Origin of the sequence: Bradyrhizobium betae (assembly GCF_004123905.1) — a bacterium.
Lineage (GTDB): Bacteria > Pseudomonadota > Alphaproteobacteria > Rhizobiales > Xanthobacteraceae > Bradyrhizobium > Bradyrhizobium betae_A.
The window spans coordinates 57,672-114,989 of record NZ_MZXW01000054.1 but is presented as its reverse complement, the minus strand read 5'-3'; the positions used below and the strand labels follow the sequence as shown (position 1 = coordinate 114,989).

At 63.4% G+C, this 57,318-nt stretch carries 51 protein-coding genes and 1 tRNA gene (2 of these 52 running past the window's edge); 25 read left to right on the top strand and 27 right to left on the bottom strand.

The features are described from left to right. The 5 genes in view from B5V03_RS38385 to B5V03_RS38365 are tightly spaced (at most 47 nt apart) and all read right to left on the bottom strand, a layout consistent with a single transcriptional unit that may run on beyond the window. Window positions 1-2,152, bottom strand: partial view of a multicopper oxidase family protein gene (locus tag B5V03_RS38385; RefSeq protein ID WP_129275597.1) — the 5' portion only. Its footprint begins 50 nt before the window's first position; the window shows 2,152 of its 2,202 coding nt (coding positions 1-2,152); its start codon is at window positions 2,150-2,152; its stop codon lies beyond the left edge, outside the window. 10 nt (window positions 2,153-2,162) lie between these two features. Next, complete coding sequence (locus tag B5V03_RS38380; RefSeq protein ID WP_245502475.1) at window positions 2,163-3,278, bottom strand: NAD(P)/FAD-dependent oxidoreductase; 1,116 nt, start codon at window positions 3,276-3,278, stop codon at window positions 2,163-2,165. A gap of 1 nt (window position 3,279) precedes the next feature. Next, on the bottom strand, window positions 3,280-3,696 hold the full coding sequence (locus B5V03_RS38375) for a hypothetical protein (RefSeq protein WP_129275596.1): 417 nt from the start codon (window positions 3,694-3,696) through the stop codon (window positions 3,280-3,282). Beyond that, window positions 3,644-5,956 carry a LodA/GoxA family CTQ-dependent oxidase gene (locus tag B5V03_RS38370; protein ID WP_245502474.1) on the bottom strand — a complete coding sequence of 771 codons (2,313 nt, stop codon included), beginning with the start codon at window positions 5,954-5,956 and terminating at the stop codon, window positions 3,644-3,646. The genes B5V03_RS38375 and B5V03_RS38370 overlap by 53 nt, the downstream gene beginning before the upstream one ends. Before the next feature lie 47 nt (window positions 5,957-6,003). Further along, window positions 6,004-8,112 (bottom strand): tyrosinase family protein, encoded by a 2,109-nt coding sequence (locus tag B5V03_RS38365; RefSeq protein ID WP_129275595.1) that lies wholly within the window; start codon window positions 8,110-8,112, stop codon window positions 6,004-6,006. 308 nt (window positions 8,113-8,420) lie between these two features. Here B5V03_RS38365 and B5V03_RS38360 point away from each other — a divergent pair, with 308 nt between their 5' ends. The 3 genes from B5V03_RS38360 (at window position 8,421) to B5V03_RS38350 (ending at window position 11,062) form a co-directional block, all read left to right on the top strand. Continuing rightward, on the top strand, window positions 8,421-9,836 hold the full coding sequence (locus B5V03_RS38360) for an alpha/beta hydrolase (protein ID WP_164988566.1): 1,416 nt from the start codon (window positions 8,421-8,423) through the stop codon (window positions 9,834-9,836). Between the two features lie 321 nt (window positions 9,837-10,157). Further along, a complete protein-coding gene (locus tag B5V03_RS38355) occupies window positions 10,158-10,778 on the top strand; it encodes a hypothetical protein (protein WP_129275593.1) in 621 nt (206 codons plus the stop codon). Between the two features lie 71 nt (window positions 10,779-10,849). Continuing rightward, entirely contained in the window at window positions 10,850-11,062 is a 213-nt protein-coding gene (locus tag B5V03_RS38350; protein WP_129275592.1) for a hypothetical protein, read from the top strand. Window positions 11,063-11,160: 98 nt separating this feature from the next. Here B5V03_RS38350 and B5V03_RS38345 read toward each other — a convergent pair whose 3' ends face one another. After that, window positions 11,161-11,904: a DUF7168 domain-containing protein gene (locus B5V03_RS38345; RefSeq protein ID WP_129275591.1), complete on the bottom strand. Its 744-nt coding sequence runs from the start codon at window positions 11,902-11,904 to the stop codon at window positions 11,161-11,163. A gap of 462 nt (window positions 11,905-12,366) precedes the next feature. Here B5V03_RS38345 and B5V03_RS38340 point away from each other — a divergent pair, with 462 nt between their 5' ends. Beyond that, on the top strand, window positions 12,367-12,798 hold the full coding sequence (locus B5V03_RS38340; protein ID WP_129275590.1) for a hypothetical protein: 432 nt from the start codon (window positions 12,367-12,369) through the stop codon (window positions 12,796-12,798). 443 nt (window positions 12,799-13,241) lie between these two features. Continuing rightward, on the top strand, window positions 13,242-13,694 hold the full coding sequence (locus B5V03_RS38335; RefSeq protein ID WP_129275589.1) for a GNAT family N-acetyltransferase: 453 nt from the start codon (window positions 13,242-13,244) through the stop codon (window positions 13,692-13,694). Between the two features lie 264 nt (window positions 13,695-13,958). Here B5V03_RS38335 and B5V03_RS38330 read toward each other — a convergent pair whose 3' ends face one another. Next, window positions 13,959-14,690 (bottom strand): DUF7168 domain-containing protein, encoded by a 732-nt coding sequence (locus B5V03_RS38330; protein WP_129275588.1) that lies wholly within the window; start codon window positions 14,688-14,690, stop codon window positions 13,959-13,961. A 47-nt stretch (window positions 14,691-14,737) separates the two neighbouring features. Continuing rightward, window positions 14,738-14,827 (bottom strand) — tRNA-Ser (locus B5V03_RS38325). A 293-nt stretch (window positions 14,828-15,120) separates the two neighbouring features. Between B5V03_RS38325 and B5V03_RS38320 the strand changes: the two genes are divergently transcribed. Both B5V03_RS38320 and B5V03_RS38315 read left to right on the top strand, forming a co-directional pair. Beyond that, window positions 15,121-16,071, top strand: a complete 951-nt coding sequence (locus B5V03_RS38320; RefSeq protein ID WP_129275587.1) for a helix-turn-helix domain-containing protein — start codon at window positions 15,121-15,123, stop codon at window positions 16,069-16,071. 140 nt (window positions 16,072-16,211) lie between these two features. Continuing rightward, complete coding sequence (locus B5V03_RS38315; protein WP_129275586.1) at window positions 16,212-19,133, top strand: ATP-binding protein; 2,922 nt, start codon at window positions 16,212-16,214, stop codon at window positions 19,131-19,133. Between the two features lie 119 nt (window positions 19,134-19,252). Here the strand turns inward: B5V03_RS38315 and B5V03_RS38310 are convergent, their stop codons facing one another. Then, window positions 19,253-20,014: an SDR family NAD(P)-dependent oxidoreductase gene (locus B5V03_RS38310; protein WP_129275585.1), complete on the bottom strand. Its 762-nt coding sequence runs from the start codon at window positions 20,012-20,014 to the stop codon at window positions 19,253-19,255. A gap of 297 nt (window positions 20,015-20,311) precedes the next feature. Between B5V03_RS38310 and B5V03_RS38305 the strand changes: the two genes are divergently transcribed. Continuing rightward, the gene (locus B5V03_RS38305; protein ID WP_129275755.1) at window positions 20,312-21,427 is read left to right on the top strand and encodes a helix-turn-helix domain-containing protein; all 1,116 of its coding nucleotides are present in this window, start codon (window positions 20,312-20,314) and stop codon (window positions 21,425-21,427) included. A 37-nt stretch (window positions 21,428-21,464) separates the two neighbouring features. Here the strand turns inward: B5V03_RS38305 and B5V03_RS38300 are convergent, their stop codons facing one another. From B5V03_RS38300 to B5V03_RS38290, 3 genes are all read right to left on the bottom strand, one after another. Continuing rightward, on the bottom strand, window positions 21,465-21,788 hold the full coding sequence (locus B5V03_RS38300) for a hypothetical protein (protein ID WP_129275584.1): 324 nt from the start codon (window positions 21,786-21,788) through the stop codon (window positions 21,465-21,467). Window positions 21,789-22,009: 221 nt separating this feature from the next. Next, on the bottom strand, window positions 22,010-23,860 hold the full coding sequence (gene ilvD, locus B5V03_RS38295) for a dihydroxy-acid dehydratase (protein ID WP_129275583.1): 1,851 nt from the start codon (window positions 23,858-23,860) through the stop codon (window positions 22,010-22,012). 195 nt (window positions 23,861-24,055) lie between these two features. After that, the gene (locus B5V03_RS38290; RefSeq protein ID WP_245502472.1) at window positions 24,056-24,925 is read right to left on the bottom strand and encodes a VOC family protein; all 870 of its coding nucleotides are present in this window, start codon (window positions 24,923-24,925) and stop codon (window positions 24,056-24,058) included. A gap of 889 nt (window positions 24,926-25,814) precedes the next feature. On the opposite strand from B5V03_RS38290, the gene B5V03_RS38285 reads away from it, so the two are divergent. Then, the gene (locus B5V03_RS38285; protein WP_129275581.1) at window positions 25,815-28,061 is read left to right on the top strand and encodes a TOMM precursor leader peptide-binding protein; all 2,247 of its coding nucleotides are present in this window, start codon (window positions 25,815-25,817) and stop codon (window positions 28,059-28,061) included. 95 nt (window positions 28,062-28,156) lie between these two features. Then, complete coding sequence (locus B5V03_RS38280) at window positions 28,157-29,533, top strand: SagB/ThcOx family dehydrogenase (protein ID WP_164988591.1); 1,377 nt, start codon at window positions 28,157-28,159, stop codon at window positions 29,531-29,533. A 45-nt stretch (window positions 29,534-29,578) separates the two neighbouring features. Here the strand turns inward: B5V03_RS38280 and B5V03_RS38275 are convergent, their stop codons facing one another. The 9 genes from B5V03_RS38275 to pncA form a co-directional block, all read right to left on the bottom strand. Further along, window positions 29,579-30,439, bottom strand: a complete 861-nt coding sequence (locus B5V03_RS38275; protein ID WP_129275579.1) for an ABC transporter permease — start codon at window positions 30,437-30,439, stop codon at window positions 29,579-29,581. Further along, window positions 30,436-31,365, bottom strand: a complete 930-nt coding sequence (locus B5V03_RS38270) for an ABC transporter permease (protein ID WP_164988565.1) — start codon at window positions 31,363-31,365, stop codon at window positions 30,436-30,438. The genes B5V03_RS38275 and B5V03_RS38270 overlap by 4 nt, the downstream gene beginning before the upstream one ends. Next, window positions 31,365-32,357 (bottom strand): ABC transporter ATP-binding protein, encoded by a 993-nt coding sequence (locus B5V03_RS38265; protein ID WP_129275577.1) that lies wholly within the window; start codon window positions 32,355-32,357, stop codon window positions 31,365-31,367. The genes B5V03_RS38270 and B5V03_RS38265 overlap by 1 nt, the downstream gene beginning before the upstream one ends. Next, on the bottom strand, window positions 32,354-33,337 hold the full coding sequence (locus B5V03_RS38260; protein WP_129275576.1) for an ABC transporter ATP-binding protein: 984 nt from the start codon (window positions 33,335-33,337) through the stop codon (window positions 32,354-32,356). Before B5V03_RS38260 ends, B5V03_RS38265 begins: the two co-directional genes overlap by 4 nt. 3 nt (window positions 33,338-33,340) lie before the next feature. After that, window positions 33,341-34,978 carry an ABC transporter substrate-binding protein gene (locus tag B5V03_RS38255; RefSeq protein WP_129275575.1) on the bottom strand — a complete coding sequence of 546 codons (1,638 nt, stop codon included), beginning with the start codon at window positions 34,976-34,978 and terminating at the stop codon, window positions 33,341-33,343. Window positions 34,979-35,008: 30 nt separating this feature from the next. After that, window positions 35,009-35,824 (bottom strand): sugar phosphate isomerase/epimerase family protein, encoded by an 816-nt coding sequence (locus B5V03_RS38250; protein ID WP_129275574.1) that lies wholly within the window; start codon window positions 35,822-35,824, stop codon window positions 35,009-35,011. A gap of 461 nt (window positions 35,825-36,285) precedes the next feature. Then, window positions 36,286-38,319, bottom strand: a complete 2,034-nt coding sequence (locus tag B5V03_RS38245; RefSeq protein ID WP_129275573.1) for an NAD(+) synthase — start codon at window positions 38,317-38,319, stop codon at window positions 36,286-36,288. A 121-nt stretch (window positions 38,320-38,440) separates the two neighbouring features. Further along, the gene (locus B5V03_RS38240) at window positions 38,441-39,556 is read right to left on the bottom strand and encodes an alpha/beta fold hydrolase (protein WP_129275572.1); all 1,116 of its coding nucleotides are present in this window, start codon (window positions 39,554-39,556) and stop codon (window positions 38,441-38,443) included. Window positions 39,557-39,572: 16 nt separating this feature from the next. Beyond that, complete coding sequence (gene pncA / locus B5V03_RS38235; protein WP_129275571.1) at window positions 39,573-40,199, bottom strand: bifunctional nicotinamidase/pyrazinamidase; 627 nt, start codon at window positions 40,197-40,199, stop codon at window positions 39,573-39,575. A gap of 251 nt (window positions 40,200-40,450) precedes the next feature. Between pncA and glk the strand changes: the two genes are divergently transcribed. The 3 genes from glk (at window position 40,451) to B5V03_RS41905 (ending at window position 42,069) form a co-directional block, all read left to right on the top strand. Beyond that, window positions 40,451-41,422 (top strand): glucokinase, encoded by a 972-nt coding sequence (glk, locus tag B5V03_RS38230; RefSeq protein ID WP_129275754.1) that lies wholly within the window; start codon window positions 40,451-40,453, stop codon window positions 41,420-41,422. Between the two features lie 141 nt (window positions 41,423-41,563). Further along, window positions 41,564-41,767 carry a hypothetical protein gene (locus B5V03_RS38225; RefSeq protein WP_129275570.1) on the top strand — a complete coding sequence of 68 codons (204 nt, stop codon included), beginning with the start codon at window positions 41,564-41,566 and terminating at the stop codon, window positions 41,765-41,767. Window positions 41,768-41,913: 146 nt separating this feature from the next. Beyond that, window positions 41,914-42,069: a hypothetical protein gene (locus tag B5V03_RS41905; RefSeq protein WP_164988564.1), complete on the top strand. Its 156-nt coding sequence runs from the start codon at window positions 41,914-41,916 to the stop codon at window positions 42,067-42,069. An 87-nt stretch (window positions 42,070-42,156) separates the two neighbouring features. On the opposite strand, the gene B5V03_RS38220 is transcribed toward B5V03_RS41905, so the two are convergent. After that, window positions 42,157-42,534 carry a response regulator gene (locus tag B5V03_RS38220; RefSeq protein WP_129275569.1) on the bottom strand — a complete coding sequence of 126 codons (378 nt, stop codon included), beginning with the start codon at window positions 42,532-42,534 and terminating at the stop codon, window positions 42,157-42,159. Window positions 42,535-42,645: 111 nt separating this feature from the next. Next, complete coding sequence (locus tag B5V03_RS38215; protein WP_129275568.1) at window positions 42,646-43,458, bottom strand: Spy/CpxP family protein refolding chaperone; 813 nt, start codon at window positions 43,456-43,458, stop codon at window positions 42,646-42,648. 490 nt (window positions 43,459-43,948) lie between these two features. Between B5V03_RS38215 and B5V03_RS38210 the strand changes: the two genes are divergently transcribed. From B5V03_RS38210 to B5V03_RS41900, 6 genes are all read left to right on the top strand, one after another. Beyond that, window positions 43,949-45,289 carry an ABC transporter substrate-binding protein gene (locus tag B5V03_RS38210; protein WP_129275567.1) on the top strand — a complete coding sequence of 447 codons (1,341 nt, stop codon included), beginning with the start codon at window positions 43,949-43,951 and terminating at the stop codon, window positions 45,287-45,289. Between the two features lie 147 nt (window positions 45,290-45,436). Next, on the top strand, window positions 45,437-46,378 hold the full coding sequence (locus B5V03_RS38205; protein WP_129275566.1) for a carbohydrate ABC transporter permease: 942 nt from the start codon (window positions 45,437-45,439) through the stop codon (window positions 46,376-46,378). Next, window positions 46,378-47,289 carry a carbohydrate ABC transporter permease gene (locus B5V03_RS38200; protein WP_129275565.1) on the top strand — a complete coding sequence of 304 codons (912 nt, stop codon included), beginning with the start codon at window positions 46,378-46,380 and terminating at the stop codon, window positions 47,287-47,289. Before B5V03_RS38205 ends, B5V03_RS38200 begins: the two co-directional genes overlap by 1 nt. Window positions 47,290-47,295: 6 nt before the next feature. Further along, window positions 47,296-48,396: an ABC transporter ATP-binding protein gene (locus tag B5V03_RS38195; RefSeq protein ID WP_129275564.1), complete on the top strand. Its 1,101-nt coding sequence runs from the start codon at window positions 47,296-47,298 to the stop codon at window positions 48,394-48,396. A gap of 34 nt (window positions 48,397-48,430) precedes the next feature. Then, entirely contained in the window at window positions 48,431-49,420 is a 990-nt protein-coding gene (locus tag B5V03_RS38190) for a hydroxyacid dehydrogenase (RefSeq protein ID WP_129275563.1), read from the top strand. A gap of 170 nt (window positions 49,421-49,590) precedes the next feature. Further along, on the top strand, window positions 49,591-50,079 hold the full coding sequence (locus B5V03_RS41900; protein WP_164988563.1) for a hypothetical protein: 489 nt from the start codon (window positions 49,591-49,593) through the stop codon (window positions 50,077-50,079). A gap of 3 nt (window positions 50,080-50,082) precedes the next feature. On the opposite strand, the gene B5V03_RS38180 is transcribed toward B5V03_RS41900, so the two are convergent. After that, window positions 50,083-50,580, bottom strand: a complete 498-nt coding sequence (locus B5V03_RS38180) for a DUF1993 domain-containing protein (RefSeq protein ID WP_129275751.1) — start codon at window positions 50,578-50,580, stop codon at window positions 50,083-50,085. Between the two features lie 100 nt (window positions 50,581-50,680). Between B5V03_RS38180 and B5V03_RS38175 the strand changes: the two genes are divergently transcribed. From B5V03_RS38175 to B5V03_RS38165, 3 genes are all read left to right on the top strand, one after another. Further along, window positions 50,681-51,475, top strand: coding sequence for a transporter substrate-binding domain-containing protein (locus tag B5V03_RS38175; RefSeq protein ID WP_164988562.1), 795 nt, complete (start codon window positions 50,681-50,683; stop codon window positions 51,473-51,475). 171 nt (window positions 51,476-51,646) lie between these two features. After that, the gene (locus B5V03_RS38170) at window positions 51,647-52,552 is read left to right on the top strand and encodes a DUF2147 domain-containing protein (RefSeq protein WP_129275562.1); all 906 of its coding nucleotides are present in this window, start codon (window positions 51,647-51,649) and stop codon (window positions 52,550-52,552) included. A gap of 183 nt (window positions 52,553-52,735) precedes the next feature. Continuing rightward, a complete protein-coding gene (locus B5V03_RS38165; protein ID WP_129275561.1) occupies window positions 52,736-53,092 on the top strand; it encodes a hypothetical protein in 357 nt (118 codons plus the stop codon). A 142-nt stretch (window positions 53,093-53,234) separates the two neighbouring features. Here B5V03_RS38165 and B5V03_RS38160 read toward each other — a convergent pair whose 3' ends face one another. Then, entirely contained in the window at window positions 53,235-53,639 is a 405-nt protein-coding gene (locus tag B5V03_RS38160; protein WP_129275560.1) for a (R)-mandelonitrile lyase, read from the bottom strand. Between the two features lie 18 nt (window positions 53,640-53,657). Continuing rightward, complete coding sequence (locus B5V03_RS38155; protein ID WP_129275559.1) at window positions 53,658-54,356, bottom strand: ribonuclease activity regulator RraA; 699 nt, start codon at window positions 54,354-54,356, stop codon at window positions 53,658-53,660. Window positions 54,357-54,603: 247 nt separating this feature from the next. On the opposite strand from B5V03_RS38155, the gene pxpB reads away from it, so the two are divergent. Genes pxpB through B5V03_RS38140 form a run of 3 tightly spaced genes read left to right on the top strand, consistent with a single transcriptional unit; the run spans window position 54,604 to window position 57,170 of the window. Further along, entirely contained in the window at window positions 54,604-55,335 is a 732-nt protein-coding gene (gene pxpB, locus B5V03_RS38150) for a 5-oxoprolinase subunit PxpB (protein WP_129275558.1), read from the top strand. After that, window positions 55,332-56,369, top strand: coding sequence for a biotin-dependent carboxyltransferase family protein (locus B5V03_RS38145; RefSeq protein WP_129275557.1), 1,038 nt, complete (start codon window positions 55,332-55,334; stop codon window positions 56,367-56,369). Before pxpB ends, B5V03_RS38145 begins: the two co-directional genes overlap by 4 nt. Window positions 56,370-56,399: 30 nt before the next feature. Further along, the gene (locus tag B5V03_RS38140; protein ID WP_129275556.1) at window positions 56,400-57,170 is read left to right on the top strand and encodes a LamB/YcsF family protein; all 771 of its coding nucleotides are present in this window, start codon (window positions 56,400-56,402) and stop codon (window positions 57,168-57,170) included. On the opposite strand, the gene B5V03_RS38135 is transcribed toward B5V03_RS38140, so the two are convergent. After that, window positions 57,171-57,318: the 3' portion of a hypothetical protein gene (locus B5V03_RS38135; RefSeq protein ID WP_164988561.1), read on the bottom strand. 5 nt of this gene lie beyond the right edge of the window; 148 of the gene's 153 nt are visible here — the last part of the coding sequence; its start codon lies off the right edge, out of view; the stop codon is at window positions 57,171-57,173.

Below are 57,318 nucleotides of genomic sequence, written 5' to 3'. Positions count from 1 at the left end.
TGGCGTGGCGCATGCCTGCCATCCCGAGGCCGCCGCCGGGCGCGTTGAGATCGGGGACGATCGCGATGTTGGCCATCATGCCGGCATCCTCGTGGTCGAGGATGTGGCAGTGCAGGACGTACTCGCCGATATAGCGGTCGTATCGCGTCCGGACGCGGATCTGATAATTGTTCTCGACGATGATCGTGTCGCGGAATGTGTGCCACATACCGCAATACTGGTTCGCCAATTGCTGCTTGTCGGCATACACTATATCAGGCTTGCAGGTGCCGTCGGGATTGTAGATCGAGATCTGCTGACCGTTGGCGTTGGTGGTGATGACGTCGATCACCTGGAACGGATTGACGTGAATATGAAAGATGTGCGGCTCGCCTTGCGCGGAGAGCAGCCAGTCGTCCGTGGTATTGACCTCGCGGGTGAAGTTCACGACATCAGGGTCGTATGATTTGTTGTTGACCGTGAAGGCCGGGAAGTTGATCGCGAAGGCAGCCTGCTGCTGCTGGCTGCCGGCAGCCGGCGGCGCAAGGTTTTCGAATGGCGCCCACGGCCGCAGGTCGCCGTCACGCAGTCCGGTGCGGACGGGATCCGGCAGCGTCGGATTGGCATCGTACAGTGCCTTGCCGACATAGGCCTCCAGGTCGCCGGTCACGGGCTGGCCGCCGCGCACATGGATGTAGGCCAGCAATTGCGGCGTCGAGGGTCCCTGCCCGCCGCCATTGCCGTTGGACACACGCTCGGCCGGCGGTGCCGCCTGGTTGAGCAGGCAGTAGTCGCCGTCCGATGGGAAGACGACGAGGACATCGCTGCGATAGCCGGGCTGCATGTAGTTCGATTCCAGCACGCCGCCGACTTGCGAGGCGTGGATGGTCCGCAGTTTGGTTCGCGTCAGACCGTCATTCGCGATCTCGAATTGCGGGATTAGCGTGCCGGGCGACGCGTTGCAGGCAGCCAGAAGATCGGCCTTCTGCTGCAGGCGGTTGCCGCTCAGCGCTGAGTTCGCAATCAGGGTCGTCGTGGGCGTCGCGCGCACGAGCTGAACGTTGACCGTGTCGTGAATGCCGGAATGCACGAAGCGCCAGCGCTGGATCTCGCCGGCCGGCAAAGTGAGCGTCGGCTGCACGATGCCATTGACGCTGGTGAAGCGGCCATTGGTGTCCCAGATCGTCGCGGAGTCCAGTTGCAGGCCAAAATTCTCGACCACGCCGGGGCTGACCGGATTGCCTGGGGTCGCGAGCGGGCATGTCCACGGCGCGTTGGCGATGTTGTTCGGACTGTTGGCGTTGTAGAGCCCCTGCGTGGTGTAGATCTGCTGCCACGGGCCACCCGGCTGGTTTGGCTGGTTCTGGAAGCAGGCATAGGCAATCTGCTGGAACAGGAACAGCTGCTCCTTCAGCGGCGTCCCGTTGTCGTCATGCAGCACCGTGTCGATATCGGCGATCGGCTTCGGGTTTTGCGGCGTTGGCGGCGTGTAGGGACGCTCGCCCTTGACGACCAGCACGCCCGATGCGCCGCTCGCCACCTGCACGGCCGTCGAGCCGTGGCGGTGCGCGTGATACCAGAACGTCCCCGCCGGATGGTCGTTCGGAATGTTGATCTCGTAGGGAAATTTGGTCTGCGGCGCGATGTTGAGCAGTACGTTGTCGCTGTTACCCGCTGGCGACACGTGCAGGCCATGGGTGTGCAGATTGGTCGTGTTGAAGCAGCCGACCAGGTCGGGCAGGCCGAGCCCCGACGGCGGATTGGGCAGGCAGCTCGGATCGTCCTTCGCAAGCTGATTGATCAGGTCGACGCGCAGCGTGTCGCCCGGTTTGACGAAGATCGCAGGGCCCGATTTGCAGCCGCCATAGGAGCGCAGCTCGACCGGATCGAGACCACCCGGCTGCGGGTCGGTGGGATCGGGGTTGTTGATGAAGAAGTGCCCGCGCACGAAGTTCAGCACCACGGAGACGATCGCGCCGCTGCGCGAGATCGACCCTTGCGGCCGGCAACCGCCGACGGCCGGCGCTATGGCTGCCTCCAATCGCACCACATCGCCCTGCCCGGGCAAAGTCGGCGGCGGCTCGAACGCACGAGGCGCAGGTGCCGCAAATGCCTGGACGCTCGGTCCGAGCGCGGCGATGACAAGACCAATTCGCGCAAAGCTCTTCATCATGGTGTCCGCCCTATTGTTCGGAGAGACTGCTCAAAGAATTGCTCGATGACATGCCGGCGCGCCGGCGCTGCCAGAACGGCCGATCGGCCCAGCGCGAGACGCTGTCGTAATGCTCGCCCAGCGTCGTCGTGTAGACCGCCGCTTCGCGTGTGACCCATGAATCGTAGCGACCGAGGGCGGCGGCATCTCCGCGCGCAAGGCAGTCGCTGGCGGCATAGGCGGCAAACACGCCCGAACGCATCGCCTTGACGACGCCATGGCCCGAGATCGGATCGAAAGCGCTCGCGCAATCGCCAGCGCAGAGGAAACGGAAGCCTGTCGCCGTTGCGGCGGTGCGGCCGCCGGCAGGGATCAGGCGTGGCGGCTCGAACTGGATGACCCTGCTCGCCACCGCCGAGACGAATTGCGTCTTCGCCAGCGCCGCGCGCCAGCCATCGGTCGTGTTCAATCTGAGGCCGCGGGCGAGATCGGAATCCGTCATGCAGGCAAAGGCGCGCCTGCCCTCGCCTAGCGCCAGCGTGTACCACCAGCCATTTTCAAAGGCCTCGACAAGCAGTTCCGGTGCAGCCGGTCCTGATGTCGTCGCCTCCGCATAGGCCGCGATCAGGCGGTCCCGCGCTTTCGCCCGAAAACCCTGGCGATCGGCGAGCGCGCGGGCGCGGCCCGTGGCATCGATGATCAGTCGGGCGGAATGGCTGGTGCCGTCCTCGCAAGCGACCGACCAGCCGTCCGCCGCGCGCTCAAGACGCAACACTTTTGCATCGACGCGCTCGGCCCCTCTGCAGGCCTCCGTCGCGATCCAGCCGTCGAACGCGGCCCGGTCGACGCGCCATGACGGCCCGCGCGCCTCCAGCAGCAATTCGCTCGACGTCAGGCCTTCCTCATCCCACGAGGTGAGCGTCCGATGCGACGGCGCAAAGTCCTGCGCTAGAAAGGCCGGCCACAGACTGAGCTGGCGCAGCACCGGCTGCACCAGCGGCGACAACACCTCGCCTCGTCCCCGCCCGCGCCGCTCGTCCGGCGCGATCACGGCCACCCGAAGCTCCGGCGCGCACATCGCCAGCGCGCGCGAAGCGGCCGCGCCGGCTGGACCTGCGCCTGCGATGATGATGTCGAACGCGGCCAAGTCAGTCGGCCCGAACGGCGTAGAAGGACGCCACCACGCCGGCCGGCGCCACGGTGCCCGGTGAGCCGCCGCTGTGCGGGATGGTGCGGATCACCGAGCCGACGATGGCCGGGCGCTGGTCGACGCCATTGGGCCAGGCCGGCACCAGCGCGCCCCAATAGTCGTAGATCCACTCCTCGCCGCTGACCACGCCGGTGCCCTGGAAGCGCACCTGCATCGGCGAGCCGTAGGCGCGCGATCCCTTCAAAGCGAGCGACCAGCCCGGGCCGCCGATCGTCCCGGCCAGGAGTTGCATCGGCGCTGCGACGATCTCGATCGTGCCGCGGCCGAATTCGAGATTGTTGAAGTCCGTGTTGACGTCGGGATCATTGAGCAGGCTGCGATAGGTCCAATGTCCGACAAATGGATTGTCGCTCATGATGCCTCGCTTTTGGGATCGGCGGTTCGCTCGACGCGATGTATTTGTAGGTGAGATCGTCGGCCGACTTGGCGCCGGGCTGGTAGGGATTGCGCACGATGAAGCCGAGCCTGGACCAATCGGTGACCATCTTGAGATCACCGACCGGGATCTGCGGAATGCCGCGGCTCCAGGTGGTCCAGACATAGCTCGGCTGGCCGTTGACGACGGACGCGATTTCGAACGACTGCAAAGGCCGATGCGCGGGCCACCACAGGGTGGTCCAGGTCTTCTCGTCGCGGCTCAACCGCTCATCATTGTCGCTATCGGGATAAAGGTTGTTCCAGTCGGCGTAGGTGATGTTGATCGGCTGCGTGGTGCATTCGTTGAAATCGGACTGCCAGGGCAGGCCCATGTACTTGGTGAGGTCGCCCGGCTGCAGGCCGGTCTCGAAATCGTTGTCCTGGGCGAGCGGCGACTCGACATTGAAGGTCGGGTCGGCGATCACGCTGCCTCCGGACTGATTGGCCTGGGCGGCGCTCTGGAGAAAATCCGAGACGCTGCGATCGGCGTTGACGCGATACGGCGCCCAGTAGATCGAAGGGTTGCGCATCACCCAGCCGAGCTCGCCGCCCGGACAAAATGCGCCGCCCAGCACATTGCTGAGCACGCCGCGGTCGAGCTCGCGGCCGGTCTTCGGCGGCGTCTTCGGGTAAGGCTCGAAGGGTGAATAGGCCTTGGGCAGCCATCCCTCCTCCTTCTCGTTGATGAACCAGCCGCGGGCCCACTGGCCGAGAACGAAGAGCTGGTACTCGGTGAGATGAAGGAATTTCGACGGCGTCTCGTTGGTCAGCGGATTGTCGCCGCAGAGCAGCGGCATCAGCGGCAGCGAATGGACGCGCGACGATGCGCGGTCCTGAACCTGGAACGCGTTCGCCTCGCCCGCGCGCCGCAACAGGTCGAACAGGAAACGGCGCATCGGACCGTAGGGATCGTCGGCCTTGGCATGGTGGGTCGGACCTGCGACCTGCGCCACCGCCATGACCGCCTCGCCCTGGCTGGCATCGCGCAGCGGCGCTTCCGACGGCGTCTCCGTCTCAATCGGCCGCGTCGCGCGCTTCGGTGTCTGCGAGAGCTTGTTGGGATCGAACGTACCGCGCTGCGCCTGGTCGTGCGGATAGTTCGATTGCTGAAGGATGTCGTTCAGATACCGAAACTCATCCGGCCGGAACAGGATCGGCCAGATGTCGCGATAGAACCAGGGTCGGTAGTTGCGATTCCACGCCAGCCGTCCGGCCTGCCAGTGACGCAGTGCCGCCTCGTCCCGAAACGGGATCTGCTGCGGATCGTCGTAGGTGCCGAGGATGCCGTAGACGCCAGTGTCGGTAGCGAACTGGCGCACATAGAGGTCGTACAGCACCTCGTCCATTGTGATCATGTCGAGGATCTGCGGCGCGAAGCGCGGATAGCCAACCACCACCCATGCCGGAAACTCGACGTCGATATAGCGGGTCTGGCTGACCTGCTTTGAATACATGATCAACCGCGCCATCACCGGCCCATCGGAGATGTCGTCGTACCAGCCATCGGTGTTGGCGTAGTCCTCGATCTTGGGACCAAAGCTGCCGCTGACGTCCATGCCCGAATTGCCGTGACCGCCGAGCACAACGAGCCGGCCCTTGTTGTCGGTCATCATCTCGCCGAGCGTGTCGATGTCGAACGGCTGGAGCCCCTTCGGCGGAAACGTGGTGGCATAGCCGCCGGGGCCGCCGGAGCGGTCGAAATGCGCGCGGCGGCTAGTGGTCGCGTTCACGCTGCGCGGACCGGGATCGATAATGAGGAGGTCGCGGTCCTGGCCAGTGACGTCGGCATTGCGGCGCGCACTGCCGGGGGCGTACCCATGCTCGCCCTTTAGCTCGGTGAACGGATACCAGGAGGCCTTCTTGTTGGCCACATAGACGCGCCACTGGATGTCGACCAGCACACCGTGATTGCCGCCGCCCTCGACGTCATCGCCGAGCGCCAGTGGCCGGCCTTCCGGGGACTCATCGTCATAGACGAAGATCTGGAAGCGCGCGGCCTGACGCTTCACGCGGCCCTGCGCATCCTTGAACGTCTTGATCGGAACCGGCATGACGCCGTCCGCGCCGTGCAAGGGATTGCCAAAGCTGTCGCAGGCGAGCGGCAGCGCCGCCGGCGTCTCCGGCGCAAGGTAGAATTCGCTGTCGCTGTTGCCCAGGCGCGCGATGCCGATGCCCGGATGGATTCGATACGTCGCCATGACTTCCCCGCCACCTTCTCAATCCAGGAAACTTGCCAGGAAATTGCTCAATCCAGGAAATTGATCGACACGCCTTCCAGCTTCAGAAGCTCTCTCTCCTCCTGGTAGTCACCGCCGATCACCACCAGCGTGATCTGCAAGGGCCCCTTCTTCTTGAGCGCCTGCTTCGCGACTGCGGTGACATCGATCCGGTGGTTGCGCGGCGTGTTGTGGCTGCGCCCGCGCTGATCGAAGCGCCGCGGCTGGGGGGGCGGGCTATCACAATGACCGGGACCGCCGTAGCAGGCGCCGTGTCCGAAGATCGAGATGTAGCCAGCGTAATGCGGGTTGCCCCTGATCGGCGTCGAGGCGTCCGCGCCGGGCTCGTTCAGGAAGGCGCGCACGAAGCAGGAGCGCATCAATTGCGGCACCTGGTGCAGGCGGATCTCCGCGCGTTTGAAGCTGCGTGCGCCCTGCGGCACCGTGATCGGTTGCGACACGAAGCGACTGACCGGCGCCTCAAGTCCAACCGGCATGAAATGCGAGCTGCGAACGTATTCGTAGCCGAACGGCGCGATATCGAGCGTGTCGCGGATGGTGTAGTTCCACGGCGACAGCACGGACTCCAGATCGGCCGGTAGCGCATTCGGGTTGAGCTTCTGCCACTCCCACCAGATGCGATCGATGTTGACGTGGATCGGCCAGAACACCGGGTCGTAGGACGCGGTCAGATTGCTGAACATGTCGCCAAGGCCCGGCTGCGAATAAAGGTCCGAGCGGGCATGAAAGCGGCGGCCCCCGACCTGAGCCGCATCGTTGCGGCGGTTCGCGAGCGCACGCACACGCTCGGTCGCGGCGCCCGGCTGTGGCGTCGCTCCCGTCGCGGTTGGACCGTCCTTGCAGACATAGGTCGCCTGCCCAGCATCGGGATTCTGGCCGCCGGTCCAGATGTGCATGGTGTTGTGCGGATTCTGGTCGAGAAAGCCGAACGCCGCGTCGTAGATGCTGCCGCCGCCGAAATCGCGGAAATTGTTGAGGCTCAGGATCTGGGCGATGTCGTCGGCCGAGGGGTAGTGATAGTTGATGACCTCGTTGATCGTGCCGCCGCCGGCATATTCGGCCGGATAGCGCAGCGGATACCAGAGCGAGTTCGACATCAGCAGCGCGTCGATGAAGCGCTGGCGGTTGGCGTTTTTGGGATCGGGCGTGACGGCCGTGTAGCCGATCTTGCCGATGATGGTGCAGAAGAAGCCGTGCTGCGAGGCAAAGGTGACGCGGTCCTGCGCGAGCGCCAGGATCGCCTTCTTCTGCGCCGCTGTCGGCGCGGGATCGAGCGCGGCCACCAGCGTCTCGGCCGCCTCCTCGGTGAGATAGGCCTTCATCGAGGTCGGGATGATGCAGCCGTTCGCGGGATCCTCCGGTTTATATTCCGGCATGGTGAAGTCCCAGTACGGCAGCATCAGCCCGGGCTCGAAATCCTGGAGGTTCTGCTCAAACTCGTAGAGATAGGCGCGGTGCCAGGGCAGGAAGCGCTCCCAGCCGTGCTGGCAGTGGTTTTGATGGACCAGCGCCTGGTTGTTGTAGCTGCGCCGATCCTCGGGCCAGCGATTGAGCGAATAGAGCTGGCGGAAACCACGGCGCAGGCGCTCGAGCTGCAGCTCGCTCATGCAGTCGATGTTCATGCGCCGCCTGGGTTCGCCGATCCCAGCGGCCGGTGAATAGCCGTCGGCCGCCTCGGCAAATTCGGCGATCTCGCTGACTTTCACGGTCGCGGTCTTCGCCGGCTTGCCGGGCGCGAGTTCCACCGCGACGCTCGTCGCATCGTCCGGGCAGCCGGCATCGATCCAGTCGGCGATGCGATCGATATCGGCAGGCGCAACCGCGTGCCCGCCCCATGGCAGCGCCGGGAAGCGGCCGCCATCGAACGGCGCTTCGCCGCGCAATCCCTTGATCAGACCGGATGCGTCACTGCGCGCGTGCGGCGGAATGCAGCAGGCGTGGCCCTCCGGCGGTGGCGCGACCATCTTGATGCCGAAGATCTCGGCCGTCTCCAGCGCCGACGCGCCCTTGTCCCAGAAGCGGCCCGCACCGCCATAGTCTGCGGTGCTGTCGCCAGCGGCTTCATCCAGGATCGCCTTCACACGCGCATAAGCGACGGTCAGTGCTTCGGTGTCCATTCCAGCCCCCGGGCATGCAAGACGGAGAAGGCGCCGGGAAACTAACCACAACTTTGGGGTGATGTCATCTAAACACGCACCTTCGCGCCTGCGCGACCGGAAATTATTTCTCGGGTTGCGTGATCTATTTCATACGCCCGCCGTTCAAGGACGCGTTCCCTGCCGGATGGAAAGAGCGCGGACCAGATTGCAGAGACAGAGGTCACTTCATGAGAATTTCGCATTTCATCGCGTCCCTGTCCTGGTTGCTCCTGTTCACGCTTCAATCAGGCGCGCTCTATGCCGCCACGAGTGCAGATCAGACTGCGTTGGAGCAGAACATCTCCAATTTCGTCGAGGGCCTCCGAACGTCGGACCTTGCGAAGGTGAAGTCGACGACGGCGCAAGGCTACCGGCCCGACGCTCAGCCCAAATACGCGATCCTTTCACGATTGGGACCAGTGACTGACGTCAAGATCGACGACGAGCGGCCTCTCTCCAAACAAACCATCGTCGAAGCGGGAGTGCGGCATGCCGACGGCGTCTCCTCCTGGAGCTTCAGTATCCAGGATGGCAGCAGGATTCTGGCCGCCGAGATGACGCGCGCCGATGTTTACGGCACCAGGACGCAGGCGACGTCTACGAAGAAAGACGGTGGTCGCTCTCACCACGGATATTCGAGTAGCGGTCCGAACCGAACGGTGGTGCAGTCCTGTGAGTTGCAGCCGAGTTCCTGCAATCGGGATGCCCGGCTGGTCGAGTTCTTCTTTGCGACGGATCGCAACATCAAGATCACGAACAACGTCTCGACGCTTGATACCGACGCGCCGCGATCGGGCATCTTGAGCTATGGCGTTGCCGGCATCCGTATTCCGGAAGATCATGAGCCGGGCCAGATCGAGCTTCCGTCCGAGTGGCACTTCCTGGGGATCGACTACAAATCGGCCACCGATGAAACCAAGCACTTCTCGATCAAGCGGCTCGCGGCGACGTCGTACGACGACTGGAAGGAGCTGGTCAAAAGGCAGGCCGACCAATCGCAGAATCGCGCCCTCGTTTTCGTGCACGGCTTCAATACGGGGTTCGAGGACGCGCTCTATCGAAACGCGCAGATCGTCTGGGACCTGCAATATCAAGGCGTGTCGGTGCTGTTCTCCTGGAGCTCGAAGGGAAAAGTGCGCGACTACAATTACGACCAGGACAGCGCCGACATCGCGCAAGCCGAATTTGCCGAGCTGCTGACCACGCTGCACGACAGCGGGATCGAGCACATCGACATCATCGTCCACAGCATGGGAAACCGCGTCGTGCTGCCGGCGCTGGATCAACTGGCGCAGCGGTCCAATCCGGTCAGGGTGCGGCAGTTGGTCATGGCCGCGCCCGACGTTGCCCGCGACAAGTTCATGATCCAGTTTCCCCTGGCGAGGAAGATTGTTGATGGGGCAACGCTGTACGCATCGTCCGCCGATAAGGCCCTGATCGCATCGGCCGAGCTGAACGATTTCCCAAGAGCCGGGATGGTGTTCGCCACCGGACCCGTTCTCCTCCCCAACCTGGATACGATCGACGTGACCGCGATCGGTGACGAGATCTTGGGATTGAACCATACGGTGTTCGCGACCAACCGCGCCGTCATGGACGATATCAAGTTGCTCCTCATCAACGGGATGAAGCTGCCGCGCCTGTCCCAGGTGCGGAAGTTCCCGGAGCCGCCGCTGGCTTCGACGTATTGGAAGTATCAGTGAGGCCGGGCCGTAAAATGTTTGAAACAACCCCGTGCACAGTAGCCGAGGCGCTGCGAATCCACAGCTTTTGCGTCCGGCATGGCCGATTTGACACGTCGGGCAAAACAGGGGCATAATGCGACTATTCCGAAGTCGCCTAGCGCACCGTTCCCCGCCTCCAAGGGCTGGCGAGATCGACGATCACATTCGTGGCCCTCGGCTCTACCATCAATCGAAAGTCCGATGCGTTCAGCTTCCTTTGGAAGTTGCCTGAATTTTTGTTGGCGCCTACGTATGTAATCTATTGTTCGATGAACTCGACTCTAACATCGAAGAATTGTAGTGCGCCTTCTTCTTTTTATGTTCGCTTTGTTGACCCTCAACGGCTATGCCGCTTTTGCTCAAGCCCAAAATTATCACAGTTGGGTATCCGCCCAAGGTAACGACGGCTCGCCGTGCACGGACACCGCTCCGTGCGCATCGTTTGTTGTCGCGGTCAGCAAGACCAACGCCGGCGGCGAGGTGAGCTGTCTAACTTCTGGCTTGTGCGGAGGGGTAACGATCAACAAATCCATTACGATCGATTGCAAGGGTGTTCACGCGCAAGTAACTGCGGGGCCGGGCTTTCCGGGCATTAACATTGAAACAAACCAAACCGACACTGTGGTGCTTCGGGGCCTGGATATCGATATGACTCCCACAACCAATGGTGCTTACCAAGGAATCTACGTAGAATCGCCATGCACCTTGATCCTTGACGATGTCAAGGTAGGCCACGCACGTGTCAGTTCCGGCGCTCTGAGCGGCCTCGAAGTCGTTACAAGCAGCGGAATCGCACGAGTCGTCATTTCAAACAGCCTTTTCGTGAACAATGGTGGACCCAGTGGCGGCGCAGGTATCAGGATTGCTCCGAGAAGTAGCGGCGGCGTTGGCGAGCGCAATTTCCACACCCACGACGCGTAATAGCTCACGCGCGTTCCGGGGCCCAGGGATTGATAATTTGACTCTCGGCGGCGCCGCGCTTCGATGGCGCCATGTCTCACCCCGCCCGCCGCAACAGGCCTACGCCCGCCGATGGCCGGCCGATTAAGATCACCTTCGGCGAAATGCGCGAGATGGGCGTGGGCGGCGTCCTGACCTATTACCATTGTGGCGACCATGTTGCACTGGACGCCGATCGCTGGCCTGACGACGTGCGGCTGTCTGATTTCGAGCCACGGCTCCATTACGGTGACGCTACACTTTAGTAACTTTATTGGCACGGGCAGCACAGACGACAGCTGATAAACCGGAATGATGTCGCCCTGCTCTCCGCTCCGTCCGAAGCCCACTTCCCCGGTGCGGTTCAGCTCCCTCTGCGCGTGGTCCTTGACCGCCGCTTGGCAAGGCCGGGATTGATCGCCAGCGACGCTCCAGCAGCGCCGCCGGCTTCATAGGCCGTCATCGACACCATCCGGCCGGAGCTGCGCTGGGTCCGGAGATTGAGGTCGAGCTTGTCGAATTCCGCATCGACCACCGAGGTCTTGAGGACGACCAGCCCACGGCCGGTGCTTTCGTTGACCTGATCGCGACTGGCCTTGATCGCGACCAGCCTGTCCGCGATGGACGCCACCATCCCGAGCGCGAAGGAGGCATTGGCCAGATGTCGCTCCTGGTGCCAGAACCTGCTGTAGTCGACCGAGGTCTTGAAGCGGCCAAGTTCGGCGCGCGCCGCGCCGTCGATCAATTCGGCCAGATAATGCGCGACCTCGACATCCGCGCCCAGACCGAAGAACACATAGCTGCTCTCGCCAGCCGCGTTCTTCTCGCGCCAGACCCGACAATCGCAGAAATGAGCGATCGCGCCGATGCAGTCGTCCAGGGGAATTCGCTTCTTGCGATGGGTCTCAAAGACCCTCCGTTCGCACGGCGAGGCGCGCAGCTCGACGTCGGAGAGCGACAAATCGTGGCGATCCAGCAGCTCGGCGACCTTGGCGGCGGCAGACAGCGCCTCGTCCTCGGTGCGGCCATTGGCGATGGTCTTGGCGCGCAACGCCTGAATGCGGAGCTTGAGCTTGTCGAGCCCGGCCGGATTGGACGTTTGATTCACCGATCACCTGCCCGGGAAAGCCCGACCGACGGACCCAGGCCGGATATACTGGCGGAAGGGCGTCAACAAAGGGGGCTGCTAGGTTTGGGAACTCAACCAACGCCCAACCAACACTTAGCGATTTAGAGGCCGATCTTTGCCCGATCCATCGCGCATCGTCGTCGCATTTGCAGCAAGTGATCCAGTCCTTGAAGTGAAACGGTCACTTGGAAATTGCGAGACACTTCGGGGCTAATTACCTCTCCGGTCATAGTTGGCAATCGCCGGTCGGTCGTGCGGACATATGTCAGGACCACGCGCTGGCCCTTAATCTCTTGAACGTGCACCAAAAAATCGCTCATGCCCGTTACCGTCCGATAAAAAGCCGTCGCATTTGCGGCCCGCCGGTAATTCTCCACAGAGGAATTTTGCGGCAGCCAAATTGACTTCTGACTTTGCCGCAACCCGCGATAGTATTCCGTAATGGAATACATCCGTTTCGCTGTGAAGTTCGCCTCGCTGGCATGCCTGTGCGTGCTGGTGGGCGGATATATTTGCCTGGTCTACAACGGCGACATCCCGAAGCCTGATCTCGACACTTTCGCCAAGCAGGTTGCTCCCTCCCTACAAACCGGCGGATCATTGATTGCGGCCCTCGCGATCGCGTTCGGTTGTTTTCTTACTGCCATCGCGCCGTTCGTCTATGCGGCGCGCTCAGGTGACTTCTTCACTGTTATCGTGAGTCTCGTGGCCCTAATCGTGTGCTGTGCGCTTTTGATCTACAGCCGTACCGTGATCGACATGGTACTTGCGGCAATCGTCTATTTCACGAGCGCATTTATTTCGGTGGTTATGTATTCGACCAACCGAATCACGGAAGCGATTTCAAAGACGCACGATCGGCAGCAAGCCTGATGAAATTGATCTCCTGCCACGACTGCAACTCTCCGGTTTCGTCTAGCGCTTCGGCGTGCCCGAAATGCGGTTCGCGTCAGCCGGCCGGACCGCCCAACGCTACCCATCGCAAACGACCGCCGATTTACAACGTGGAGGCACGCAATGATCGAAACATGATCGCGATTGCGATCGGCCTTGGTGTATTCGGAGTGCTATACGGGATCGGGACTAGTTCCGGACCGGTCGGCGGATTCGTGCTAGGAATTCTATACGGTGTCGTTGGGATACTGATCGGTGTACCTGTTGCCTTCCTTGTAAATATTACACGCCGCCTGTGGCATTGAGAGCATGGGAGCGCTCATCTAAAATTTGTCATCGAAGCCAACGCGAAACAACCAAAGGCGCGCTTGCCGCCACGTCCTGCCGACGAAGTGACGTTCTCCAGCGGATGACGGTGAACCATGAATAAATTTTCCTACCGTGTTGCCGTTTCCGGAGATGTGGACGGCATCCTGAACGTTTTCGCGGAGGTTGCTCCGGAAGTCCCGACTAGAGTCTATAGTGATACAAAGGGGGACCACACCGACACAAAGGCCAGTATCGAGGGGGCGGTCGGAACTGGGCAGTCATGGGTTGCGACTGATGCCAACGGAACGATCGTTGGGTATGCGCTTGCTAATGGGGACGATAAGGCGCTCACGCTCCTTTACCTTGGTGTTTCTCAAGCGGCACGAAATCAACATGTTTGCTCGTCGCTCGTCTCAAAGCTGAAGGAGACTAGCGCCGCGATAAACACTGACGTCCGCTCTAACAACAAGAGTTCTATGGTTGAACGCTTTGAGCACCTTGAATTCGTCAAAGGTAACATCAACGAGGACCGCACGAAGCTGCACTGGCAGAGACCGGCGACCTAAATAATCCATATCACGACCGGCAGTAGCTTGTGCTCGTTCCTAGCCACAAGTAATCGATAATTTGACTCGCGCCGACGTCGCGTTTCAATGGCGGTATGTCTCGTACTACCAAACGCCCGACACCCACGCGTGCCGATGAACGGCCGGAATTACGGTGACGCTGCACTTTATTGCACGAGCAGCGTAGACGAGAGGGCTGATTAACCGGAATGATATCGCCATGCTGTCAGCTCCGGCCGAAGCCACGCCCCTCCCCCGAGCGGGTCAGATTCCTTTGGGCGTGGTCCCGCAAAGGCCGGGATTGATGGCCAGCGACGCGCCGGCGGCGCCGCCGGCTTCGTAGGCCGTCATCGACACCATCCGGCCGGAGCTGCGCTGGGTCCGGAGATTGAGGTCGAGCTTGCCGAATTCCGCATCGACCACCGAGGTCTTGAGGACGACCAGCCCGCGGCCGGTGCTTTCGTTGACCTGATCGCGACTGGCCTTGATCGCCACCAGCCTGTCCGCGATGGACGCCACCATCCCGAGCGCGAAGGAGGCATTGGCCAGATGCCGCTCCTGGTGCCGGAACCTGCTGTAGTCGACCGAGGTCTTGAAGCGGCCAAGCTCGGCGCGCACGGCGCTGTCGATCAATTCAGCCAGGTATTGCGCGACCTCGACATCCGCGCCGAGGCCGAAGAACACATAGCTGCTCTCGCCGGCCGCGTTCTTCTCGCGCCAGACCCGACAATCGCAGAAATGAGCGATCGCGCCGATGCAGTCGTCCAGCGGAATGCGCTTCTTGCGATGGGTCTCAAAGACCCTCCGTTCGCACGGCGAGGCGCGCAGCTCGACGTCGGAGAGCGACAGATCGTGGCGATCCAGCAGCTCGGCGACCTTGGCGGCGGCAGACAGCGCCTCGTCCTCGGTGCAACCATTGGCGATCGTCTTGGCGCGCAACGCCTGGATGCGGAGCTTCAGCTTGTCGAGCGCGGCAGGATTGGACGTCTGATTCACCAATCACCTGCTCGGGAAGCCCGACCGAGAGACCCGGTCGGATAGACTGGCGGAAGGGGTGGGATTCGAACCCACGGTACCCTTGCGGGCACGCCGGTTTTCAAGACCGGTGCCTTAAACCACTCGGCCACCCTTCCGGTTCAACGATTTCAGAGGGTTAGCAGCGGCGCGAGCTGAACGAAAAGAGGCCGTTACTACCGCTTTGCTACCCAACGTGGTCGGTGAGTGCTCTTTACGGTGAGACCCATAGCGCCGTCAACGCTCGACCCCTCGGACCGGCACCAGGCAAGGCCTGCAGGGCTTCTGTTCCGGGGGCCGAGCCACTCGCCGACTTCGTCAGGCGCGCATGACGTCCAGACGTCAACGAGATCGTGCGTTTGCGGTCGATTGATCGAGCATTCGGCCGCATGATCGCTGCCGAGGTTTCCAGATGAGCGAGCCACACGTCACCGGTGGGAAATCGGCCAGCAAAGGCGCCTATGGTGCGCATCTGGCAGCCAGTTTCCGTTTGCCCGAACCTCCCACCCATGTCCGTCGCACCTTACAGCGTGGGACTATCGCTGTCTCGGTGCTGAGAGGAGGAGCCACAGGAAAGCCAAGCGGATCGCTTGGCTTTCTCGAGGCCTACCAGGTGATCGTTCCACTCAAAGGTATTCGGCAGGAATTCTGGCAAGGCAGTCGGTTCGTCTCATCCGATCCCGTGCAAGGCGGAACAACCTACATCATCGATCTCAGAGAAGATCCGCGAGTCCTTTGTCGGAATCCCGGCGGCACCGTGCACTTTTACATGCCGATTTCGACCATGAAGGCCTACGCCGAACAGAACGACCTGCCGGCATTCGCGGATTTCATCCATCTGCCTACGACCGGCCATGATGATCCTGTCATGCGTCAGCTCTCCGAGGCGGCTCTGGCGGCCATGGACCGGCCCCATGCGACGACCAGACTTCTGCTCGATTCGATCCTTGATGCTGCGTGCATCAACGTGCTCGGACAATACGCGACGTTGAATGGCGCAAACAAGACTCGAGCATACGGGCTGGCAGCATGGCAGGAACGTCGTGCGAAAGACCTTATGGATAGCCAGCTTGACGCCTCCATGGCCGAACTTGCCCAGGAATGCGGCATTTCGGTCGCCCATTTCGGTCGGGCCTTCAAGCGCACCACCGGAATCTCACCTCATCAGTGGCAGCTCGGTCGTCGCATGCAGCGGGCACAAGCAATGCTGTCAGCCTCGACGCTTTCGCTAGCCGAGATCGCGCTTGCGTGCGGATTTTCCAGCCAAAGCCACTTCACCACGTCCTTTACGGAAAACGTTGGTGTCAGCCCCAGGCGATGGCGCCGGTCAGGCGATCAACCAGAAACCGCCGACAACGCATAGGGCCCTGCGCCTTCGACCAATGGATAACCCCGGGGCGGATCAGCTTTCCGCAACCTGCGTCAATATTTCGGAAGATTTTTACCCGCGTTCTGTGCGCCTTATGTGCCAGTTCGAGAATAGCGGGCGGAAGGGAGCGGCGGATGGAAATTCTTGCGAAGCTTCAGGTTGAAGACCCCTCGGCCTCGCTGCCCGAGGGCGGAAACGACGTTCATTCGGCAAAAACGACGACGTCGTTCGGAAACTTTCGCCTGGATCGTGTGCGCCGCTTGCTGACCAATGACGGAAAGCCGGTGCGGATCGGCTCGCGCGCGCTCGACTTGTTGATCGTCCTGGTCGATCGCGCCGGCGAGGTCGTCAGCCGGCGCGAGTTGGTCGATCTCGCATGGCGAGGCGTGGCCGTCGACGATGCGGGTGTCAGAGTACACATTGCATCGCTTCGCCGCGCGCTGGGAGACGGTCGCGATGGTGCACGTTACATCATCAATGTCAGCGGTGTGGGTTACAGCTTCGTCGCATCAATAGAGCGAAAGGCCGTAGAGGCGCGGTCGGGGTCGACCGCATCCCCGGCGCCCCGGCTCACGGGCCGCGTGCCGCCACCACCCCGGTTGCTGGTCGGCCGCGACGATGTTGTCAACAGCCTGGTCGAACTTCTCCTTGAACGTCGGTTCGTAAGCATCGTCGGCTCCGGAGGCATCGGGAAAACTACAACCGCGGCAGTCGTTGCGGACCGTTTGCGAGCGGAGTTTGGTGACGACAATATTGCTTTTGTCGATCTCGGCGCCGTCTCTGACCCCGAACGGGTACCTGAGGCTATCATCTCGGCAATTGGCTGCCGGATCGGAGGCGCCGATCCCGTTGAGGAGATTTTGAACTTCCTCGCTGGCAGACGTATGCTGATCATCTTTGATAGTTGCGAGCATCTCCTCGATTCAACGTCGGGTCTGGCCGCGCGCTTGTTTCAACAAGCTCCAGCTGCCCATCTGCTGACGACGTCGCGAGAAGCGCTGCGTGTCGACGGCGAGACGATCCATTTGCTAAGCCCTCTCGCCTGCCCGATCGAGGAGTGCCCCACCGCAGCGCAGGCGCTGGCCACCCCAGCCGTGCAACTCTTCCTGGATCGCGCCAGGTTCAGCGGATTCAATGGCGAGCTGAGCGACATCGAGGCGCCGATCGTCTCCGGAATATGCCGAAGAACCGACGGAATTGCACTGGCAATCGAAATGGCGGCCAGCAGGGTTGGCACCTACGGTATTTCTGGCGTCGCCAACCTGATCGTCAATAACGTTGACCTCGGCCTGGTTGGTCGCCGCGACGCGGCTCCGCGGCATCGAACGCTCGAATCGATGCTCGACTGGAGCTTCAGGCTTCTCAATCGAGAGGAACGGCGCGTCCTATCCGCCCTCTCCATGCTCGTCGGTCTGTTCACCATGGACGCCGCGTGTTCGATCACGAACAATGCCGACCATGACAGCGCCAACGTCTCCAGAACGATCATGAGCTTGATCGACCGGTCTCTCGTCTGGGTTCATCAGGAAGGTGACACCGTCTTCTATCGGCTTCCCGACACGACTCGGGCATACGCGGCCGCCAAGCTGGCCGAGACCGAACAGACTGAATCGATTGCCGCGCGCCACGCGCTCTATTTTTCGAAGCTATTCAAAGCCACCGCGCTCGAGCACGGCACCTATGCTGATCTTGGACGTCACGCGCCGCATATCGGAAATTTGCGAAAGGCACTCGAATGGACATTTTCCAACGAGAAGTCCCGCCCGGTTGGCGTTCAGCTTGCGGCCGACACCGCCCCGCTCTTTCTCGGTCTCTGGTTGTTGAACGAATGCCGGCACTGGTCTCAACTGGCATTAAGCTTTAAAGACGACCTCGGCGAAATTCCCGAGAGCGAAGCGCGCCTGCAGGAAGCGCTGGCGGTGTCCACGATGTACACCCTGGGCAATACGCCGGAGGTTCGGAATGCCCTGGAGCGTGGGTTGGTTCTCTCCGAGGCTGTCGGGCAAGCGCCCCAACAGCTTCGCCTTCTGAGCGACCTCGCCCTCTTCTTCAACCGAACTGGTGATTTCGGGGCGGCGTTGGCCGCCGTGAAGCGCAGCGGAGCCATCGCAGAACGCAGCGGTTCTCCTGAAGATCGCATCAATGCTGAATGGCTGATGGCAGCTTCCAGTCATATGGCGGGCGACCAACTGGCAACGATCGCCCACTACGAGCGCGGTTCCAGGCTTGAAGCCACGACCGGCCGCCCGAAAATCAATCTGTTCGGATACGACGATCGCCTGAGGGCCCAGATCTCGCTGGCACGCTGCGTTTGGCTCCGCGGATCCCCCGACAGCGCCTGCAAGCTGGCCATCAAGACCATGGACGATGCGGCGGAGATATCTCTGCCAAGCAACTACACCATGGCGATCACCCACTCCGTACCTGTCTTGCTTTGGAGCGGCAACACCGTCGAGTCGGCCCTGTATATCGAGCGCCTGCGCGTACACGCCGAACGTTTATCGATCAAAACCCACACGTCTGCCGCGTTGGCCCTGAGAGGAGAATGGCTCTTGATGACCGGAGACTTCTCGACCGGAGTTGAGACATTGCGACAAGCGCTGGATCGGCTTCGCCGCGAGCGCCTGCACATGCTCACTCCAACAGCGTCGATAGCTCTGGCGGATGGGCTGTCCCAGTGCGGAAATCATGACGAGGCGCGCGCGACGATCGACAGCGCCGTGGCATCGTCCCGGGAAATGAATCAGCAATTCTATCTTCCGAGCCTTCTGCGCACACAAGGCGAAATTATCTTGAGAAGCCCGCAACCGGACTTCGAATCCGCCGAGTCATCCTTGCGCAAGTCCATCGAACTTGCGGCAATGCAGGCCTCCCCTGGTTGGGAATTAAAGGCTGCCGTGCCGCTGGCACGCTTGTTGATACAAACTCGGCGCAGCCACGAAGCCCTCGCCCTCATCGGCCCAATCTATCGCGCGCATTCGGAGAAAACGGGCTCGACCGATCTCGTCGCCGCCGCAAGCATTCTGGAGGCGGCGCCGTGCGACTCCCACGTCTGATCGGGTCGACCTGCCGCCCGCCATCCGTCTTGACGATCTCTCATCGGGAGATAACGGAGCCACGCAAATAGCGAGACCCCGGTTTGATTTCAAGGAAGCCGCACAGCCGTTGCGGGCAGCTAGATCGCCATGCCGCCCGAGACCTCGATTCGCTGGGCGTTGATCCAGCGGTTGTCCTCGGACAGCAGCGAAGCGATCATCGGCCCGACGTCGTCCGGGACACCAGGCCGCCCGAGCGCAGTCATGTCGGCGACCTGTTTGTTGAGTGTTGGATTGTCGCGCACCATACCGCCGCTGAAGTCGGTCTGCATTGCGCCGGGGGCCACAGCATTCACCGCGATCCGACGTGGGCCCAGTTCTTTAGCTTGATAACGCGTAAGGACCTCAATGGCGCCCTTAAACGCGCCGTACGGCGCGCTGCCGGGAATGATGATACGGGCGAGCCCGCTGGAGATATTCACGATCCGGCCGCCGTCTCTGATGAGCGGAAGCAATTTCTGCGTCAGGAAAAACACGCCCTTGAAATTCACCCTGTAGAGAGCGTCGAGTTCGTCCTCAGTCGTCATTTCAAACGAATTGTGATGTGAAATGCCGGCATTGTTGACCAGATAATCGAAATGCGTTGCTCCGAGGCAAGCCAGGGCTTCCCGCACCTGCGCGACAAAGCCGCCAAACGCGCTCACGTCGCCGACATCCAGCTGCAAAGGTATAGCTCGGGATTCCATCTCGCTGACTTGTGCCGCCACCATGTCGGCCTCATTGCGTGCCGACTTGTATGTGAAGATGGTATCCACACCTCTGCGCGCAAGGCTGATCGTCGTGTTGCGCCCAAGACCGCGGCTGCCCCCCGTCACGATGGCGATTGGTCTACGCTGTTCCATCTGAATTCTCCTTGATCCTCGCGGCCCTTCTCCTAGGTGCCACGAGGTCAGGATAGCGATGAGACACACTCCCGCGCGTTGTGAATTGCTAAGAATTGCTAAGACGACCAACGCATCTCAATGGAGCGAAGTGACGCCACGCTCTCCGTTCGACAGCGACTGCCTCTTTCAAGATTTAGCACTATTTTGCAATCGATAACCCGTATCGATCCGCCTTCAGACGTATCTTTCCCTGTATCGCACATGTTGAGGGTTCACGACCGTCGCAACGGCGGCGGAACCCGGAAAGAACGGATGATGTCCATCGGCACACAAGTGGAACGATCGTTCAATCGTCGAGACTGTTCCTTGCGAGATGAAAGTTTGCCCGAAACCGCGGGGCTCTACCAGGAACAGTCCTGGCGTCGAGTCCAGCCCGGCCTCGCGGCCAGAGACATCGTAATCTCGCGCTGGACCGACCTGCAGAATGCCACACTGCGTGCAGAAGCGACGACACCACCCGATCAATATTTTTTGGGAATCGCACTCAAGGCAACCCGCCTGACATTGGCCGGCGATGGGCAGGCGATATTCGATGGCAACATGCCGGCAGGCACGCTGTACGTCTCGGCGCCGTCGAAGCGAATCATCGCGCAGTTTCATTCGCCATTCGATTTCCTGCACTTCCGCATTTCTGCCGACTACATGGTTTCACAGCAATCGACGCGGCAGTTGCGCGCGGCCGAAAGCATGAATGAACTGGTGTTGTTGCGTGATCCTCTCGTCGATCAACTTGCAAAGGCGCTGACCGGGTATGGGGACCCTACCGACGGGGAGTATGCACATTGCATAGGCCGGACCCTCGCCATGCATGTGGCTCGGCTCGAACGCCCGCAGATCAAGGTCAATGGCTTGCCCAAGTGGCGTCTGCGTCGTGTCGAAGAGTACGTCAAGGCGCATTTCGACCGCGGCATCGGTCTTTCCGACCTCGCAAACATCGCGGGTCTCTCCCGCATGCACTTCGCGGCGCAATTCCGAATTGCGACTGGCTACCGTCCGCATGAATATCTCCAGCATCAGCGCATCGAACATGCCAAGTCTCTCTTATCAACAACCGAAACCCCACTGGTCGAGGTCGCGCTTGCCGTTGGCTTCTGCACGCAGGCGCATTTTTCGACGGTGTTCAAACGCACGACAGGCGAAACGCCTGCCCGCTGGAGATCAGAAAGCAAGAATGCTTTCTCTTCGGTTCAAAATGCCGTGCAGTGTGAGCACGCGGGACGCGCCACCACCCAGACTATCGCCGCAAGACCATGCGAATCGAGAAATGGCTCGCATTCGCGAAGCATGTTCCCGGCCGCGAGGCCCGGTTTGGCGTCACTTCCATTTCCAGGCCTCGTTTGCGGCCCTCAAAAGCAAAACGGCGCCCCGTGAGGAGCGCCGTATGGAATTCGTCGTTGCTGCGTTGAACTCAGTAGCCGCAGGACGCGCAGCCCATCTGCACCGGGGCGTAATAGGAATAGCCGGGCGAGACCATCTCGGTGCGCTGGCGCGTCGCGTATTGCGGCGGGATGCGCTCGTACTGGACACCGGGCGGCGCCACCATCACGGTCTGCGGCACCATCACGGTGCGGTACTGCGCCGGCGTGCGGTGCGCGACGGTCGCGCCCGGCGACACCATCACGGTCTCGTCGACGGTGCGGTATTGCGGAGCGACGTATTGCTGCTGGTAGCAGGTCTGGCACGGCGGCGGCGCGTAGCAATTGTAGCAGCCGGCGGAAGCCGCAGTCGTCATGGAAATCGCAGCGACGGCCGTTGAGAAAACGACAGCGAGAGTACGAGACATTGTGGTGGTGCCCCAGTTGCCCGAAATGGATTTGCGAAGGTCGCCGCAGTATACGCCGCAAAATCCTAGGCTGCCGAAGTTCGTCGAGGCATCCTTAATGCGAACGGCCGGCTTTCGCCGGCCGTTCAGAACTTGTTGACCATGGGCGCTAGCTGCGAACGCAGCAGCGCTTACTTCCCGCGACGCTTCACCTCGCGCACCGCGCCGCGCGCGGCGCTGGTGGTGAGTGCGGCGTAAGCCTGCAGCGCGGTCGAGACGTTGCGCTTGCGGCCGATCGCCTGCCATGCGGTGTCGCCCTTCGCCTCTTCCGCCGCGCGGCGCTTGGCGAGTTCCTCGTCCGACACATCGAGCGTGATGCTGCGGTTCGGGATGTCGATGGCGATGCGGTCGCCGGTGCGGACGAGACCGATGTTGCCGCCTTCGGCTGCTTCCGGCGACAGATGGCCGATCGACAGGCCCGACGAGCCGCCGGAGAAGCGGCCGTCGGTGACGAGCGCGCAGGCTTTGCCGAGGCCCATCGATTTCAGATAGCTGGTGGGATACAGCATCTCCTGCATGCCGGGGCCGCCGCGCGGGCCTTCATAGATGATGACCACGACCTCGCCGGCGACGACCTTGCCGCCGAGGATTCCTTCGACCGCGGCGTCCTGGCTCTCGAATACGCGCGCGGGGCCGGAGAACTTCAGGATCGAGGCATCGACGCCGGCGGTCTTCACGATGCAGCCGTCCTGCGCGAGGTTGCCGTAGAGCACGGCGAGGCCGCCGTCCTTGCTGAAGGCGTGCTCGAGGTTACGCACGACGCCCTTCTCGCGGTCGCTGTCGAGCTCGTCGTAGCGGCGCTCCTGGCTGAACGCGACCTGGGTCGGGATGCCGCCGGGCGAGGCGCGGAAGAAGGTGCGCACGGACTCGCTCTTCGAGCGCTTGATGTCCCAGCGCTCCAGCGCATCGTTCATGGTCGGCGCGTGCACGGTCGAGACCGACGTGTCGATCAGGCCGGCGCGATCGAGCTCGCCCAGAATGCCCATGATGCCGCCGGCGCGATGCACGTCCTCGACATGGACGTCGGCGACCGAGGGCGCGACCTTGCACAGCACGGGAACGCGGCGCGACAGCCGGTCGATATCCTGCATGGTGAACTTCACCTCGCCTTCATGGGCCGCCGCGAGCAGATGCAGCACGGTGTTGGTCGAGCCGCCCATCGCGATGTCGAGCGTCATCGCGTTCTCGAACGCCTTGAAGTTCGCGACATTGCGCGGCAGCACGCTAGCATCGTCCTGCTCGTAATGGCGGCGCACGATATCGACGATGGTGTGGCCGGCCTCGACGAACAGGCGCTTGCGGTCGGCGTGGGTTGCGACCACCGTGCCGTTGCCGGGCAGCGCGAGACCGAGCGCCTCGGTCAGGCAGTTCATCGAGTTCGCCGTGAACATGCCCGAGCAGGAGCCGCAGGTCGGGCACGCCGAGCGCTCGATCACCTTGACGTCCTCGTCGCTGACCTTGGAGTCGGCCGCGGCCACCATGGCGTCGATGAGGTCGACGGCCTTGGTCTTGCCTTGCAGCGTGACCTTGCCCGCCTCCATCGGACCGCCCGAGACGAACACGGCGGGGATGTTGAGCCGCAGCGCGGCCATCAGCATGCCGGGGGTGATCTTGTCGCAGTTGGAGATGCAGACGAGGCCGTCGGCGCAGTGGGCGTTGGCCATGTACTCGACGCTGTCGGCGATCAGTTCGCGCGACGGCAGGCTGTAGAGCATGCCGTCATGGCCCATGGCGATGCCGTCGTCGACCGCGATGGTGTTGAATTCCTTGGCGACGCCGCCGGCCTGCTCGATCTCGCGGGCGACGAGCTGGCCGAGGTCCTTCAGATGGACGTGGCCGGGCACGAACTGGGTGAAGGAGTTGACGACCGCGATGATCGGCTTGCCGAAATCGCCGTCCTTCATGCCCGTCGCGCGCCAGAGGCCGCGGGCGCCCGCCATGTTGCGGCCGTGGGTGGTGGTGCGGGAGCGATAGGCTGGCATGGCGGTTTCCGTCCTCGGGTTTGACCGGCCGGGCGGGAAAATATGGTAGCCGCCTCAGGCCTTTCTGGCCGGATAGCGCACGGGGTGGCGCCACGCAACGGGAACTTGCCCCTGATAGCCCCGGATCGGCCTATCGCAGGCCTCCCCTGCTCCCGGCGCGGGCTATTGCAGGGTCGAGCCGGACAGACGCTGTTGCTAGCGCTTCGGCTTGGGCAGAATAATTCTCCCCTGGGAGGCAATGCCACCCCACTTGGCGGACCAGCCGATTTCCGAGGCCGAGGATGGCTCAATGCCTGTCTGCCCCCGGGCGCCCTGCAATGCAAACAGGGCGCCTTGGGGGTCGACACATCGTGCGATCCAGCAGCCATCAGGCAATTCGATCGGCCCCTGCAGGATCCGGCCTCCACCAGCATTCACATGCTTCGTGGCAGCACTGATGTCGTCAACATTGAAGTAATGCAGCCAGCTCGGCTGCGCTACGCTCGGAAGTTTCGTGAGCATGCCGCCGACAGTCTGCCCACCCGCCGAAAACAATTGATACCATGCCGCTGGTTCGCTTTGAGCGTCGGCCTTTTGCCAACCGAATAGCTCTCGGTAGAAATCGAAGATCAAGGTCCGGTCGGCGGCCAGTAACTCGTGCCAGCCTACGCGCCCCGGCTCGTCCACCCGGCCGGGTTTCCGTCGGCCATAGGTCGGTTCTTTGATCAGCCCGAACGTCGCCTCCTGCGGATCGGCAACGACTGCTATGCGGCCAATATTGGTGTCGGTCGGTGGGACAAGGATCGTGCCTCCAAGACGCCTGATCTGCGTGGTGGTGGCGTCCAGGTCGTCGACGGCGACGTATCCCATCCATCTCGGCGTCGCCCCTGATCTCCGCCCCTCTTCCGGGATATCCAAAAGCCCGCCCACCCGGGTGCCGCCGCTACGAAGCACCCTGTAAGGCAGTTCCGGAGTCGATTCCGCCTTCACGCCCCAGCCGACGACCTTGCGATAGAATGCGCCCGCCGCCGCGACGTCCGTGGTCAGCAGTTCGTACCAAGCGAAATGTCCGAGTTGATCCGCCACGCCGATCTCTCCGTTCAAACTAGGATGCGATTGCGGCACTGCACCAAGCTGCACGCGCACCAAGAGCGCGGATCGTTGATGCGTTGTGTCAACTGGCCCCGCCGCCGTCGTTCATGAAGATGAATACATCCTGGACGTGCGGCGCCGCGCTTTTATGCGCGTAATTGTTGCTCGCGTTATTTCCTCGGCGTAGACTTACCGCGGCTGGGACGCTTCTTGCAATGCTCGGAGGTTCGACCATGCGGCAGGCGAAGAAGACTTCTAAAGGGAAGAAGCGAGTAACCAAAGTCGCCGTGCCGGCGTTAGGAGCCGCAGGGTTGACGTTCTCGCTGGCGGGAGGCGCATCGGCGTCCGCCGTGCCGACACCCGACGTACAACAATTGCCGTACTTTGGAACGGGTCAGGCAATCACGCTCGATGAAGAGGAAATGGCTGACGTCAGCCTCGCCACCTTCCATCTCTTCGACAAGGAAAACGCCGGGAGCCGCGTGCAGCTGGCATGGCGCGGATGCGGCGGTTGCCGCGGCTGCAGGGGCTGTCGGGGTTGCCGTAGCTGCCGATGTGGCGTCGGCTGCCGATGTGCGGGTTGTGCCGTTGGTGTGGGATGCGCCGTATCATGCGCGGGCTGCTGCGCATCGTGGGGCCGCTGCCGCTGGTGCTAGGCCTCGGCGCGTTCCGAATGTCAAATTCACGGGTTGATAGGTCATTGGCCGGCCTCAAGAAAGGGTCCGGCCAATTGCTTGATTTCGCTACGACGCTTGCATCGGCGGCTTGCGGGCGACAGCCGAATTCATTTCAATTCTCTGGGAAAATGCCGGCGCGCGGGCGCGACGATCCGTTTTGCGCCGGGGATCTCGCGTAACGGCAACAGGATCAGCGTGCTGACTCAATGACTGCAACTCGCAAGACCCGCGTTGCGCGGCAGACCCGCCAAGACATTCTCCGATTTGCACCGAACTTCACCGCTTACGCATTGCCTCCCGATGCGGTTTGTCTCTATTCCGAAAACCGCAAATTTTTCCTGCACGGCGAACTCTACTACGCCCTCGCCACCGCGATCGGGCAACACGGCAAAGCCAGGTCGGAGATCACTCGCCAGCTTTCGAAGCGCTTCCCGGTCGACAAGATCGAGGAAGCAATCAAGCGGCTGGTCGATCGCCGATATGTCGTTGCGCGGACCTCGCCAGTATTCGACGAGGCCGTCGGCGGCTTTTGGGCAAGCCTCGGCTTGTCTCCAGAGGTCGCGGAACAAAATCTTCGCAGTTGCTCCGTTCAGGTCGAGTCGATTGACGTCAAAGGCGCCAAGGAGCTGACCGCGGCCTTGAGTAAGCTCGGCGTTCAAATCGCCAAGCGCTCGCCGAAGCTGACGATCACGCTGGTGAACGATTATCTTGACCGGCGGCTCGCCGAGCTGAACCAGGAACGTGTGGCCGGCAAGACGCCCTGGTTGCTGGTACAGCCATCCGGTCCATTTCCGCTGGTCGGGCCCGTGTTCAAGCCGGGCGAGAGCGCCTGCTGGACCTGCCTGTTCGATCGCATGATCCGCAACCGGGAGATCAAGGGGTTTCTTGACCGGGGACCGGCGCGTGCGGTTGCCGTATCGCCGCTCGTCAGAGAAAGCGTCGGGCAGACTGGAATCCATTTTGCGGCCGTCGAGATCGCCAAGGCAATCGCCTCGGATTTTCGCACCGATTTGTGCGATCACATCGCAAGCTTCGACCTGACCGGCGCCGCCGTCGCCAAGCACTACGTGACGCGACGTCCGCAATGTCCGACCTGCGGCAGCAGGAAGCTGAACAGCCCGCGCCGATCGCCGGCCCCTGTCGAGATCGCCGAAGGCAAGAAGCTCGTCATGACCAGCGGTGGATATCGCACCATGACGTCGCGGGCCACGGTGTCGCGCTTTCGCAAGCATGTGAGCCCACTGACAGGAGTGGTGACCAGGCTCGAACGAATCGACGTCGATCTGCCGATGAACACCAATTACTTCGCCCAGCACAATTTCTCCGCGCCGGCTCAAAGCATCGACCAGCTCAGGTCCGGATTGAGCGGCGGCAGCTTTGGCAAGGGCTCGACGGCTGAACAGGGCGAAGCCAGCGCGCTGATGGAGTCGATCGAACGCTATTCGGGCATTTTCCAAGGCGATGAGATCAGGACGACGCGCCGCTTTGTCGATTTCGCGCCTGGCGAGGCGCTTCTTCCCAACGATGTCCAGCTCTTCAGCGAAACGCAGTTCAAGAACAGGTTTCTGCAGCAGCCGGACGATTCCCATCCAGTGCCCGAGCCGTTCGATCCCTCGACGAGGACCGAGTGGTCGCCGGTCTCGTCGTTGCGCGACAAACGCTTCAAATATCTGCCGACCGGCCTCCTGTACTTCTTTTATGGCGGCTTTCATACGGATTCCAACGGCTGCGCGGCCGGCAACACCCGCGACGAAGCCATCGTCCAGGGCTTCCTCGAACTGATCGAGCGCGATGCCTACGCGATCTGGTGGTACAACCGGGTGCAGCGCGCCGAGGTCGACCTCGAGCAGTTTGACGATTTCTATGTCCGGGATCTCCAGGCTCAATTTGCGGAAGCCGGGCGCAAGCTGTGGGTGCTCGACATCACCACGGACCTCGGCATTCCGACTTACGTGGCGATCATGCACTGGATGCAGAATGGACACGAGAATATCGAGTTCGGTTCCGGCGCGCATTTCGACCGCCATATAGCGCTGCTGCGATCCCTCACGGAACTGACCCAATTCATGTCCGTCGGCATGATGGGCGGCGCAAGCGGCGAGAAGTCGACCCTCGACGGTGTCACGCCGCTGCGCCTGGAAGACTACCCGTTCCTGACACCGAGCGATCGCCCCATCGTCCCCGCAGCGCCGAGCCTCAAGCTTCACGGCAATACGCGCGACCAGGTCATTGCCTGCGTCGAGATCGCCGCCCGTGCAGGCTACGATTTCCTCGTCCTCGACCAGACACGTCCCGACGTCGAGGTTCCGGTCGTCAGAGTGCTCGTTCCCGGCCTGCGTCATTTCTATCGCCGCTTCGCACCGGGTCGCCTTTACGATGTGCCGGTGAAGCTCGGATTGTTGGACCGGCCGCGCCCTGAAGGCGATCTGACTTCATTCCTTCCACACACCTGAAGGGCTGCTCTTTCGTGCGCGCTCCCCGGAAAAAGCCGACCAGGAAGATCGCGCCGGGCATTGCCGCCCGATTGAGCCATCACTTCTCCCTCCAGATGCAGCCGGACGGAAACATCGCGGCGTCTCTGGGCGACTATTCCGTCAACCTCGGACAATTCAGCGCGGCCGCGATGGACTGCGCGCGACATCTGAGCACCGGCCTTCCGCTCGCGTCCTTTGCAGGCAAGAGCGCCCTCGCGAGAGACGTCGACGCCCTGGTGCATCGCTTAGCCCGGCAGGGGCTTCTGGAATACCGCCTCTCCTCTTCGCGTAACACGCAGGACTTCGTGGTCATTGAGCCCCAAGTCCCCGAATACTGGCCGCGGCGCGCGAAGCTGGGCAGTCGTGACACCATTGTACTCTCGCGCTTTGCCTATCTGCGCCGGCGCGGCAACGAGTTGGTGCTGGAATCGCCGCGCGCCGGCGCGTTGTTCCGGATTGGCGATCCCGCCATCGCCGCCACCCTTGCTGCGCTGTCGCAGCCTCGGAAGATCGGCAAGCTCAACCAGAAGGTAGCTTCATCCACCCTCCATCTTCTCGAACTGTTGCTGGACAGCCAGATCCTGCTCAAGCTCGATGCGAAAGACGAACAAGGCCTGCGGGTGAACGAAGGCGACGGCAACCTCGTACTCTGGGATTTCCACGATCTGGTGTTTCACACGCGGAGCACGGAGGGCCGGCAAGCCAATCCGGTCGGCGCCGCTTTCACCTATGCGAGCGTCGTTCCGCCGCCGCCCGCGGTACGTCCGCCCTGGCCAGGCAGCAAGATCGACCTGCGCAAATTCTCCTCCTCGGAGCCGAACGCTCGCTTCCCGATGCTGTTGCGCGAACGCCATTCAACACGGGATTTCGACGACAAGCATCCGGTCACGCTCGGCGAACTCGCGCAGTTTCTCGACACCACCGCGCGCGTCGTGTCCGAATGGAAGAGCGAGCCGTATTTTGACGGCGGTCCCGAGGTCACCTACAGCACGAGGCCTTATCCGGCGGCGGGCAGCGCGTACGAGCTGGAATTGTACCTGGCGGTCTCGAACTGCGAAGGGCTCGCGCGCGGACTCTACCACTACGACGCAGGGGGCCACGCGCTGGTAGCGATCAGCGCCTCCGCTCAACAACTCCAGGCCCTCTCGGTGGCAGCTCAGTTTGCCATGGACGCGCCTGGTGAGCCGCAAATCCTGATCACGATCGCGGCGCGCTTTGGGCGGGTCTCCTGGAAATACAGCTCGATTGCATATTCGTTGATCCTCAAGGATGTCGGCAGCCTGATTCAGACGTTTTATCTGGCGGCGACCGACATGGGCCTCGGCGGCTGCGCCATTGGCAGCACCAATATCGATCTGTTCGCGAAAATGACGGAGTTGGAATTCCATATCGAGGGCCCGGTCGGTCAATTCGCGCTCGGGCGCGGCAGGACGCCGGAGGTCCAAGGCTAGAATCGGCGTCCGACGGCAAATCGGCGCACGCATCACGCCGTCGCGCTATTGCAGCGTCGGATCGAGCCGGTCGCGCAGCCAGTCGCCGATCACGGAGACGGCCAGCGTGGTGATCACGATGGTCGTCGCCGGTGCCAGCATGATCCACGGCGCCCGGGTCAAATATTCGCGGCCATAGCCGACCATATTGCCGAGGCTGGTCATCGGCGGCTGCACGCCGAGGCCGAGGAAGGACAGGCCCGATTCCATCAGGATGACCTCGGGGAAAACAAGCGTGGTCGAGACGATCAGGGTCGAGGCGATGTTGGGCAGGATGTGCCTGAGGTAGATCCGCGCCGGCGTCGCGCCGAGCTGGCGGACCGCGGCGGCGTAGCCCTGTGCATTGGCGGAGATGGCGAGGCCGCGGGCGATGCGGGCGTAGCGCTCCCAGCCGAACAGCCCCATCAGGCCGATCAGCAGCGGCAGTGAATTGCCGAAGAAGGCGAGCACCGCGAGTGCCATGATCAGGAACGGCATGCTGGCCTGGAAATCGGTCAGCATCAGCACGAGCTGCTCGACGGCGCCGCGAAAATGCGCGGCCAGGAAGCCGAGCGTGGTGCCGACGATGGCCGAGATCGCGGTCGCGCCGAAGGCGATCAGCAGCGAGATACGGATCGAGACGAGAAGCCGCGACAGCACGTCGCGGCCGAGCTCGTCGGTGCCGAGCCAATGCGCGACGTTGCCGGGCGCCGAGAGCCGGTTGCGCAGATCGAGCTGGGTGAAGCTGTAAGGGGCGATCTTCTCGGCGAAGGCGGCGATCACCAGCATCGCGACGATCCAGCCGATGGCGAGCGCCACCGAGACCGGGATCGCCGGCAGGTTGATGCGGCGGCGGGTAGTGATGTCTTTCAATGTCGCATCGGTCATGCGTGGGCCCCCTTGGCGCGCAGCCGCGGATCGAGGAAGCCATAGAGGAAGTCGACGACCAGGTTCGACGTAACCATCGTCATCGCGACCAATAGGAGGATGCATTGCACGACGGCGAGATCGCGGTTGGCAACGGCGACGACGAGAAGCCGCCCCACTCCCGGCCAGGCAAAGACGCTCTCGACCACCACCGCGCCCGCGATCAGCGTGCCCACCATGAAGCCCAAAATGGTCACGGTCGGGATCGCCGCGTTCGGCAGCGCGTGCGACGTCACCACCTTGCGCCACGGCATGCCCTTGGCCGATGCGGTGCGGATATAGGGCTGGCCCAGCACCTCCAGCATGGCGCTGCGGGTGAAGCGCGCCAGCACAGCGGCACCGCCGAGGCTAAGCGTTACGATCGGCAAAATGGCGTGGCGCCAGCTGTCCTGCCCGCCCGACGGCAGCCAGCCGAGCTGCACGGCGAAAACGAGAACCAGCAGCAGCGCAAGGACAAAACTCGGCACGGTGAAGCCGGCAACCGCGGTCATCATGACGGCGCGGTCGATTCCCGAGCCGCGATGCAGCGCGGCGTAGATGCCGGCGGGGATGCCGAGCGCCACCTTGAAGAAGAACGCCGGCAGCGTCAGGGCCAACGTTGCCGGAATCCGCTCCAGCACCAGCTCGATCGCGGGGCGCCCGTCGCGCATGGAGCGCCCGAGCTCACCTTTGGCGATGGCGCCAAAATAGTCGAGATACTGAAACCAGATGGGATCATCGAGGCCCCACGCCTTGCGGAAGGCGGCGAGCACTTCCGGCGGGGCCTCAGGTCCCAAAATCATCAGCGCGGGGTCGCCGGACAAGCGCAGCACGACGAACGCGAAGGTGACGACGAGGACAATCGTGAGGGCGGCGCGTCCAATGCGAATGGCGAAATAGCGTCCCATCACGCCGCATCCCGCGTCTCGACCTGCGGACCCGTCACGAGATGGCAGGCGACCTTCCGGTCACCGCCAACGGCGGACAGCGCCGGCACCTCGCTCGCACAGCGCGCGATCGCGCGCGGGCAGCGCGGATGGAAGGCGCAGCCGTTGGGTCGCGCCGCCGGGTTCGGCGGATCGCCTGCGAGCACGATGCGGCTGGCGCTGCGGCGGCCCGGTGCGGGCGAGGCCGAGACCAGTGCCTGGGTGTACGGGTGTTCGGGGCGCGCAAACAGATCGTCGGCACTGCCGATCTCGACGATGCGGCCGAGATACATCACGGCAACGACATTGCTGATCTGTCGGACGACGCGCAGATCGTGGCTGATGAACAGAAGTGTAAGGCCCAGCTGCGCCTGGAGATCGCAAAGCAGGTTCACCACCTGCGCCTGGATCGAGACATCGAGCGCGCTGACCGGCTCGTCACAGACGAGGAAATCGGGCTTCGTCGCCAGCGCCCGCGCCAGCACGATGCGCTGGCGCTGTCCGCCGGACAGCGCGCCTGGATAGCGCACGCCATGCGCGGGCGTTAGCTCGACCGCGCGCAGCAACTCGCGGACACGCTCCTCGCGCTCGGCGGGCGTGCCGAGACCGTGAATGTCCAGGGGCTCGCGGATCTGAGTGGCGACCGGCAACCGCCGGTCCAGCGCGCCCAGCGGGTCCTGGAAGATCATCTGCATGTGCGCTCGTTGCGCCCGCCACGCCCGCGTTCCGACTGCCGCCATCGGCTTGCCATCGAACCGTACCTCGCCGCGATCAGGCGGCTCGAGGCCGAGCACGATGCGGCCGGTGGTCGATTTGCCCGAACCGGACTCGCCGACGAGCCCGAGCGTTTCGCCTTTGGGGATCGTCAGCGACACGCCATCGACCGCGTGGACGGCCGTGCTGCGGCCGAACATGCCCGAGCGCATGGCATAGCTGCGCGCGATCGAGGATACCTCGACGAGCGGCGCGCTCATTCGGCGGCGATCCCGAGCAGCGCGCGGCGCGAGGCCTCGGCACGTATGCAGGCGACGGCGCGGTTATCAGCGATGGGCGCCAGCGTCGGGGACGTACGGCCGCATGGCTCGGCTGCCAGTGCGCAGCGCGGCGCGAAGGCGCAGCCATCAGGCATGTGCGCGGGATCAGGTACCGTGCCGGGAATGGCAGTCAGGCGACGGCGCGGCCCGTCGAGCGGGGGCAGCGCGCCGATCAGGCCCTGCGCATAGGGATGCACGGGATCGGCGAAGAGCTGGTTGGCCGGCGCCTGCTCGACGATGCGGCCGGCATACATCACCGAGACGCGGTCGCAGTTTTCGGCGACGACGCCGAGATCGTGGCTGATCAGCACCATCGCCATGCTCATCTCGCGGCGGATGGTGGAGAGCAGCTCGAGGATCTGAGCCTGGATAGTGGCGTCGAGCGCCGTAGTCGGCTCGTCCGCGATCAGCAGATCAGGATTTCCGGCGAGCGCCATCGCGATCATGATGCGCTGAACCTGGCCGCCGGAGAATTCGTGCGGATAGGCGGACAGTCGCCGCGCCGCATCGGGAATGCCGACCAGATTGAGCAGCCGCAGCGCTTCGGCCTTCACGGCCTCGCCGGAGAGGTCGCGATGCAGCGCCAGGGCTTCGCAGAGCTGCTTGCGGATCGTCAGCACCGGATTGAGCGCGCTGGCCGGATCCTGGAAGATCATGGCGACCCGCCCGCCCCGCACCTGATCGAGTTCAGCTGCGCGCGCGCCAAGGATCTCACGCCCGTCGAGCCGCACCGAGCCCGAGACCTTCGCGTGTCGCGGCAAGAGGCCGAGCGCGGCAAGCCACGTCACCGACTTGCCGGAGCCGGATTCGCCGACGAGGCCGAGGGCCTCGCCCTTCTGCAAGGTAAGATCGACGCCGCGCAGGACCGGCACGCCGCTGAAGGCGACGCTGAGGCCTTCGATGCTGACTAGCGGCGTCACGGCCTACGCCTCGAAATTGCCGGCGCGGAAATCCATCGCGAACGCCGGCGACGCCTTCCACTTGATCGACTTCGGCTTGGCCGTGAAGGTCGCGTTCTGGTGCAGCACCGTGTAGGCGGGATCCTCGCGCTCGGCGATCTCCAGCATGCGGTGGAACGCCTTCTTGCGGGCGGCGCGGTCGGTCGAGGTCTCCAGGAACTCCGAGAGCTTGTTCAGCTCGACATTGGTCCACTCGCCGATCTGCTGCTGCTGGCCGTTCGGACCGTGCTGGGCGACCAGCGACGAGACGGGATCATTGAAGGCGGCCGAGTTCGACCAGTCGCGCACCGCGCGGGTCGGCGCACGTTCCATGATCTGCGACCAGTTTTCCTTGGTCTCGATCTGGACGTTGAGGCCCACCGACTTCCACATCTCGACCAGCACCTGCGCGGTCGCGACCTGATTGGTGTAGTAGTTGTTGAGCAGGCGGTACGGAATCGGATCGCCCTTGTAATTGGCCTGCTTCAAGAGATCCTGCGCGAGCTTGGGATCATAGGCCGGCACGCTCCAGTCGACGTTGAACATGTCGCCATAGAATTCCCACTGCAGGCCCTTCGGCACGCGGGTACGGCCGGCCCACAGGCTGTCGACGATGGCCTGGCGGTCGATCGAATGGGTGAAGGCGCGGCGCACCAGCGGATTGGCGAGCACGGCGTGGTTCTTGTCGAACACGGTCAGGCGGTGATTGAGGATGGTGCCGCCCTGCACTTCGAATGCGGCATTCTTCTCGATGCCGGCGATCTGGTCCGGCGGGATGTCGCAGGCGAACTGGTATTCGCCCGACAAGAGCCCGTTGATGCGGCTCGCGACCTCGGGCACCTCGAGGAAGCGGATGCGCTTGAGCGGCGGACGGCCGCCCCAATATTCGTCGTGGGCTTCGAGGGTCAGCGACACGTCGGGCTTGAGCTCGACGACCTTGTACGGTCCCGTCGTAACAGGCTTGCGCGCCCAGTCGAGATAGCTGGCGGATTCGGCCCAGGCGCGGCGGTTGGCGATATCGGAGCCGTAGCGCGACAATCGCCCTTCGATCGTGACGTCGGGCGTCGCGTTGTAGAAGCGCACCGTGTATTTGTCGACGGCGTCGACACGGACGAGGTCTGGCCAGATGCGGCGGGCGACCGCGGGCACATCAGGCGGCAATTCCTTGCCGGGCCGCGGCGTCGGGATCTTTTCAAAAGCCTGAATGGTGGAGCGGCTCTTGGCCTCGGTCTCGCCGAACATGCGCTCGCGGCTGAAAGTGAAGACGACGTCCTCAGCGGTGAGTTCGTCACCGTTGTGGAACTTGACGCCCTGGCGCAGCTTCACCTCGACGGTCTGGTCGTCGATGCGACGCCATTCGGTGGCAAGGCCGGGCACGGCCTCGAGGCTGCCGCGCCAGTTCTTGGAGATCAGGCCTTCCCAGATCGAGGAAAAGAACACGCGCTCGCCGACATTGGACTGCTCGCGCAGCACGTCGAGCACGTTCGAATTGGTCACCTTCTGCACGGCGATCGTCACCGACGGACGGTTATCGGCCTGCCCGATGGCAAAGCGCGGCAGCAGCAGCGTGCCCGCGGCAGCGCCGCCGGACTTCAGGATGGTGCGACGGGTGAGCTTGCTCATGAAAGTAATCCCTGCCCTGTGTGATGTCGGTTATTCGGCGAGACCGAGCGCAGCGAGATGGGCTGCGCCCTTGCGGACGTCGTCGTGATTGCGGAGTTCGAGGATCAGCCGCGGATTCGAGGTCAACCGGCCCAGCGCGCGGAACAATGCGACCCACGGGATATTGCCCTCGCCCGGCGCCCAGTGGCGGTCGGCAAAGCCGTCGGTGTCCTGGAGGTGCACATGCGTCAGCATGTCGCCAGCCGTTTCGACATAATAATCGACCGGTGGCGCGCCGGTGGAGATGTGGGCGTAGTTGGCGTGGCCGGTGTCGAGCGAGACGCGGACCTTGTTGCTTTCGAGCGCCTTGGCGAGACGCACGCGGTCGCGCGGATCCTTGTCCTCGATGTTCTCGATGACGATTTCGCAGCCGATCGTCTCAGCGCGCGCGATCACCTCGGCCAGCGTCGCCTTGACGCGTTCGACGATGTTGGCGCGGTTATCAGGATAGAGATGGAGATTGTTGTGGTCCCAGGTCGTGAACGGCGAATGCATCACCATCTGCGTCGCGCCGAGGAATTCAGCGGCATCAAGGCCCTGGAGCAGCCGCTTCGTCACCGCCTGGCGGATCATCGGATCATGGCTGTCGATCTTGAAGCCCCAGAACGGGCCGTGGATGCCGAGGCGCCCGGTATGGCCCGACAGCATCTGCTTGATTTCGGTCGCTGCACTGCGCCAGTCGCCGTCGAGCAGGTCGGCGCGGAAGAAGTCCTGAACTTCGAGATCGCGTTGCCGTTCGAGAAGCCAGTCGCGGTGGGCCGGGATCGATTTAATGGATAGTGCGGCGCCCAACACCGGCTTCGACATGGCTTGCTCCTTGACCGTCAACGATGACAAGGGCAGCGCTAGACCAGTTCAATGACAGGCCGGTGAAATGCAGGTTCCGCAGTGCGGACGAGATGTGGACATCCGACCGGTCGCTTGCATCGATTTCAGGCAGCACCGAATGCAGCGCGTGCACACGGATGCATCAGTGCGCGAAAGCAAGCACGTTTGAGTCCGTAGTGATCCGGAATGGAATCCTATGTTGATGTCGCGTACATCGCGCACATCGATCGGCGGCCTTCCAAGGGCATCACCCTCTGATCGCGCAGCATGGGGTTGGGGGACCACATGGGGCGGGGGGATCAAAGGCTGGGGCAAAGGTGACGAGGTCCGGACTCCTAGGCACTCCGGACCTCGGCACTTTCTAGATTGAACGTGATTTCGCGCCGCCGGCCTCATGAGCCGCGCGGCGCGATCTCGTTTAGGCACCCTGCCCGATCAGATCACTTCGGCACGTTCCGCTCGAGATCCTCGAGCCAGGCCGCCGCACTCGAATCCGACGGCGCACGCCAGTCGCCGCGCGGCGACAATGAGCCACCGGCCGAAACCTTCGGTCCGTTCGGCATTGCCGAGCGCTTGAACTGGCTGAATGCGAAGAAGCGGCGCAAAAACACCTCAAGCCAGCGGCGGATTTCCGGAAGATCGTAGGCCCTGCGCTTGTCGTTCGGAAATGCCGGCGGCCACTCGCCCTTGGCGACGTCCTTCCAGGCGTGCTGCGCCATGAAGGCGATCTTGGATGGCCGTAGGCCGAAGCGCAACGTATAGAACAGGTTGAAATCCTGGAGTTCGTAAGGGCCGATTGAGGCCTCCGTGCTCTGCGGCTTCTCGCCCGGCTTGACCGGAACCAGCTCGGGCGAGATTTCGGCCGACAGGATCGAGGCGAGCGTCGTATTCACGTCGCCGGTAAACTGTTTTGAGGCGATCACCCAGCGGATCAGATGCTGGATCAGCGTCTTCGGCACGCCGGCATTGACGTTGTAATGCGCCATCTGGTCGCCAACGCCATAGGTGCACCAGCCGAGCGCGAGCTCAGAGAGATCGCCGGTTCCGATCACGATGCCGCCGTGATGGTTGGCGAGCCGGAACAGATAGTCGGTGCGCAAGCCCGCCTGCACGTTCTCGAAGGTGACGTCGTAGACCTTCTCGCCCTTTCCGAAGGGATGGCCGATATCCTTCAGCATCTGCGTGGCTGTGGTGCGGATGTCGAGTTCCTGCCAATTGGTCTGCAACGCCTTCATCAGCGCCAGCGCATTGGTCTTGCTCTCGGTGCCGGTGGCAAAGCCCGGCATGGTGTAGGCCAGAATGTTCTCGCGTGGCAGGCCGAGCAGGTCGACCGCCTTGGCGGCGACGATCAGGGCGTGGGTCGAGTCGAGGCCACCGGAGACGCCGATCACGACGCGCTTGGTGCCGGTGGCGCGCATGCGCTGGACGACGCCGGCGACCTGGATGTTGTAGGCCTCGTAGCAATCCTGCTCGAGCAGGTTTTCGTCGCTCGGCACGAACGGAAAGCGCTCGATCTTGCGCAGGAAGCCGATGTCGGCGGCTGGCGGCTTCAGGGCAAAGCTGATCCTGCGGTAAAAGCCTTCGCGCTGGCGGCGGTTGTCGTCGAACGTGCCCATCGAGGCGCGTTCCTGCCTGAGCAGGTCGAGATCGACGTCGGCGGTGGTGATCTGGCCGCCCTGGCGGAACCGCTCGCCCTCGGCCAGCAGCACGCCGTTCTCGTAGATCGAGGTCTGGCCGTCCCAGGCCAGATCCGTGGTCGATTCCCCAGCGCCTGCGGCGGAATAGACGTAGGCAGCAAGGCAGCGCGCCGAGGTCGATTGGCACAGCAGCGCACGCGAGCGCGCCCGGCCGATCGTGATCGGGCTGCCCGAGAGATTGATCAGCACGCTGGCGCCGGCGAGCGCCAGCTCGGAGGCCGGCGTCACCGGGATCCACATGTCCTCGCAGATCTCGACGCCGATGGTCAGGCCCGGGACGTCCTCGGCGGCGAAGAGAAGGTCAGTGCCGAACGGGGCATGCAGTCCGCCGAAGGCGATGGTCTCGCCGGCGATGCCGGTGCCGGAGGCAAAATGCCGTCCCTCGTAGAATTCGCGGTAGGTCGGCAAATAGCTCTTGGGCACCACGCCAAGGACGTTGCCGCGATGGATGACGATGGCGCAATTGTAGATGCGATGGCCAAAACGCAGCGGCGCCCCGACGATCAGGACCGTCATCAGCGCCGCGGAGGCCTCGACGATCGCGGCGAGCCCGCGCTCGACGGCGTCGAGCAGCGGATCCTGCTTCACCAGGTCTTCGATCGCGTAGCCGGACAGGCACAGCTCGGGAAACACGGCGACCGCCACCGACTGGTCGTGGCACGCATTGGCCGCCGTCAGGACAGCCTTGGCATTGGCGGTGGGATCGGCCACATGAGAGGCGGTGACGCAGGCCGCCACGCGCGCAAATCCGTGGGCATAGATCGAGTGGAAAGTCATCGCGTACCCTTAATCTCTTCCCGGCCGGCCGCAGCCGTCAGCCCCGGACCATCATATGTAACCCATGGACCTCGCCCCGTGCAGGGCATCCGCCGTCATGCATAACGGATTTGCGCGTCGGTCAGGCGCTGCGAGCGAGCACGCCAGAGAGGTCGTCCCGCAGCCAATGGGCAATCCGAGGCCAGGCCTGCGCGTGGGTCCGCGCGCCCATGAACAGGCCGAGATGATTGCTCGGCTCGGAGGCCGCGGCAATGAAGGCGGGCGGCGTGCCGACGAGCCCGGCGGTGGCGAGCGCCTGTGCTGCCGGCACCACGTCGTCATCGAGCCCGGCCAGCAGGAATATCGGCGCCTTGACGTCCTTCAGGTCGATCCGGCGGCCGAGGGCTGTGAAGTTGCCGCCGGCAATCCGGTTCTCCCGGAAGATCCGGTTGACGATCTCCAGATAATAAGTGCCCGGCAGATCGAGCGTCTCCAAATTCCATTGGTCGAAGCGCGCGAGCAGCGCCGCGCCCTCCTCGTCGATGAGCTCCTTCTGCAAGGCGGCTGCGATATCCTCGCGGCTCGGCGTTTTCGACCAGACGCGCAACATCTCTTTGCCGCTGACATTGCCGCCGCCACGCGCCACGAGTTGGTCGTAGACCATGCCGGGCGCGTTGCGGGCGAGCCGCGCCATCGCCGAGTCGATCGACAAATCGACCGGCGCGCCCACCAGCACCAGCCGCCGCACCTTCGCCGGAAAGCGCGCTGCGTAAAGCAGCGACAGCCAGCCGCCCTGGCACAGGCCGACGAGATCGACCGGCGCGCCGATCTCGTCGACGGCGACGTTGAGATCGGACAAATAGCTGTCGATCGAGAGATAGCGCATATCTGGCGTGGCGGAGCGCCAATCGGTCAGGTAGACCCGGTCGATGCCGCCCCTTTGCAGCGACTGCACCACGCTGTGCCCGGGCGCGAAGTCGGCGATCAAGGCCCGATGCAGCGCATAGGGCGCGCAGACCAGCGCCGGCTGGCCGGACCGCGCCCGAGAGCCATCGCGCAGGCACATGGTCGCAAGCTCCAGCGCGACGAAGTTGGGCGTCGTCCACGGCAGGCTGCTGTCGGCGGGCTCGGCTGGCTCCCGCTCCATCCACCAGAAGCAGGCATCCATGGCGAGCCGCGCTACCGCAAACGGCCACAGCGGCGGGTCGTCAGCGACGTGATCCGCTCCGCCCGGCTGTTTGCCTGTCTTTTCCGTCACGTCTATCTCGCCCCTCTCACAGGAAGGTCTCGAAGCTGATCACGGACATGCCGAGCTCGCCAAAACTCCGATGCGCCGCGGCCACGGATCCCTCGAGGTCGATGCCACGGCAGGCATCCTCGATCACCACGACCTCGAACCCGGCCTTGCGGGCATCTTCCGCCGAGAAGCGGACACAGAAGTCGAGCGCGAGACCCGCGACGAAGACGGTCTTCAGCTCGCGCTCGCGCAAATAGCCGAGCAGGCCGGTCGGCGTCCTGTGGTCGTTCTCGAACAGCGCGGAATAGGAATCGATGCCGCGGCGAAAACCCTTGCGCACCACCAGGCTCGCACGGGTAACGTCCAGCTCCCCGTGGAATTCGGCGCCGGCCGTGCCCTGCACGCAATGCGCCGGCCAGAGCACCTGGGTGCCGTAGTCGAGCTCGATGGTCTGGAACGGCTGCTTGCCCGGATGGTTCGACGCGAAGGAGACGTGGTCTGCCGGATGCCAGTCCTGGGTCAGCACCACATTGGTGAATTTTTGGGCGATCCGGTTGATCGCGGGTACGACCTTCTCGCCGCCGGGCACGGCCAGCGCGCCGCCGGTGCAGAAATCGTTCTGCACGTCGATCACCAGCAGCACGTCGCGGTCGGAAATCTTCATCGAAAAGTCCAGTTCAGCCGTCCGGCGCCGAAACGCTTTTGTCCAGTGTCGATCTTCCCGCGCCGCTTCGCAACACCGACCGCGTGCGACGATGTCGCGCCGTCGTACCCGGGGATGCAACGGTTTGGCCTCGTTTGAGTTGACTAGGCTCACGCAAGGACGGATTCTCAAGACGCGTTCGTAATCTGCGGATCGGATGGAGTGGAGGAGATGGTTCCCGCATGCCTCGATGGCGCGGCGGCCAAATGGTCATGAGTATCGGCAAGACAGGCAAAATTCTTCTCGCCGATATCGGCGGCACCAATGCGCGTTTCGCCATAAGCCAGGGCGACCAGACCGGCCCCATCGACTATGTGAAGGTCGCGGACTTCCCGACCGTCCGGGAAGCCATGGCCGACGTTCTCGCGCGCCGCGCCGGTGGCGAGCAGCCCAAACGAGCCGTACTGGCTGTCGCGGGTCCCGTGACCAACAACCGCTGCGTCATGACCAACAGCCCCTGGGTCATCGACGGCAACGAGCTCCAGCCGGCGCTCGGATTTGACAGCGTCCACGTGCTCAATGATTTCGAGGTGGTGGCCTGGTCCCTGCCCGCCCTGGAGCCTGCCGATCTGATCCCGCTCGGCGGCCAGGATGGCCTCCCCGGCGAACCGCTGCTGGTGGTCGGGCCCGGAACCGGTTTTGGCGTCTCCTGCCTGGTCGAGCGCCATGGCGCGCGGCTCGCCGTCGTCACCGAAGCGGGACACGCGACGCTGCCGGCGGAGAACGAGCGCGAGGAGCGCGTGATTGCGTGTCTGCGCAAGCGCTTCGGCCACGTCTCCATCGAGCGCGGCGCGCTCTCCGGCTCCGGGCTGCAAAGCCTCTACGAGGCGCTGGCGGAGGTCGACGGCGCAGAGGTGCCGCACCGCGACGCGGCCGCCATCACCAAGGCGGCCCTGGACGGCAGTTGTGCGCACAGCCGCGCAACGCTCGATATGTTCTGTGCCATCCTCGGCTCGGTCGCGGGCAATCTCGCGGTGACCTTCGGCGCCCGCGGCGGCGTCTACATCGCCGGCGGGATCGTGCCGCGCTTCCCCGAGTTCCTTGCGGCCTCGGCCTTTCGCGCCCGCTTCGAGGCCAAGGGACGCTTTCAGGACTACCTGCGCAACATCCCGACCCGGCTGGTCACCAAGCCCGATGCGAGCTTCGTCGGCCTGAAGATGTTCGCCGACCACAATCCGGATTGAAGCCGCCGGCGATCGTCCGGTCCGTTAACTATGCACAGCTGATTGCATCGAAGGCGGAGTTCCACGCAGGATCGTGCTTGCCCGATTGTTTCCGATGGGAAACAATTCGCTCAGTGTGTGGCGTAGTTGCGGGGGCGTGGCATGCGTAAGCAGGACGTAGGATTCGACTATCACCGCTATCACCGTCTGCTGCTCGAGGCGGACGACGAGGACAAGCGGCTGGCGCTGATCGAGCTCCTGATCGAGGAAAAGGCGCGCGACCGGCTCGCCGCGCAGCGTGCCTCGGATCGCGCCGCCATGACGGCCCACACCATCGCCAACGTGCTGAGGAACGGCCGCAACTGAGACTTGCGGACGTATGCGCCACTCGCGCAAACACGCGAGCGATTGCGATTCCTTTAACGATCCCTCGAAAGCTCGCGTCAAACTTTTTGCTCTAAAAGTTCCCTCACCTGATGCAATTCAGGATCAACACAAAGGGGGGAATGAACATGAGCATGATTTCGCTCGCCGCGATGCCGGCTGCCGTCGAAACGCGTCTTGCCGATTCTTCGTTCAAGACCATCTTGATGTTCTGCTGCATGGGCCTGGTCGCCTCGTTCGGCCTGATGGCGCGCGGCATCGACCTCAGCGCCGGCCTGATCTGAGACTGCGACAAGTTTCGTTCGTGAAATGGCCGCCCCAACGGGCGGTCATTTTCGTTGGCACGCTCAGTGCGGTGCCTTCGCCGTCGCTCAGTGAGGTGTTTTGGCGATCGCGTCCGGAAACAGCGCGTCGATCATGATCTTGAGCTGATCGAGAGAAATCGGCTTGCGCAGGATCGGCCGGCGCCGGAGCAAGGACGGCAACAGCTCCGGCCCGTAGCCGGTGGCGAACATGAACGGCTTGCCACGGCGCTCGATCAGATCGGCGACGGGATCGACGTACAATCCCTTCAGATTGATGTCGAGGATGGCGAAATCATATTGCGCAGTCATCGCAAAGGCGCTCGCGTCCCGGACATTGTCCGCCTCCGCGACGACGTGGTGGCCGAGCTCTTCCACCATGTCCACCATCATCATCCGGATCAAGGCCTCGTCTTCGACCAGGAAAACAGAGAGTCCGTCCGCCATATCAACCCCGCAGTCAGCTTGCGAAGCTAATCATAACCGAATTGCGCAGAGGATTCACGAATTCGTGGCGGGCGCCGTTAATTCAGGCGTCCGCCATCCGATTCAACTTGATCAATCCAATCCGCGCTCGTGGCTGAGGCGCACCATCTCCTGGATGAAGACCTGCTTCTGCTTGTCGTCGAGGCTCGAATAGAGCGGCTCGGCGGCGTCGGCGACATTGCGCTGGTCGGCGGCGCGGTCGATCAGGAATTGCGATTCGTTGCGCATCTGCTCGATGATGTCATCAGGGGGATCCCGCTTGGCGCGGGTAACCCGCAGGTTGAGCCGCTCTGCACCATTGTGTCCCAGGTAGTGCATGGCACTCGAGAAGCCGAACCAGTGCTTCTCCTGATCGGGCGTGAGATTCAACTCCGTCTTGATCCGCTCGATATAGGAATCGCTGTTGGCGACGATCTGCTCGGCGGTCTGTTGCGGCGCGCCGGTCTGGGTGAGGACGGGGACGTCCTTATTGTCGTCCTTGGTGTCCTGCGGCGCATTCTTGGCTTCCTTGCTGGCCTTGGCGCCCTTGCCCGCCTTGGCACTCTCCTTAGCGCTCTTGGCGTCCTTGCCGGCGCCGGGCTGCTTGGAATCCTTGCTGGCGTCCTTGGTCGCATCCTTGCTGGCATCTTTGGCCGGGGGCGGCGCCTGGTTGTTGTTGACGCCGAGCACGCCGGTGAAGACACCGACCACGCCGCCGATCGCGCCGCCCAGCACGCCGCCGACGGGACCGGCCGCCTTGTTGCCGGCCGCGGCGCCATCCTGCACGCCTTTGACCAGGCCCTGAGCATGCGCGACCGCGGCTGCGCCGAGCAGCAGCCCCACCACGGACCCCAGCGCGAACCATCGCCGCAGGTGAAGCCGCATGGGCGGCACCGGGTTGATCATTCTGGTCTCCATCATCGATCTGATTGGCCTGTCGGGGTGGGAGCCACCCGCTGGTTGCAACTCTATCGTTTCCGCCACTTCGAGGTCCAGACGCAGTCAATCGCTGTCCACGCCCGAAAAGTCTTTCGCGCGAAGCGGTTATGTAGGCTTATTCGAAACTGCGGCGTAATTGCGCACGGATTGTTCCTCGCAGGCTCGCGCCATGTGTGCGTCGCAAAACCGAGGAGCGCGGTTCACGTCCGGCGCGCGACGCGCGAGGCCCTGCCGCGGATTCGAGCACAACGTTAGTTCTAGACGATCGCCATTCGGATTTCTCGACAGACGCGATCAATCATGATCTGATCGCGCTACCAATTTGCCGCGCCTCGCGTGATTTGTCAGCGAAGCTGACGGCATCAACAAGAAACGTCCAACAAGAAAATCAAAAGCAAAACTCGGAAGAGTTAAGAGGAAACGCCAGAACAATAAAACACCCAAGCGAGGAAACGAGATGTCACGCAAGACACTGACGCGACGTCAATTTGTGGCTGCCACTGCAATGTCCTCCACGGCGCTGATCGCGGCGCCCTATGTCCGAGGCGCCTACGCCGCCGGCAAACTCTCGATCGGCTTCTGGGACCACTGGGTGCCCGATGCCAATGAAGCCTCCAGGGCTCTCGTCAAGGAGTGGGCGGAGAAGGAGAAAGTCGAAGTCTCCATCGACTACATCACCAGCAACAACAAGAAGATCGAATTGACCGCAGCGGCCGAAGCGCAGGCCAAGTCCGGTCATGACATTCTCCAGATGCCGAGCTGGTGGCCGCACGCCTATTCCGAGAATCTCGAGCCGCTCAACGATGTCATGGAGCCGCTCATCAAGCAGAATGGCGAGGTGAACGGCACCGTCAAATATCTCGGACAGTCGGGCGGCAAATGGCTCGCCGTGCCCGCCACGCCGGGAAGCCAGATCAAGGGCCCCTGCTCGCGCATCGACCTGATGAAGCAGCATGCGGGCATCGACGTCCAGGAGATGTATCCGGCCGGCAGCGCGCCGAAAGCCGATAATTGGACGTTGGAGACGTTCCTGAAGGCGGCGGAAGCCTGCCACAAGGCCGGCTTCCCCTTCGGCATCGGTCTCGGCGAGACCACCGACAGCGTCGACACGGCCGGCGCGATCTTCCAGTCCTTCGGCGCCGAGCTCGTCAATGCCAAGGGCGACGTCACCGTCAAGACCGACGAGGTGCGGCAGGCGCTCGAATTCTTCAAGAAGCTGATCGCCGTGCTGCCGGCCGATGCGCCATCCTGGGATGACGCCTCCAACAACAAATGGCTGATCTCGGGCCGCGGCGCGATGATCATGAACCCGCCGAGCGCCTGGGCCGTCGCCAAGCGCGACGCACCGCAGGTCGCCGAGCAATGCTGGACGCACGGCTTCCCCTCCGGTCCCAAAGGCCGCTTCGCGCCGTTCCTGCCTTATTTCTGGGGCGTGTGGGCCTTCGGCAAGAACAAGGAGGCGGCCAAGAGCCTTCTTGTTCATTTGTCTTCACCAGCGGCGATTGAAAAATTCGTCGCGGCGAGCGGCGGGTACGATCTCCCGGCCTACGCGAACATGACGAAGTTCAAGACCTGGGCCGAGGTCGGGCCGCCGACCGGCACGCTCTTCCACTATCCGGATCCCTATCATCAGCAGACGCTGTCGATCGCCGCATCGCCGGCGCCGCCGAAGATCGCGCAGCAGATCTACTTCCAGGCGACGCTGACCAAGATGGCGTTGCGCTTCGCGCAAGGAGAAAAGCTGGAAACGGCACTCGCCTGGGCCGAGGGCGAGTGCGAGGGCTTCATGCGGACCTGAGCCGGGTGTGTGCCACGGCGGTTCATGCCCTCTCGCATGAGCCGCCGAGGCGCGCCCTCCTTCCGTCCGCATGCCAATGAAGCCGACCGGTCGCCGGCTTCACCGTTGGACCTTCCGCAAGAGAGCTTGATCCAGAAAGTTTGACTCATGGCTGATGTCGTCGTTGAGCAAGGCCGCCTCGCCCGTGCTGTCAGTCCGCGCAAGAAAGGTGCGAGCCTGCGCAATGTGCTCGGGCGCAAATCGACCGTGGCGTTCTTCCTGACGCTGCCGCTGATCCTCCTGATCACGATGCTCGTGCTCTATCCCGCCTTCTATTCGCTCTATTTGGCGACGCTGAACAAGGCGATGACGAAATTCGTCGGCCTCGGCAATTTCACCTTCCTGTTCAAGCGCGAGACGTTCTGGATGGTGGTGAAGCAGTCCTGCATTTTCGCGATCACCGCCGTGATCTTCAAGGCGCTGATCGGCTTCATCGTCGCGCATTTCGTCCACAATATTCCGGGCAAAAAGCAACGCAAATGGCGCGGCATGCTGCTGGTGCCCTGGGTGATCCCGCCAGCGATGAGCACGCTGGCCTGGTTGTGGCTGTTCGATCCGTCCTACAGCGCGTTCAACTACACGCTCTCCTTCTTCGGCGTCGGTCCGATCCCGTGGCTCGGTGACACCTTCTGGGCGCGCTTCTCCGTCATCCTCGTCAACGTCTGGTACGGCGCGCCATTCTTCCTGATCATGTATCTGGCCGCGCTGAAATCCGTGCCGGACCAGCTCTATGAGGCGGCGTCGATCGACGGCGCCAATTGGTGGCAGAAGATCTGGCACATCACCTTGCCCATGATGCGCAACATCATCGCGATCACCACCCTGTTCTCGCTGATCGTCACCTTCGCCAATTTCGACATCGTGCGGATCCTCACTTCCGGCGGCCCGCTCGACCGGACCCATCTGTTCGCCACCTGGGCGTTCCAGGTCGGCATCCAGAGCAGTGACATCCCGCTCGGCGCCTGCGTCTCGCTGTTCATGGTGCCGATCCTCGCCGTCGCCGCGATCTTCATCCTGCGCGATGTCAACAAACGTGGGAACGAAGCCTGATGAGCACGCTCGCGATCGACAAGGCTGGCCCTTCCCGCAAGGTCAAACTCAGGAGCATGAGCCGGGACCGGACATGGGCGCTGCGCTGGTCCTACTTCTTCCTGATTCTGTTTGCGATCTTCTTCCTGACGCCGCCGGTCTACATGCTGATCACCTCGCTCAAGAGCAGCGCGGAGATCTCGGCGGCGACCAACCCATGGTGGGTGTTTCACCCCACTCTGTCGAACTATGTCGAACTGCTGACCTCGAACCAGTTTCTGCGGTTCTTCTGGAACTCGTCGATGATCTCGATCATCGTCGTGATCGTGACGATGCTGATCAGCATCCCCGCGGCGTTCGCATTGGCGCGCATGAAGTTCTGGGGCTCGGCGACGCTCGCGACCGGCGTCTTTCTCACCTACCTGATCCCGGACAGCCTGCTATTCATTCCGTTGTTCAAGATGCTGGCGGTGATCCAGGACTTCACTGGCATTACCCTTCTCAACCGGTGGTACGTGCTGGTGTTCATCTATCCGACACTGACCGTGCCATTCTGCACCTGGATCATGATCGGCTATTTCGCCTCGATCCCGAAGGAGCTCGATGAAGCCGCCCTCATCGACGGTGCCTCGTGGCTCCAGACCCTGACCCGGATCTTCATTCCGGTGGCGCTGCCGGGGCTGATCGCCGCGACCATCTTCGCCTTCACCGTGTCCTGGGCCCAGTTCCTCTATCCGCTGGTGTTCACGACATCCATCGATCAGCTCGTGCTGCCGGTCGGCATCACCACCACCCTGATCAAGGGCGACGTCTTCAACTGGGGGCAGATCATGACCGGCGCGCTGCTCGGCGCGGCCCCGCCGCTGGTCATCTACGCCTTCCTGATGGACTACTACATTGCCGGCCTGACCGCCGGCGCGACAAAGGGTTGAGACCTCATGGCTGACGTTGCATTGCGGAAGGTGGTCAAGCGTTACGACGATGTCGAGGCCGTGCGCGGCATCGATCTCGATATCGCCGACCATGAGTTCATCGTGCTGGTTGGCCCTTCCGGCTGCGGCAAGTCGACCACGCTTCGCATGATCGCGGGGTTGGAGGACATCAGCGACGGCGACATCATGATCGGTGGCGACGTCGTCAACGACGTGCCGCCGAAGGACCGTGACATCGCGATGGTGTTCCAGAACTACGCGCTCTATCCGCACATGACGGTCGCCGAGAACATGTCGTTCGGGCTGCGCCTGAAGCACTACCCGAAGGCCGAGATCAAGGCGCGGGTGACGGAAGCCGCCCGGCTGCTCGACATCACCGATTTGATCGACCGCAAACCCAAACAGCTCTCCGGCGGCCAGCGCCAGCGCGTCGCCATGGGGCGCGCCATCGTGCGTAATCCAAAGGTTTTCCTGTTCGACGAGCCGCTGTCCAATCTCGACGCAAAACTGCGGGTGCAGATGCGGATCGAGATCAAGAAGGTACACCAGAAGGTGCGCACCACCACGGTCTACGTCACCCACGACCAGGTCGAGGCGATGACATTGGCCGACCGCGTGGTCGTCATGAACAAGGGCCGCATCGAGCAGATCGGCACACCGAACGAACTCTACCACAAGCCGGCAACGCGTTTCGTTGCCGGCTTCATCGGCTCGCCCGCGATGAACTTTATCCCGTGCCGGCTCGAGGACGTTGGCGGCACAGTTCAGATTCGCCTCACAGACCGCATCGCCTTCCCGCTGCCGCCGGCCCGCGCCGCCCGCTACAACGCGCTGCCGCGCAGCGAGAAGCTGCTGCTCGGCATCCGGCCCGAGCACCTCACCGAGTCGCATGCGCATCTGGAGCCGGGCGTCGAAACCTTCGATACCGTGCTCGACGTCACCGAGCCGATGGGGATGGAGACCCTGGTCTATTTCGGCCTCGAGGGCACGCCGATCTGCGGCCGCGTCGATCCCAATGCCGGCGCCAAGGACGGGGCTCCCATGCGTTTGGCGATGGACCTTAATAACATGCACCTGCTAAACGATGAGACCGGCGTCGTGCTGTGATGCCGGTCCAAGAAACGCAAGCAGGCGGGGAGCAATGGCGACCAACAAGAAGAAGATTTTCGTTACACAAACTTTGTCGCAAGGGGCACGCACCCTCCTCACCCAGCGGGACGATATCGAGCTCGTCGAGTTTCCCAACCTGATCTCCGCCAAGGATTTCGAGGCCTTGCTGAAGAGCCATGCGCCGGTGCATGGCGTGGCGCTCGGCGCCACCGCCTTTGGCGAGACCGAGCTCGAAGCGTCCAGGGACATGAAAGTGGTGACCCGCATCGGCGTCGGCTATGACGCCGTCGACGTGCCCGCCCTCTCCCGCCGCAAGGTGCCGCTGATGGTCGCAGGCAGCGCCAACTCGCCCTCGGTCGCCGAGCAGGCGCTGTTCATGATGCTGACGCTGGCCAAGCGCGCCAATGAAATGCACGCCTGCGTCAAGGACGGCCAATGGGCCAACCGGCTCGGCATGCTGCCGTTCGATCTCTACGTCAAGACCGTGCTGATCATAGGCTTCGGCCGCATCGGCACCCGCACCGCCAAGCGTTGCCAGGCGATGGAGATGAAGGTGCAGGTCTACGATCCCTTCAAACCCGCCGCCGACATCAAGGCAGCCGGCTGCGAGCCCGTCGCTGATCTCGACGCCGCGCTGCCGAATGCCGACTTCGTCACCATCCACTGCCCGAAGACGCCGGAAACGGTCGGCCTGTTTGACGCGGCCAGGATCGGCCGGATGAAGCCGAAATCCTATCTCATCAACACCGCGCGCGGCGGCATCGTGAAGGAAGCGGCACTGTACGACGCGCTGACGTCCGGAAAACTCGCCGGTGCCGGCATCGACGTGTTCGAGGTGGAGCCGCCCCCGGTCAGCAACGCGCTGTTCGCGCTGCCCAACGTCATCATGGCCCCGCATGTCGCTGGCGTCACCGTCGAGGCGGTCCAGCGTATGAGCGAGCAGACCGCGCGCAACATTTTGAGCGTTCTGGATGGCGATCCTATCCGTCAGAACATCATCAATCAGGACGTGCTCGGCTGATGCTAATCCGAAGGCGGACGGCTAACCCGCCCGCCTTCGGAACGCCAGAAAGCGTCCCATTTTGGTGCAGATCGAGCCCCAACTCGGCCTTAATCAAACCCGTGTAATAAGTCCGGCCGCGGCGGCAGTGGGACAGACTTGCCGGCCGCGTCGAGCTGGAGGATGGACCCTTGTCAGAGATCGACCCGACCGACCACGCGCTGGCGACCATCGCCAGCATTTTGGAGCACCCCGAGCCCGCTCTCGTTGTCCGCGAAACCGAGATCATCCGCGAGACCGAGATCCTGGTTGTCGGTGAGCAACCGACCGTCGAAGAACATCATGTGGCCGACGAGCATGACGACCATCCCGTGGTCGAGGAGCAGCCGCTCGTGCCTGACCACACCGATGCCGACGGCTACAGCAAGGTCGGCCCCGGGCCGATGGTGGCGATCCGCCTGAAATGGACGGTCCATCGCGGCGATGACGGCCAGTTCTACGTCCACGAGACCATCGGCGAGCAATCCACGCCCGTGGTCAGCGGCCCCATGACCAGCGAGGCCGCCGTGCATTTCGTCGACGCGCAGGAGCACGAGGCGAACAGGCGTTTCGAGCTGCTGCGCAGCGAGATCGCCGGCCGCAGCTCGCTTGCCGATTACGAGCGCAAGGGCGAAGCGTAGAAGTCACTTCCGCCCGAGAAAGTCCTTCTTCACGAGCTCGACGCCTGCGTGCCGTAACAAGTCGTAGGCGGTCGTGACGTGAAAGAAGAACTGCGGGACGCTGTTGGTGAGCAGCAGCGTCCGCCCGTTAAAGGGCAGCTCGGTGCCATTCTTGAGCCTGAAGAAGACCTTCAGCTCCGCTGACGCATCGATCTCGGCGCGCGGCAGGCTTTCAATGAATTCGATCGACGTCGCAATCCGCGCCTGAAGTCCGGCCATATCGTGCTCCAGCGCCGGCAGCGCCACCGGCTCGCACTGCGCCAGCAAGGCCGGCGCGACGGTGGCGTGGCGGCAGGCCTCGCCGACCTGCTGCGCCAGATCGTACATGTTCGGCGCCATGCGCATCCCGAGCAGGACCGCCGGATTGAACTTGCGGGTCTCGGCATAGGCCACGCCCTTGTCGAGCAGCACGGACAGGTTGCGCAAATACGGCACGAAGAGGCCGACCGAGGCCTCGTACATCGAGATCGTCACCTGAGGGCTTCCTTTCAATTCGGGCATCTGGTCTAAATCCACGTCTGAGAAGCTGCACAATGACAGCTCGGGCCTGGGTGGAGAAGAGATGACCGTTCGAATATCCGTTCGAATTTTGGCGGCATTGGCCGTGGCGTTGCTGATGAACCTTTCGGCGCACGCGCAGCAGGCGGCGCCCTCGCGCCTCGACGACATCATGAAGCGAGGCACTTTGCGCGTCGGCATGACCGGCGACTACAAGCCCTTCACCTATCTCGATAAGGCCACCCAGCAATTCACAGGCTTCGACGTCGACATGGCCGAAGCCCTGGCTAAGGCACTCGGCGTCAAGGTCGAATACGTGCCGACCGCCTGGCCGAAGCTGATGAAGGATTTTGAGGCCGACCAGTTCGACATCGCGATGGGCGGCGTCTCGGTCACGCTCGACCGGCAGAAGAAGGGTTACTTCACGATGCCGATCATGCGCGAGGGCAAGACGCCGATCGCGCGCTGCGCCGATGTCGACAAGTACCAGAGCATCGCCGACATCGACAAGAAGGGCACGCGCGTCATCGTCAATCCCGGCGGCACCAACGAACGCTTTGCGCGCGCCAATATCAAGGACGCCGAGATCAACGTCTTTTCCGACAACACCGTGATCTTCGACGAGATCGCCAAGGGCAATGCCGATCTGATGATGACGGACGCCTCCGAGACCCGCTACCAGCAGAAGCAGCATCAAGGCGTGCTCTGCGCGGTGCATCCCGAAAAGCCGTTCGACTTCTCCGAGAAGGCCTACTGGCTCCAGCGCGACATGGCGTTCAAGGCCTTCGTCGACCAGTGGCTGCACATCTCGATGGAAGACGGCAGCTACAAGAAGATCTACGCCGCCTGGTTTGACTAGCTCGCGTCGTCCCGACGCCTGCCTCGGCCAAATTGTGGACGGGTTCCGGGCGCATTGAACCCGAACCGGAGGGAGCACGACTCATACGGACAACAGTGATCTAGATCACTTTCTGCAATCGAACCGGGGCGTAAGCGTCGGTGCGGGGACCACCTGTTCAGGAGATGCGAAATGAGGAAGCTGTTGGCCACGGCCGCATTCCTTTTGTTGGCGAGCACCGCAGCGCAAGCGCAGTACACTTTCGAATATGGCGGGCGTACCATCCGGATCGATCCCGACCGCGGCACGGTGCAGATCCCCGGCGTCTACGACAACACCGGTCAGGGCAAGGCCAAGAAGGCCAAAAACGATAGCAAGGGCGCCCCGAAAGCCGACCCGCAGACACAGGCCAAGGCTGATCCCAAGGCTGAGCCGCAGCCGCCGGCCAATCCCGCGCCGGCACCTGTCGCCGCGCCTGCGGTAGCCGATCCGGCCCCTGTCCAGGCTCCCGCGGCCGTGGCGCCTCCTGCCCCGCCGGCGGCTCCGGCCGCTACGGCCAACAATACTCCAACCGAAGACGCGCTTGTGCCGCCACCTCAACCGGCTCCAAGCGCCGCCCCGACGACCGCTGCGGTGCCGCCCGCACCGCCTCCGCCGCCGGCTCCGACCGTGGCTGCCGCGCCCCCGGCGCCGCCGCCCCCACCTGCTCCCGCTCCGGCCCCTGCCCCCGTTCAGGCGGCAGCCGTCGCCCCGCCCGCTCCCGCGGCGACCACCGCGCGCGATCCCAATTCGCCGCTCGGCGTCTGGCTCACCGAGGAGAAGGAAGGCAAGGTCCGCATCGAACAATGCGGCAACAATCTCTGTGGCTATTCGGTTGACAGCAAATCGAACCAGAACGGCGAGCAGGTCCTGATCAACATGAAGCCCGGCAAGGATCAGAACAAGGACCCGAAATGGTCCGGCCGCATCCTCGATCCCAACACCGGCTCGACCTACGACTCCACAGTTACGCTGAAGGGCACCGACCGCCTGCGCGTGCAGGGCTGTGCCTTTGGCGGCATGTTCTGCGGCGGCCAGACCTGGACGCGGGTGAACTGAGTTCGGCTTCGATACCCTGACCGAGGACAAGGGGGCCCGTGATCCGGGCCCCCTTTGCTTTTGGCCGCGGTGTCTTTGCATGGTGCGCTACCTCGCACAGACCCCGGTGCGCGTGACAATCCTCACATCACGGGTTCCACGCCCATGTCACGATCCCCGCATGGTCAACCCAAGGGGCGTGTCATGAACGGATTTCGTAAAGGTCTCTTCGCCACCATTGTCGCTATCGCCTTCCCGCTCGCGCAGGCCGATGCTGCGGGCTCCACCTTCGACGGCGCATGGAATGTCCGCATCTCGTCATCGAGCGAGACCTGCGGCAACGGCGCGACCGTCGCGATCGGCATCAATAACGGTCAGATCGCCTCGAGCAGCGCCGCGGTGACGGCGTCGGGCCGCGTCGCCGACGCCGGAAGCATCAACGTCACTTTGAGCACCGGCATCAAGCGCGCCGTCGGCTTCGGCCGGCTCAGCGGCACATCCGGCTCCGGCACATGGCGTGGCGCCATGTGCACGGGAACGTGGACGGCGGAAAGGATGTAATTTCTCGTGTCCCGGACGCGCTGCAACGCGCCAGCGTTGCTGCGCAGAGCCGGGACCCATCACGGCACGACACTCGCTGACGCGTGGGCCCCGGCTCTGCAGCGCATCACTTCGTGCTGCGCCGCGTCCGGGGCACGGGCAACTAGCCCAACGCCGCCCCGTATTCCGCGTCCGTGACCGGCTCCAGCCAGGTCGAGAACACGCCGTCGAGCGCTTCCTGCATGGCGATGTGGCACATGCTGTTACCGGGCGACGCCCCATGCCAGTGCAACTCGCCCGGCGGAATCCAGACGGTGTCGCCGGGACGGATTTCCTGGACAGGGCCGCCCTTGGTCTGGACGCGACCGACGCCCGAAATCACGTAGAGCGTCTGCCCGAGCGGATGGTGGTGCCAGTTGGTGCGCGCGCCGGGCTCAAAGGTGACGCGCGAGCAGTTCAGCCGTGCCGGCGCGGGCGCCATGATCACGGGGTCCTGCAACACGGTGCCTGTGAAGTGTTCCTTGGGCGCGCGGCGAGTCGGCCGCGTGCCTGCGAGCGTGATCTCCATGGGGGTCCTCGTTTCCTGTTACTTCTTGCTGGCGGCGTAGCGCGCCTTGGTTTCGGCGTTCATGGGATAGAGGCCCGGCAGCGCGGCGCCGTTGTTCACCTCGTTGACGATCCAGGCTTCCATCCGTTCCTGCTCGACACCCTCGTTGAGGACGTGGTCGAGCATCGCCTGCGGGATCAGCACGCAGCCGTCCTGGTCGGCGACGACGATGTCGTTCGGGAATACGGCAACACCGCCGCAACCGATCGGCTCGCCCCAGCCGACGAAGGTGAGGCCCGCCACCGAAGGCGGCGCGGCATAGCCGTCGCACCACACCGGCAGGTTGGTACCGAGCGTGCCCTCGACGTCACGCACCACGCCGTCGGTGACCAGCGCGGTGACGCCGCGCTTCATCATGCGGGCGCAGAGGATGTCGCCGAAGATGCCCGCATCGGTGATGCCCATGGCATCGACCACGGCGATGCAGCCTTCCGGCATGGCCTCGATCGCGGTGCGGGTCGAGATCGGCGACGACCACGATTCCGGCGTCGCCAGATCCTCGCGCGCCGGCACGAAGCGCAGCGTGAAGGCCGGTCCCACCAGGCGCGGCAGGCCCGGACGCAGCGGACGCGCGCCGCGCATCCACACATTGCGCAGGCCCTTCTTCAGCAGGACCGTGGTGATGGTGGCAGTGGTGATGCCGGCGAGGGTCTTGCGGGCTTCGGGGGACAGCGACATGGACGAGAACGAGCTCCGAGGTGCGGGAAAGAACGCGCGCATCTTGCGAGCCGGGCGGTTTCCGTCAAGGGCCAAAGACCTGCCAAGAACGCGGGACTGCCGGGCTGTTATGCGCCGCGATAACAAGGCTTTATCACGTCCCCTTGCATTAATTTATTGGACTTGCGGGCGCATTTACGCGAAGCAGGGAGAAAGCGGCACTCAAACTCGAGCCCGCGCATTTCCTCAAGGCCCGTTTCGACAGCTCATGGCCGCGACGCTTCCCCCGCCCCGCCTTCTGCCCAGTGGCGACAGCGCCGTCACTGTCGAGTTCAGCCGCACCATCGACGACGCCGCCAACGAGCGCGTGCTGGCACTCGACAAGGCGCTCGGAGCAAGCCCCATCGACGGCATCACCGAGACCGTCCCGACCTATCGTTCGCTGCTGGTGCATTACGATCCCGGCAAGATCGGCTTCGACGCGCTCGGCGAAAAGCTGCTCCCGATCGCCAGCAAGCCGCTGCCTCCGGCCGCCAAGGCGCGGCGCTGGCGCATTCCCGTGGCCTATGGCGGCGAGCACGGCATCGATCTCGAGGATGTCGCGAAAGCGCTGAACACCACGCCCGACGACATCATCGCCCGCCACGCCGGAGGCGACTATCGGGTCGCCATGATCGGCTTCACGCCGGGCTGGTCTTATCTCAGCGGCCTCGACAAATCGCTGCAGATGTCGCGGCGGCAGAGCCCGCGGCTGTTCACGCCCGCAGGCACGATCTCGATCGGCGGCATCCAGGCGGGCATCCAGTGCCTGGCCGCCCCGAGCGGCTGGCACCTGCTCGGCCGCACGCCGGTCAGAACCTATCAGCTCCACCGGAATCCGACCTTCCTCACCGAACCCGGTGATCGCGTGACGTTTTTCCCCGTCGACCACAAGACCTTCGATGAACTCGACCGCGCCGCCGAGGCCGGCGAGATCATCGCCGAGCAGGTGACCGCATGAGCCGGCTCGTCATTGCCAGCATCGGTCCTGCAAGTTCCGTCCAGGACGGCGGCCGGTTCGGCGCGCAGCGCTACGGCCTGACGGTCAGCGGTGCCATGGATCGTCTGTCGCTCGCGGCGGCGAACACGCTGGTCGGCAACGAGCCGTTCGCAGCCGTGGTCGAGATCGGCCCGTTCGGCGCCACGTTCACCGCCCAGGACGGCGCTGTGCGCGTCGCCATCGCCGGTGCGCCCCGCAACGCCGACATTGCCGGCAAGCCCGTGGCCATGGACACATCGGTGACGCTGAAGGACGGCGAGACACTGACGCTGGGCTTTGCCCGCGGCGGCGCCTTCACCTATCTCGCGATCGAAGGCGGGATCAAAGGCGAGCTGGTGTTCGGCAGCCTCGCGGTGAACGCCCGCGCCGGGCTTGGCAGCCCCTACCCGCGGCCGCTTCAGGCCGGCGACGAATTCACCGTCGATGCCGCCAGCGGCGCGCCGGAGTTGCGGATCGAATTGCCGAAGCCTGTGAGCGGTCCGATCCGCGTGCTGCTGGGGCCGCAGGACGACGAGTTCGACGACGCCAACAAGGCGCTGTTCCTGGATAGCGAATGGAAGATCTCGGCAACATCCGACCGCATGGGCTATCGGCTCGAAGGGCCCGCGATCAAGCATCTGCACGGCCACAACATCGTCTCCGACGGCACGGTCAACGGCAGCATTCAGGTGCCCGGCAACGGCGCGCCGATCGCGCTGATGATGGACCGCGGCACCTCCGGCGGCTACCCGAAGATCGCAACCGTGATCACGGCCGACGTCGGCCGCCTCGCGCAGACCTCGGCGGGGACAGCGTTCCGCTTCAAGCAGGTCACCATGGCGGAGGCGCAGGACGAGGCGCGCAAGTTCGCGCAAATGATCAAGAACCTGCCGGACTGCCTGCGCTCCTCCGACACCGTCGAGCTCAACATCGAGGCGCTCAGCGATGCTAACGTCGCCGGCTATGCGGTGAGCGCCATGGATGCCGGGACCTGGCAGGTCACGGCGGAACCGTAAGCGGCAGCAGACCAGAGACGGAGAGCAACCATGCAGACAGTCGATCTCAATTGCGACCTGGGCGAAGGTTTTGGCGCGTGGGAGATGGGCAACGACGCCGCGATGATCGACCTCGCAAGCTCCGTCAACGTCGCCTGCGGCTTCCACGCCGGCGACCCCGACATCATGCGCCGCACCGTGGAGCTCGCCAAGGCGCGCGGCGTCTCGGTCGGCGCGCATCCCGGCTATCGCGACCTGCACGGTTTTGGCCGGCATCCGATCGCGGGCCTGAAGACCTCCGAGATCGAGAACCTGGTCGCCTACCAGATCGGCGCGCTGCAGGCGATCGCGACCGCGGCCGGCCACAAGGTCACGCATGTGAAGGCGCATGGCGCGCTCTCCAACGTCGCCTGCGAGGACGACATGACGGCGAAGGCGATTGCCGCCGGCATCAAGGCGGTCGACCCCAGCCTGATCTTCGTGGTGCTGGCCAATTCAAAACTTGTGAAGGCCGGCGAGAACGCCAATCTGCCGCTGGTGCACGAGGTGTTCGCCGATCGCGCCTATGAGGACGACGGCAATCTCGTTTCGCGCAAGAAGCCCGGCGCGGTGCTGCACGATGCCAGGGCGATCGCCGACCGCGTGGTGCGCATGGTGCAGGACGGCGCGGTGGTCTCGGTCACGGGCAAGGTCATCAAGATGCGCACGGACACGGTGTGCATCCACGGCGATACCCATGGCGCGGTCGATATCGCGCGGACCTTGCGTCAGGCGTTGAAGGATGCCGGGATTGAAGTCGCGCCGTTCAAGCGCGGGGCGTGATCAGAACGGGTGTACCGAGAGCGTGCCGAACACGATAGCGGCGATGACCGCGAAGGCGCTGTAGAGCGCGACGTGATTCATGCTCGCCCCGGTCCGGCGCGAGAGCGAGCGCGCGTAGAAGTGCAGCCTGGCTTCCGCCGATAGTTCG

Coding starts and splice junctions, on each gene's coding strand:
- B5V03_RS38140 (WP_129275556.1), top strand. CDS start 56,400: ATGCAGACAGTCGATCTCAATTGCGACCTGGGCGAAGGTTTTGGCGCG.
- B5V03_RS38190 (WP_129275563.1), top strand. CDS start 48,431: ATGGCGACCAACAAGAAGAAGATTTTCGTTACACAAACTTTGTCGCAA.
- B5V03_RS38175 (WP_164988562.1), top strand. CDS start 50,681: ATGACCGTTCGAATATCCGTTCGAATTTTGGCGGCATTGGCCGTGGCG.
- B5V03_RS38225 (WP_129275570.1), top strand. CDS start 41,564: ATGCGTAAGCAGGACGTAGGATTCGACTATCACCGCTATCACCGTCTG.
- B5V03_RS38365 (WP_129275595.1), bottom strand. CDS start 8,112: ATGGACACCGAAGCACTGACCGTCGCTTATGCGCGTGTGAAGGCGATC.
- B5V03_RS38335 (WP_129275589.1), top strand. CDS start 13,242: ATGAATAAATTTTCCTACCGTGTTGCCGTTTCCGGAGATGTGGACGGC.
- B5V03_RS38255 (WP_129275575.1), bottom strand. CDS start 34,978: ATGAGCAAGCTCACCCGTCGCACCATCCTGAAGTCCGGCGGCGCTGCC.
- B5V03_RS38270 (WP_164988565.1), bottom strand. CDS start 31,365: ATGGGACGCTATTTCGCCATTCGCATTGGACGCGCCGCCCTCACGATT.
- B5V03_RS38210 (WP_129275567.1), top strand. CDS start 43,949: ATGTCACGCAAGACACTGACGCGACGTCAATTTGTGGCTGCCACTGCA.
- B5V03_RS38305 (WP_129275755.1), top strand. CDS start 20,312: ATGTCCATCGGCACACAAGTGGAACGATCGTTCAATCGTCGAGACTGT.
- glk (WP_129275754.1), top strand. CDS start 40,451: ATGAGTATCGGCAAGACAGGCAAAATTCTTCTCGCCGATATCGGCGGC.
- pncA (WP_129275571.1), bottom strand. CDS start 40,199: ATGAAGATTTCCGACCGCGACGTGCTGCTGGTGATCGACGTGCAGAAC.
- B5V03_RS38275 (WP_129275579.1), bottom strand. CDS start 30,439: ATGACCGATGCGACATTGAAAGACATCACTACCCGCCGCCGCATCAAC.
- B5V03_RS38180 (WP_129275751.1), bottom strand. CDS start 50,580: ATGTACGAGGCCTCGGTCGGCCTCTTCGTGCCGTATTTGCGCAACCTG.
- B5V03_RS38310 (WP_129275585.1), bottom strand. CDS start 20,014: ATGGAACAGCGTAGACCAATCGCCATCGTGACGGGGGGCAGCCGCGGT.
- B5V03_RS38300 (WP_129275584.1), bottom strand. CDS start 21,788: ATGACGACTGCGGCTTCCGCCGGCTGCTACAATTGCTACGCGCCGCCG.
- B5V03_RS38315 (WP_129275586.1), top strand. CDS start 16,212: ATGGAAATTCTTGCGAAGCTTCAGGTTGAAGACCCCTCGGCCTCGCTG.
- B5V03_RS38250 (WP_129275574.1), bottom strand. CDS start 35,824: ATGTCGAAGCCGGTGTTGGGCGCCGCACTATCCATTAAATCGATCCCG.
- B5V03_RS38145 (WP_129275557.1), top strand. CDS start 55,332: ATGAGCCGGCTCGTCATTGCCAGCATCGGTCCTGCAAGTTCCGTCCAG.
- B5V03_RS38280 (WP_164988591.1), top strand. CDS start 28,157: ATGCAGCCGGACGGAAACATCGCGGCGTCTCTGGGCGACTATTCCGTC.
- B5V03_RS38155 (WP_129275559.1), bottom strand. CDS start 54,356: ATGTCGCTGTCCCCCGAAGCCCGCAAGACCCTCGCCGGCATCACCACT.
- B5V03_RS38340 (WP_129275590.1), top strand. CDS start 12,367: ATGGAATACATCCGTTTCGCTGTGAAGTTCGCCTCGCTGGCATGCCTG.
- B5V03_RS38370 (WP_245502474.1), bottom strand. CDS start 5,956: ATGGCGACGTATCGAATCCATCCGGGCATCGGCATCGCGCGCCTGGGC.
- B5V03_RS38350 (WP_129275592.1), top strand. CDS start 10,850: ATGTCTCACCCCGCCCGCCGCAACAGGCCTACGCCCGCCGATGGCCGG.
- B5V03_RS38245 (WP_129275573.1), bottom strand. CDS start 38,319: ATGACTTTCCACTCGATCTATGCCCACGGATTTGCGCGCGTGGCGGCC.
- B5V03_RS38200 (WP_129275565.1), top strand. CDS start 46,378: ATGAGCACGCTCGCGATCGACAAGGCTGGCCCTTCCCGCAAGGTCAAA.
- B5V03_RS38215 (WP_129275568.1), bottom strand. CDS start 43,458: ATGATCAACCCGGTGCCGCCCATGCGGCTTCACCTGCGGCGATGGTTC.
- B5V03_RS38205 (WP_129275566.1), top strand. CDS start 45,437: ATGGCTGATGTCGTCGTTGAGCAAGGCCGCCTCGCCCGTGCTGTCAGT.
- B5V03_RS41905 (WP_164988564.1), top strand. CDS start 41,914: ATGAGCATGATTTCGCTCGCCGCGATGCCGGCTGCCGTCGAAACGCGT.
- B5V03_RS38160 (WP_129275560.1), bottom strand. CDS start 53,639: ATGGAGATCACGCTCGCAGGCACGCGGCCGACTCGCCGCGCGCCCAAG.
- B5V03_RS38165 (WP_129275561.1), top strand. CDS start 52,736: ATGAACGGATTTCGTAAAGGTCTCTTCGCCACCATTGTCGCTATCGCC.
- B5V03_RS38195 (WP_129275564.1), top strand. CDS start 47,296: ATGGCTGACGTTGCATTGCGGAAGGTGGTCAAGCGTTACGACGATGTC.
- B5V03_RS38285 (WP_129275581.1), top strand. CDS start 25,815: ATGACTGCAACTCGCAAGACCCGCGTTGCGCGGCAGACCCGCCAAGAC.
- pxpB (WP_129275558.1), top strand. CDS start 54,604: ATGGCCGCGACGCTTCCCCCGCCCCGCCTTCTGCCCAGTGGCGACAGC.
- B5V03_RS38375 (WP_129275596.1), bottom strand. CDS start 3,696: ATGAGCGACAATCCATTTGTCGGACATTGGACCTATCGCAGCCTGCTC.
- B5V03_RS38170 (WP_129275562.1), top strand. CDS start 51,647: ATGAGGAAGCTGTTGGCCACGGCCGCATTCCTTTTGTTGGCGAGCACC.
- ilvD (WP_129275583.1), bottom strand. CDS start 23,860: ATGCCAGCCTATCGCTCCCGCACCACCACCCACGGCCGCAACATGGCG.
- B5V03_RS38320 (WP_129275587.1), top strand. CDS start 15,121: ATGAGCGAGCCACACGTCACCGGTGGGAAATCGGCCAGCAAAGGCGCC.
- B5V03_RS38265 (WP_129275577.1), bottom strand. CDS start 32,357: ATGAGCGCGCCGCTCGTCGAGGTATCCTCGATCGCGCGCAGCTATGCC.
- B5V03_RS38220 (WP_129275569.1), bottom strand. CDS start 42,534: ATGGCGGACGGACTCTCTGTTTTCCTGGTCGAAGACGAGGCCTTGATC.